The following is a 57671-nucleotide window of genomic DNA, read 5'->3' as shown; positions in this document are numbered from 1 at the left end:
TTCTCCTACCAGTCTATCGGCGGAATTGTCGAGAATTTGTGGAATTTGGGAGGTGAGAATGCAGACTTTTAAAGGTTCGTCATTTCTGAGGATAAATACTACTATTCCAGCGTCGCTGTAATGCCAGTCGAGGAGGGCGACACCAGGGGGGATGGTGAGTTCGGGGGTTTCCATTTCTACCCACCCTTTTTGCATCCATCTTAGGCAGAGATTCTTGCGCTGTTGGGATAATTTTAAGGCTAGTTTTTTTTCTTCGGGTTTGGGGGATTGGGCGTATAATAAAACCCGCAATTGATTAAAGCTGGCGTATTTTCTGGAGAGGCGGATTTTTTGCTCGTTGGATTGGGTTTTGAGCAATTCTTCTAGCAGTTGATCGCCTATGTTTAAACAGTATTCAAATTCTTTTTGATTACCGAGGGCACAGTATTCAAATTCTTTTTGATTACCGAGGGCTTTGCAGACTTTGGCTAATTTTTGCAATATTTCGAGATAGAGGGGGATAAGGTGAGGGGGGCAAGGTTGGCTGAGGATTTCTCCAAGGATATCATTTTGGCAGTTAGAGAGGGTTTTTAGGGCGTCGATATAGCTGTTTCTGGCTTTGTTTAAGTAGGGATAGCGGTTAAGTTGAAAGCGTGCATATTCATAATGAGCATTACCTTTACATTGATGCAATCTAGCGCGACCTTCTAGTTCATTTGCGGGGATGTTTTGCAAGCCTTCATCCCAGTTTTCAATGGCTGCATCGTAGCGTTGTGACTTAATAATTGCCACCCCCCAGTTTGCCCAAGCTTGCCAGTCTTGATTATTGGTTAATTGTAAGGCACGGTTAAAGGCAATTATTGCCTCCTCATAGCGTCCCCAGTCACTCAGTACACAGCCCTTTCCGTTCCAGGCAGGATGGTAATTCGGTTCAATTTTGATAGCCTTTTCATAGCTTGCCAGTGCCTCCTCATTCTGTCCCAAGTCACTCAGTACACGGCCCTTTCCGTTCCAGGCATGATGGAATTTCGGTTCAATCTCAATAGCCTTTTGATAGCTTGCCAGCGCCTCCTCATAGCGTCCCAAGTCACTCAGTACAACGCCCTTTCCGTTCCAGGCATTATGGAATTTCGGTTCAATCTCAATAGCCTTTTGATAGCTTGCCAGCGCCTCCTCATAGCGTCCCAAGTCAGTCAGTACAGCGCCCTTATTGTGCCAGGCAAGATGGAATTTCGGTTCAATATCGATAGCCTTCTCATAGCTTGCCAAAGCACCATTAAAATCATCCGCCAAATGTTGGTCAACCCCCCGATAAAACAACGCTATCGCATCACTGCTAATCTCTAAAGCCACCGGCCCCTCTTCCGCACACCGGCTCAACAATTCCCTGCCAATATTTCCCGCCATTTCTGTTAGTTGCCCGCCATTTACTTCCCCCAACTTCACCATTTTTTCTGCTAACTCGCGGTTAGGTGCATCTGAAGCAAGCAACCTATCCCCAAACCGGCCCAACCACTGCACCCATTCCGCCTCAGAACTGGGTTGTTTCAAGCTTTCAACACACCACAAAGCCTCCTGCTCACCCATCATACCGGAATTTACTACTTTCAAAAGCTGAAAAAACAGTTTTTCGTAGTCCGCATCGGTAAATTGGGGTGTGGGGGAGTTTGTGGGTTGGGGTTTGCGGAATAACCCCAGGAAGCGATGCCATGCTTTGATGAACCACTGACGAAGGTGCCGAAACATTTGCGGTGTGTCTGTTGTTGAGATTGGTTTTTTTTATTCTAACGTTGGCGGATGGTTGATGCCGGTGTGTGCACGAATAAAGATGTCGCCGGTTAAAACCGGCGCCTACAAGAATAAAGTCCTACGGACTAGATAGTAAACCTTCATAACCCCGGAGGGGTTTCTTTCTTGTAGATGCCGGTTTCAACCGGCAGCATTCAACCGGCAGCTTAAAACGCCCAATCTTCCCCACCGGCTAACTGACTTAATTCTTGATCAATAGCCTCTCCTAAATCTTCCTCAGAAACCGAGTAAGTTAAATCAATAAAACGCTTTACTGTATTAAAAACTTGGTCTTGGTCAACCATTCCTAAAAGCTGACGCGGTTTGTATGAACCACCGGCAACTTCTGCACTTGCTTGAGAAATTGCCGACTCAAAAGCCTTTTCCATAAACAGATCCCACTCATCAGCTTTTATGTAATACGAGGTTTGATTATCTTTTAAATTAAAGTCTTGAATTTGAATAACTGAATCCCGAATAGAAGCAGCCCAAGAATTAGTCAACCGGCCCTCAATTTGATTTTTAATTAAATGAATCATCAGCCTAACTAAAAAACTCTTAATTTTCCGTAGATAATCTTTGCGACTCATCGCCTCCAACTCCTCAACAATCTCCAGCGCATCCGCATACCGGCCCTCCAGAATGCTATTTTTTAAATCCGTTAATTCTTGAGTCATAAAAACCATTACTCCCCGCTATAAAACCAAGAAATTAAAACTTGAATATGCTACCATTTCTATTTTAACCAGTTAAAAATCAACCCAACCAAACAACAGAATGGAAAACACAGAAACTTGGTATATAGTAAAACGACCCCAGGGCAATTGTGATATACTTAGCGCACCACAACTTCAACAACAAAAAGACCCCGACATTGAGGAACAATGGGGGCCCTACAGCACAACTGATGAAGCAATAGCCCGGAGAATCGGACTTATCCGGGCCGGCAAATGTCAACCAAAATGAACACTCTGGGGCCCCCCACCCCACCAATGACAAAGGACAAATGACCAATGACAAATGACAAATGACAAATGACAAATCACCGCTTCTGCTTCGCAGACTCCGCCCGATTGCCTTGCTTCGCCACAATTTCCTTACGCAAAACCTCCAAACCCTTCACATACTGCGGGTCATCCGGCGTACCAATCTTCGTATTATCCTTACGCAAAGCCAACTTTTGCTCATCAGACAACTCAAACACCACATCCGGGTCAATACCATGCTTATTAATATCCCGACCACTAGGCGTCAGATACTTAGCAATAGTCACCGCCAAACCCGAACCATCATTTAAACCACGCACAGACTGTACCAAACCCTTACCAAAAGTCTTAGTACCCACCAAAACCGCACGCTTATTATCTTGCAAAGCACCCGATAAAATTTCACTCGCACTCGCCGAACCACCATCCACCAAAATCACCATTGGCTTCTTAGTTAAAGCGCCATTATTAGCACTTTGCTTATCAGTAATTCCTTGCCGGTTCACCGTCGAAACAATAGTGCCACTTTCTAACCACATCCGGGCAATTTGAATACTAGCTTGCAACAACCCACCAGGGTTAGAACGCAAATCTAAAATATATCCATCAACCTTTTGCTTTTCCAAATCTTGAATCGCCGCTCGCATTTCCGACGCCGCATTTTCGCTAAACTGAATCAAACGAATATATCCAATATTCCCCGACTGAGTTTTTCGCACAGCATGGCGCACCGGATGAATTTCAATACGAGCCCTTATAAGGCGAAACTCTAAGACCTCCTTACCCCGCTGAATCGTTAAAGTAACTTGACTATTAGCCTGTCCCCGAATTAACTGCACTGCTTGATTAACATCCATCCCCTCAGTGCTTTTGCCGTCAATTTTAACAATTTCATCTTTTGCTAAAATCCCCGCTTTAAAGGCCGGTGTTTCCTCAATTGGCGCCACCACTACCAACTTTTTAGTTTCCTCATCTTGCGCCAACTGTAACCCCACCCCAGTTAGTTCCCCTCGCGTATCAATCTGCATATTTTGGAACTCTTTGGGATCCATAAAGCGAGTATAAGGATCTTTTAGCTGTTCCAGCATTTCGCGGATCGCTTTATACGCCTCGTCCTTGCTGGTATATTGCCGGCTCAAATATTGATCTCTAACATTATCCCAATCCACCTGATTAAACGTGGCATCCACATAATTGCGGTCAACAATTTGCCACACTTCATCAACCAATTCTTTAGGGCTATCCTGAAAAGAAGCTAAAACTTTTGGGTGGATATCTGCTCTTGCTATGGCTACAGCACTAACCATTATCACTGTCGCACCAAGAACAAGACCACGTTTTGTCATTTCCATAAGTTTTCTGAGCCGGCAAAAAATTATTCAAAGGCATTAAGCCCACTCTAACACAGCGAGTGGGAGGATGTGGGAGTTCCAGCCTTGAAAAGCCAATTTTTTCCTAAATTTAAAGCCTGTGTCTCACACAAAGATCCGCCTATCCATAGCCTTTTTCAAAGGGCCGGCCCCCACCGGCCCAAACCAAAATCAATCCCTAGGGATCAACCCACCGGCCATCCGACTTAATCAAAGCAATTAACTCCTCAACGCCTTGATCTTCGGGTACCTTTTTAATTTCCTCACGACCACGATAAAGCGAAATAAAACCAGGTTGCCGGCCCACATAACCATAATCGGCATCCGCCATTTCTCCGGGGCCATTCACAATACAACCCATCACGGCAATATCAAGGCCGGTTAAATGCTTAGTCGCCTCACGCACTTTGTGCAACACTTCTTCTAAGTTAAACAAAGTGCGACCACAAGACGGACAAGCCACATACTCAACCATCGTTTTGCGAAGCCCCAAAGCCTGCAAAATGCTGTAACAAACCGGAATTTCCTTTTCTGGAGCTTCTGTGAGAGATACCCTAATAGTATCACCAAGTCCCTCAGCTAACAAAGTAGCAATGCCAGCCGTAGACTTAATGCGACCATACTCACCATCCCCCGCTTCCGTCACACCCAAATGCAGCGGATAATCCATTCCCAACTCATCCATTCTTTTCGCCATCAAACGGTACGCCGCCAACATCACCGGCACCCGCGAAGCCTTCATCGAAATTACCAAATTGCGAAAATCCAAAGACTCACAAATTCTCAAAAACTCAACTGCCGACTCAACCATTCCCTCCGGCGTATCGCCATAGGTAAACAGCATTCTTTCAGCCAGCGAACCATGATTTACCCCAATTCGCATCGCCTTGCCTTGGTCACGCAAAGAAACCACCAAAGGCTCTAAAGTTTCCCGAATTTTATCACCAATTTCTGCAAATTCTGAATCCGAAAACTCTGTTCGATCTGCACGGGGTTTTTCAAACACATATAACCCCGGATTAATCCGCACCTTATCCACATATTTTGCAACTTCCAAGGCAATTTTCATGCCATTGTGATGCACATCGGCAACCAAGGGGACATCTTGATAAGTTTTAATCAACTTTTCTTTAATTTCTGCCACCGCTTTCGCATGAGCAATACTCGGCACCGTCACGCGAACAATTTCGCAACCAACTTCATGTAAACGACGAATCGCCGCCACCGAACCGTCAACATCAAGCGTATCTTCATTAATCATCGACTGCACAACCACCGGATACCCGCCGCCAATGGTGACGTTACCGACTTTCACAGCGCGAGTTTTGCGCCGGTGGATAGTGCCGTCTGTGGCATTGTGACTGTAGGCGGTGGTTGAGGGGTTTTGCAGAGTTTGCATAGGTTGTTTCTGTACTAGATTACTGTCCTCTCTGTTTTTCAGATTGCCACAAATGGTGCCGGTTTGCTTAATTTATTTCCTCTGTGAGAACTTGATGCCAAAACCGAAGCAAACAACCTATCTACTGCGGCATCCATCTGTGGGGCTGGCATCTGTGCTGCTTTACATCTGCGGTTAAAAATTAGTTCCCATCAAGAAAACCACAAAATCCGAACAAAGAGCCTGTAGATCCTTAGATGTGCTATGACTGTAACTATCGGAGCCTTTTTTTCAAGGCGAGGGTACAGAAGTTAACCCAGCATCGAACAAAAAAATCTGTTATATGCCGGTTTTCTAAAAAAATTTTTGGCATCAGAGACGGGACAGAGTTGGAATTAGGGCGGTTTTTCGGGCAAAAATGATAATATATGAGTCTGTGATTAAAAATTTAAGCTGAAAATTGGGTTGAGAGTTATTAGAGTTTTTTTATGATTCCGCATCAATTAACATTAAAAAATTTCCTCAGCTATGAAAACGCTACACTGGAGTTTCGCGGCCTGCATACGGCTTGTATTTGTGGGCCCAATGGTGCCGGCAAGTCTTCTCTGTTAGAGGCGATTTCTTGGTCAATTTGGGGTGAAAGTCGGGCCGGTTCTGAGGATGATGTGATTCATTTTGGGGCTAAAGAGGCGCGGGTTGATTATGTTTTTCAAGTTAATGGTTGCATTTATCGGGTGATTCGTTGTCGGGTTCGCGGTCAGTTGACGAGTTTAGAATTTCAAGTTGCTACGGTTTCTGATGAGGAAGGTCGCCCAGTTAGTTTTAAGTCTCTGAGTGAGCGGGGTTTGCGAGCAACTCAGGAGAAGGTTTTAGAACATCTTAAGTTAGATTATGAGACGTTTAGCAATTCGGCTTATTTGCGTCAAGGTCGGGCTGATGAATTTATGCTTAAGCGTCCGAATGAACGGAAGGAGATTTTGGCGGAGTTGTTGAAGCTTAATCATTATGATCGGTTGGCGGAAGAGGCTAAAGAACGCGCTAAAAATTTTAAGGGAAAAGTTGAATTGTTGGAGGTAGATATTTATTCTTTGCAGTCGCAGTTAGAAGCGAGTGAAAGTACGGTTTCAGAGTTGGCTGAGACGGAGGCTAGTTTAAATGATTTACAGGCTAAACAAGTTGCTGATGAGCTATCTTTGAAAAAGTTAAAAGAGCAGGCTGTTTTGCGCCAAAGTTGGTTACAGCAAGTTTCGTGGCACCGGCAGCAATATCAGGCAATTAATGGTGAGGGTGAACGCCTAGAGCAAGATTTGGCGATGACAAGATCGCGTCAGCAACAACTTGAGGCTGTCTTGCACCAAGAAAAAGAAATTACTAGCGGTTATGCCAATTTTCAGCAGTTACAAAGTTTAGAGCAACTTGAAGATGGCAAGTTTCAGCTACATCAAGAACTTGGGGAAAAACGTTCGAGTTTGCAACAACAACTTTCACAGCATCTCGCGCAATTGAGTGGTAAGCTTTCTTCCGCTAAGGCTCAACTTGATTCGCTTTTGCAACAAGAGGAAGAGTTGCAACAAATTCTGCAATCTGCTCCGGAAGTTGAGGCCGGTTTGGCTCAATTGCAATTGGCAAAAACTAAGCTGGCTGATTTAGATCGTTTGCAAGGAGAAATTGCCCCTTTAATTAATAGAAGAAATCACTTACAAGTAGAATTGGAAAGGGTGGGCGCTCGTTTGGGTGCTCGTTTAGAAGAAATACAAGCTACTGGTTATCAATTGCATTTACAGCAACAGCGTCACCCGCAATTGCAACAAGCAGTTATCGAAATTGGGGTTCAAATTGAAGAGTTAGAAAAAAAACGGATTTATCAACAACGGGTGAGAGAAAAAGGTCTCGAAAGACGCAGTTTTATGGAACGCTTGCAAACGCAACAGCGGGAATATGAAACTCGCCTTGCCGGTATTCAGGAAAAAATGGGGTTAATGCAGAAATATTCTCCAGAAGATGCGGGCGAAAATTCCAATTTAGAATCGGCATTTCCGCTTTGTCCTTTGTGTGATCGGCCTCTTGATGAACATCACAGAAATTTAGTTTTAGAAAAACACGCAACGGAACAACAGGATATTCTTAATCAATTGTGGGTGGTGCGTGAACAATTGGCGACCTCAGAAAGAGAAATTCAAGTTCTCCGCACAGAATATCAGCAACTTACTCAAGAATTAGCCGGTTATGATACGTTGCGGGAACGGCGGGGAAATTTGCTTGCTCAACTCGATGCAACGACAAATGACCGGGAAAAATTACAACATTTAAGTGCAGAAAAACAACAACTGGAACAAATACTTGCCACCGGCACCCATTCGCCAGAATTGCAAAGTGAATTGCAACAACTGGAGAGGCAACTTCAACAACTAAATTATGACGAAAAAACCCACGCCCTTGCACGCGGAAATGTGGAACGCTGGCGCTGGGCAGAAATTAAACAAGCTGAGATCAAATCTGCCATGCGCCGGTGGACACAATTGCAACTTAAAAAACCAGAATTAGAGGCTTTAGTTGCCAAGTTAAGCCAAGATTTAGAACAACAGAAAACAATTTCTGAATATTCCCAGGCAATGGCAGAAATTGACCGGCAATTAACAGAAATTAACTATGATAGACACGCGCACAGTCAAGTTCGAGAAACTTTAAAAAAAGCGCAAATTTGGTTAGCAAAATATCAAGAATTACTGACTGCGCGCGAAGAATACCCCCAGTTTGTAAAGAGAGCAAAAGAATTAGAAACCTGGTTAGAAGAAAGAAGACAGCAGCGACAAAAAATAGCTGAGGAATTAGAAATACTTAACCGGCAACTTTTTCAAACACCAGATCCAAGCACTGAAATACAAAATCTTGACAGAACCATTGCCGGCCGGCGTACACAACTTGATCAACTTTTTGCCAGCAAAGGACGCTTGCAACAACAACAGCAATATCGCGCCTCTTTAGAAACCCAACTCAAAGAAAAAAGAGCCTATTTGCAAAACCATATCAAACAACAACGCATTTATTCCGAACTCGCCGCCGCCTTTGGTAAAAACGGCATTCAAGCCCTAATGATCGAAAATGTACTGCCCCAACTCGAAGCCGAAACCAATCAAATATTATCGCGCCTGAGTGCCAACCAATTGCATATTCAATTTGTCACCCAAAAAGCCAGTAAAACCAAAACAAAATCAGCCAAAACAACCGGCAAATTAATCGAAACCCTCGATATCCTCATCGCCGATGCACGAGGAACTCGCCCTTATGAAACCTACTCAGGAGGAGAAGCATTTCGGATTAACTTTGCCATCCGTCTTGCCCTAGCACGCCTATTAGCAAATCGTTCAGGAACAGCATTACAAATGCTAATAGTCGATGAAGGATTTGGCACCCAAGACAGCGAAGGATGCGACCGATTAATAGCCGCAATTAATGCCATTGCCTCAGAATTTGCCTGCATTTTAACCGTTACCCATATGCCGCAATTTAAAGAAGCCTTCCAAGCAAGAATAGAAGTCAACAAAACCCAAAATGGCTCCCAAATCCAACTTTCCGTCTAACTAAGCGCCAAAATTTTCTCCCTTATCAACCATCCAATTATGCTAATATACCCCCATATCTGCGTCCATCTGCGTTAATCTGCGGTTAAAATTTCCTAAAACATAATCCTCCCCCTCCCAAAATCCACAACAAAAAAAAAGACAAAAGACATAAATAACCACTACAACAGAAAAAGAACACTGTTTCTTTCCTCCACCGGCACCCCCCTATCGAGGTGGCAATGATCCAAACCGAAAACCTGCACTTGGTCGCCGTTTTGTTCCCCTATTCTCGCCCAATTGTTTATTTTTCGTCAATTTTTGCAAAAACAGCCCTGCATAAAATACCCATTGCGGAACAATGGCAATTAGTCTTCGCCGCCATCGCCTTGATAGGAATAGTGGCGTGGTGGTGGTGGCGCAAACCGGCATCAAAAACACACACAACCTTTTTAGAAGACGCCCTTCAACTCGTTGATGCCGGCATTTTAATTACAGATTCCACCGGCATAATTATTTGGAGCAACCCCGCCGCTGCTCAACTTTTGGAAATTCCTCAATCTCAATTACCGGGACAAACAGCATTTAATTCCAACTGGCAATTACTGCAACAAAATAACACATTATTAGCTGCAAATCAATGCTTCACAAAAGCCCTAACTAGCGGTGAATCGGTCTGTGATATTGTCGGCATTCCTAACAATTCCGCAGTCAAATGGTTACAAATCAGCATCACCCCGCAAAGAGACAACACCGGCAACCTTAGACAACTTATCTGTACTCTCAAAGACATCACAAAGCCGCTCGAACTTGAAAATAAATTACAAGAATCTCAACAACAATTACTCAGCCTAGAAACCACCGGAACAGAAATTGTTAAAAGGTTAATTACCGCCCTGCAAAATAGCCAAGACAAGTTTCAACAAATCGCGGTAAATTTACCGGCTGTAATTTATCAAATGTCTTGGCAGGGCGGAGAAAATATAGCCTTTAAATTTGTCAGCGGAGATTGTTATGAATTGTGCGAATTAGAACCTACAGAAATCCTAGCAAATTGTAATAGCTTCATGGAACTATTACATCCCGATGACCTCATTTCCTGGCAGGAAGCCATCAGCGATGCAGCTAACAGTCTGCAACTTTGGAAATGGGAAGGCCGGCTGATTACCGCTTCTGGGCAACTTAAATGGTTTAAAGCTATTTTTCAGCCGCAACCTTGCCTAGGATCAGAGATAATTTGGGATGGATTATTTATTGACATCAGCGACCAGAAAAAAGCCGAAACCGCCTTTACCAAACAAGAGCAAAAATTAGCTTTGCATTTCCAGCAAACTCCCCTAGCAGTAATAGAGTGGAGTTTAGCCTTTGAAGTCACCGAATGGAACCCAGCCGCCGAAAGGATTTTTGGTTATACCAGAACCGAAGCGCTTGGACAGGCTGCCGCTGATTTAATTGCCCCAGAAATTGTTAAACCAGAACTTAATAAACTTTGGGCAAAAATGTTAACAAATCAAGGCTGGACTCGCAACACTAATGAAAACATTACCAAAGACGGGCAAATTATTATTTGTGAATGGTATAATACGCCCTTAGTCGATGAAACCGGCAATTTAATTGGTGTCGCTTCTTTAGTACAAGATATAACTGAACGCAAGCTTGCAGAAGAAGCATTGCGGGAAAGTGAAGCGAGGTTTCGAGCAACTTTTGAGCAAACGGCGGTGGGAGTGGCGTTGGTGGCGCTGGACGGGCAATTTCTCCGCGCTAACCAGCGATATTGTGATATTGTTGGTTACTCCCAAGAAGAACTCCTCACTATTGGATTTTATGAAATTAGCCATCCCGAAGATGTGCAAATCACCACAGAAGCAGTGCGGTGGATGCGTTTAGGAGAAATGCCCTTAGACTCAATTCAAAAACGTTATATCCGCAAAAATGGCACCGTCGTTTGGGTTAATTTAACGCTATCTTTGGTAAAAGAAAAATCCGGAGAACCAAAGTATTTTATCGCTGCCATTGTCGATATCAGCCGCCGCCAAAAAGCTGAAGAAGAATTACGAGAAAGCCAAGAACGTTTTCGCGCTATTGCCGAAGTAACCCCCATTCCTATTTTAATTACCAGCCTAGAAGATAATTCATTAATGTATGCAAATCCTGCTTTAGCTGAAGCCTTGGGCATCTCTTTGCCGGAAATGCAGCAGCAGGAAATTATCGATTTTTATGAAAATCCTGCCGACAGGGAAACTGTTCTGGCAAAGTTTAAAAAAGATGGCTTTGTGCGGGCGCAAGAAATTCGCGCTGTTAAAGTAAATGGCACTTATTTCTGGATTTCTTTATCCTTACAACCGTTAAAATTTAATGGAAAATCGGCTTTATTAAGTGCATTTTATGATATCACCGACCGCAAACGCGCCAGTGCTTTATTGTTAGAAAGATCCCGGCTTTCTACCCTAGCGGCAGAAATAGGCGTGGCCTTGATTCAAAGCAGTACCTTACCCGAAATTCTCCACCGCTGTACCGAAGTGATGGAGTTATGTTTAGATTTAAGTTTTGCCGGCATTTGGACGTTTAATAAAACCGCCAATTTATTAGAGCTACAATCTTTCACCGGCGAACAACCGGCAACGGCAGAATTTAGCGACCGTATTGCTTTGGGGTTTTCCATGATTGGGTTTATTGCTCAAAATCGCCAATCTTATATTACTCCTGAATCCTCTAAAATTTCCAATGATTCTAGCGTTTCTTCTTGGGATGATCCCGCTACATTTTTGGCAGGATATCCCTTAATTGTTGAAGATCGTTTAGTGGGAGTTATGGCAATTTTAAGCCTAGTTCCTTATAGTGAAGCGGCTCGCAGTACGCTGAGTTGGGTAGCGAATGCCCTTGCTGTCGCCATTGACCGCGCCTGGGTTCGTCAAGAGTTATTATCAGGACGAGAGGCTTTGTTATTTCAGCTTGCTAGTCAAATTCGCACATCTTTAGAATTAAATACCATTTTAGAAACAGCAGTCCATAAAATTCGCAGTTTATTAAATATTGACCGCTGTGTTTTTATTTGGTACACTTTCACTGCTAAAACCGATGCCTTAGAAATAGTTATGGAGGCAAAAAACGCCGACTTAGAAACTGTGATGGGTGTCTATGATGCAAAAGTAGCCGGTTCAGTTTTGCCAAACTTATCAAATTTAGAAATTCTGCGCGTCGATAATGCAAAAACTGAAAAAAATCGCGTTTTGCGCCGGTTTTCTCGCCGTTTGGGTTGTAATTCTGTTTTAGCTTTGCCGATCCAAACTCGACTCGCTACATCCGGCGGGATGGGTTCAAGTTTTGCTATTGGAATTGTGGGTTGTGTTCACTATTCTGGGGTACGTCCTTGGAGTGATAGTGAAGTAGAATTATTAACAGCAGTCACGGCTCAATTAGCTATCGCTATTGATCAAGCAGAACTTTACGCACAGTCTGTGAATGCGGCGAGTGTGGCGCAAGCAAAAGCAGAACAACTTGCCTCAGCTTTGCAGGAATTGAAAACAACTCAAGCCCAGTTAATACAAACAGAAAAAATGTCTAGTTTGGGGCAATTAGTAGCCGGTGTTGCCCATGAAATTAATAATCCCATTAATTTTATTTATGCCAATCTTTCTTATCTGGAAGTTTACTCTAAAGATTTATTGGGTTTGGTAGAAATTTATCAAAAGGAAGTAGGGGCTCCCAGCAAAACAATACAGGAAAAATTGGAGGCAATGGATTTTGAATTTTTGGGTGAAGATTTAGGAAAGATTTTGTCTTCAATGCAGGTGGGAGCCGAAAGAATCCGCCAAATTGTTCTTTCTTTGCGGAATTTTTCGCGCCTGGATGAGGCGGCGATGAAGTTTGTTGATTTACATGAGGGGATTGATAATACTCTGTTAATTTTGCAAAGTCGTTTCAAACCTGCTAAACATCCGGGGATTGAGGTTGTTAAGGAGTATGGCAGTTTGCCGAAAGTTGAGTGTTACGCCGGCCAGCTTAATCAAGTATTTTTAAACATTTTTTCCAATGCAATTGATGCTCTGGAATTATTACCAAAAGCCGGTGTAATTACAGTTCGCACGGAACTTAAACAAAGTAATTCTTCTGTAGTTATTCGCATCATTGATAATGGTGCCGGTATGCCTGATGCGGTGAAGTTAAGGATTTTTGACCCGTTTTTTACAACAAAGCCGGTGGGAAAAGGTACCGGTTTAGGGCTATCTATTTGTTATCAAATTGTTGTCGGTCAGCATAAGGGAGTTTTAGAGTGTTTTACTGAGCAAGGAAAGGGTACAGAATTTTGTATCGAAATTCCTATTCGTCAACGTTAGGCCGGTGATATTCAAGTTTTCTGTTTTCACTCTCAACCTCAATTCTTCGCCCTCCTGCTCTACATGATTTTGTGAGTTCTCAAAGCAAAAAAGCGCCCCCCAAAAAGGAGAGCGCTTTTTTATTTAGCAGAAATGCAAAAATGATCACATTTCTAGCATGAAATCAATTAACCACGAAGAGAAGGCGCTTCCACAGCAGCCAAGTCGAGGGGGAAGTTGTGAGCATTACGTTCGTGCATTACTTCCATACCCAAGTTAGCGCGGTTGATTACATCAGCCCAGGTATTAATTACACGACCCTGGCTATCCAACACTGACTGGTTAAAGTTAAAACCATTCAAGTTAAACGCCATTGTCGAAATACCCAAAGCCGTAAACCAAATACCAACCACCGGCCAAGCACCCAAGAAGAAGTGCAAAGAGCGGCTGTTATTAAAAGAAGCGTATTGGAAGATTAAACGACCAAAATAGCCGTGTGCTGCAACAATGTTGTAGGTTTCTTCTTCTTGGCCGAACTTATAACCGTAGTTTTGAGATTCAACTTCGGTCGTTTCACGCACCAAGGAAGACGTCACGAGAGAACCGTGCATCGCCGAGAACAAAGAACCACCAAACACACCGGCAACTCCCAACATATGGAAGGGGTGCATCAAGATGTTGTGCTCTGCTTGGAACACGATCATAAAGTTGAAAGTACCGGAAATACCCAGAGGCATACCGTCCGAGAAGCTACCTTGACCCAAGGGATAGATCAAAAATACAGCGGTAGCAGATGCCAAGGGTGCGCTATACGCAACGCAGATCCAAGGACGCATCCCCAAACGATAGCTCAACTCCCACTGCCGGCCCATATAGGCAAAAATGCCGATCAGGAAGTGGAACACTACCAACTGGTAGGGGCCACCATTGTAGAGCCACTCATCCATACTGGCTGCTTCCCAAATTGGGTAGAAGTGCAAGCCAATAGCGTTGGAGGAGGGAACCACAGCACCCGTGATGATGTTGTTGCCATACAGTAAGGAACCGGCAACGGGCTCACGGATACCATCGATGTCCACAGGGGGAGCAGCGATAAAAGCAATGATGAAGCAAACGGTCGCGCTCAGCAGGGTGGGGATCATCAGCACACCGAACCAACCGAGATAAATCCGGTTTTCGGTAGAAGTGACCCAATTGCAGAAACGCTCCCAAACGGAGCCGCCTTCACGGCGCTGTAAGGTCGTTGTCATGGTATGTGGATAATTGCGTGATTTAATTTTCGAGGTTCGATAATATGGGCTTCTTTTGGTTGCCCAAGTTCAATATATCAGGGCGCGAAATTGTAGCATAGTTTTTTTAATATTTATTTACAAATTTCTTATCTAATAGTTTATGTAAACTTATGTAAAACCAATCAAGCGATTTTGTCAATAGCCCTTCCATGACCACCCAAAAAAACCGGCTTCTAGGTCGGCTTGGGGAACAAAAAATAACAAAATTAATTTCCTGCGCTCAAAACCAGAAAAAATAGGTGATTTAGATTAAATTCTTAGATCTCATCGATTTTCTGTGGGTGCTAAAATCCCCAAACATGAGGAGTATTACCCCTCTTGACAGAAAACGCTTCTTTATTCCTAGTTAAGCCACTGTGACTCCTACCCAAAAAAGACTAAGCATCCTAGCGGCCACCGGCACCCTCTTGGCTGTCACCTTCACCGGCTGCGGCACCGAACAAGCTCATATCCGCCGGCTCATCGTCACTAGGCAATGCCAAGGTTGTGCCCTCGAAAGAGCCAACCTCAGCAACGTTGTCCTCTCTGGTGCCAACATGAGAGGGTCAAAACTACGCGACGCCGACCTCAAAAGTGCCAAATTATTCTCCGCCGACCTCAAAGACGCCGACCTCAAAGGCGCAGACCTCAGCGGCGCAGACCTCAGAGGCGCAAGTCTGGCCGGTGCAGACCTCAGAGGCGCAGACCTCAAAGGAGCCGACCTCAGCGGCGCAGACCTCAAAGGAGCCAACCTTACCGATGCAGACTTGGGCTACGCCGATCTCTCGGATGCTCACTTAGTTAACGCCCTTTTCACCGGCACTAACCTGCGGGGAGCCAACCTCGTCAGCACTCAACTCGAAGGCGTCATCGGGCTATTAACCGAAAAAAATCAACCCCACAAAATCGGCAAATAAACCTAAATGCCGGTGGTATCCCTGAAAGGCTGAACCATCAATTTAACTTCCTTCAATTAACCCTCCAACAAACCCGGTTCCTTTAAAAAAACCGGGTTTCTTACTCAAATTTTCGCCGCCAAAAGCTTGGACAATACAAAACAATTACCCCACCAAAAAAAATGAACCCAACCCCCCAGAGAATGCAAGCCGTACAATCGCCAATTATTCCCATCGTTGGCGAAATGATTCGTAATTCTCCGGGGACAATTTCACTCGGACAAGGCGTAGTTTATTACGGCCCACCGGCCCAATCCCTCAACAAAATATCTGAATTTTTCAACGATCCAGAAAACCATAAATATAAGCCGGTGCAAGGCATTACCCCCTTACTCCAAGCCATCGAAATTAAGCTCAAAACCGACAATCATATTCAAATTGATAAACAAAACTGCATCCTTGTTACCGCCGGCAGCAACATGGCCTTTATGAACGCCATTTTAGCCATCACCTCCCCCGGTGATGAAATTATTATTCAAACTCCCTACTATTTCAATCACGAAATGGCAATTGTCATGGCAAGCTGCCGGCCCGTCCTCGTAGAAACCAATCAAAACTATCAATTACAACCCCAAGCCATAGAACAAGCCATTACAAATAAAACCCGCGCCATAGTTACCATTTCCCCCAATAACCCCACTGGTGCTGTTTATTCCCCAGAATCATTACAGAAAATCAACGAAATTTGCCGCAACCGAGGCATTTATCATATCAGCGATGAAGCCTACGAATACTTTACCTATAACAATGTAAAACACTTTTCTCCGGCCTCCCTTCCCGACAGCAACAACCACACCATTTCCTTGTATAGCCTTTCCAAAGCCTATGGATTTGCATCTTGGCGGATTGGCTATATGGTAATGCCAAAACACCTCTTAGATTCGGTAAAAAAAATTCAGGATACGATTTTAATTTGCCCGCCAGTTATTTCTCAATATGCAGCCACAGGAGCATTAGAAGCCGGTGGAGAATATTGCCGCAGCCAAATTCAACAAATCGCCGAAGTGCGAAACTTGATGCTAGAAGAACTCGATACTTTAAAAGAATTTTGCACCATTCCACCGGCAGAAGGTGCTTTTTACTTTCTGCTCAATCTTCAAAGCAAAATCAAATCTCTGGAATTAGTCGAAAAACTAATTCGAGAATATGGAGTAGCCGTGATTCCTGGTGACACCTTTGGAATTGAAAAAGGCTGTTATTTGCGCGTCGCCTACGGATCACTGCAAAAAGAAACCGCCCAGGAAGGTATCCGCCGCTTAATGAGAGGATTAAAAACAATTGTGAAAAATTAAGACCAGTTAGAAATAATTAGCAACTATCCTTTACAAAGCTGAGAACAGCAACTCATTTTATTAAGGCAAAGAATTTTAAAGTTTAATGTTTAATTTTTGCGGCGACAAAGCCATATTAAAGAGATAGTCCGGTTCTCAATATGTATTTATACTTAGGTGCGTATTTTCCAACCCCCACGATCCCCAGCCCCCTATAATGAGGGGGGAGATACCTCTTCATTGGCGCGCGATGGGCGGGGGATCGTCGGGGATCAAGCATTTGAAAAGGAAAGGCCCAAAACAGCTACTAGACGATGGCTGTCACAACCAAAGCTGATCACTATCACAAACTCACGGCGACAGGATCACAAGCGGGCCAACACAAATCCCTCATAATAATATTCAAATCAAAATCGCTCCCCCCTTATAGCCATGCAATTTAATTTACGCTTAAAATTAATTGAATTTCTGCAAGAAGACTTAGGCATTTCTAATACTTGCATTGAACTGGCCTTGCGCTCACAAGAACCGCCGACGCTTCTGCCGATGGTATTGTGGCAGTACGGCTTAGTTTCTATTGAACAATTAGAGCGAATTTTTGACTGGCTGGAAGCGGCTTAACTGATCAGCAGGAATTGCCGGCACAGAGGGGGACGAAAAACAAAAGCCGGTAGTTTAGAAAATTAGCTTTTCTGTGACACAGCACTAACTAGAGGCAATGTAAACCAAAATGTGACACCGGAATCTGCGGAAGGTTCAACACCAATTTCCCCATTTAATGAGCGAATAATTTGCCGGCAAAGATATAATTTTAGGCCGGTGCTGGTGCCAGATCGGTGCTGCGGTTCACGGATATATAAATCAAAAAGGCGATTACATTCAACTGGGCTTATTTGAGCGCCATTATTGGCAATCGAACAACGCATCATTTTCGCTTCCACCTCAGCTTTCACCGTCAGGGTTAATCCGGGGGGGTTATTGAAGGCAATGTGGGTAATTAAAGTTTCAAAAACTCGCTGGATTTGTACAGGATCAGCCACCACCGGCGGTAAAGATGTCGATACCAAATTTATCAACTTAAGTTGATTTTTTTCTAGCATTGGTGCTAAGTCTTTAAAAATCGTTTCCACCAGCGCCGAAAACCTAACCACTCCCGCTAAAACCATAGCTTCATCTTCAGGGAAATAGGTTTCTAAGAGAGCATTGATCATTTCTAGGTGGCGTTTGTTGCCTTGCACAAGCCGGTCAACCACCGAGCGAGAAATTGTAATCATTTCCTCTGGTTGAGACATTAAATGTTTAAAGAGCATAAGTGTTCCCAAAACAGAAGTCCGTAAGTCATGGGCGACGGTATGCAAAATCACATCTTTTAGGCGGTCTTTTTCGGGATCGTTCCCCCAAGCTTTGAGCAAAATTTGTTGCAGTTCTTCAAAGGCTTTTTCATCTTTACAACACTCAGAAATAGCCTGTAAATCCCTTTCAGAAAAAGGAGATTTTTGGCTGTTTATAGGAAATTTTAAGTTTTCTTCAGTTGGCGATTTTAGAAAATAAAAATCACTGCAAGAATTAGACGAAAGCGGGTTATTGTCACCGCCGCTAGGGCGACTATTGATGACTTGAGATGAGGGCGAATTTACAAACTCAGAAGCATTCTCAACCATAATTTCAAGCGATGAGTAAAAATCTGTACCATTAATCACTGTAGGACGGCTGTTATTCCTTAACTTCATGCTTGTTGACTCACCTGATCGGGTGATTTTTTGCAGGGAGAGTTCCCAGCAAGAAGTTGAGGAAACAGAGAGTTTTTCTTTTCTTGCTCAGTTCTGCTAAATTGATAGAGATGAGATGGGCAGTGAGGAATCCACGCTGAGTTTAGCTGCTCAATTTCCATTGACCTGCTAGAGCACGCAACCGGCAAGCGTGGTTGGGGGCTTCAGGCAAAAGTGCTGATCTTTTTCGTGGTGTCAGTAAAGTTGATCCGCAAATCTTGCTTTCAGAGTCGGAAATTTGAGAAACTAAGTAAGTATTTAGCAGCGTAGCGTATTGATTAAACTTCTTTGAGAAAACAAAATTACCTCCCCTGAAAGGCACAGAGAGAGATATGTTTGAAGAAAAGGATGATCTGGCAAACATTTTAATTGTCGATGACGAGCCAGAAATTGTCTGGCTTTTAACGACGGTGCTGATGGAAAAAGGCTATAAAGTTTACCAGGCTAATGATGGCAATGCTGCTTTGGATATAGCCACCCTCAACCAATTAGATTTAATTTTGCTCGATTTGATGATGCCCGTGATGGATGGCTATGAAGTATGTCAGCGGCTCAAATTTGAGGAGTCTACGCGGGAGATTCCTGTTATTTTTTTAAGTGGCAGTGATGAAACTTTTGATAAAGTCCGAGCTTTTGCCTCTGGCGGAGTTGACTATATTACAAAACCTTGGAAACTAGCGGAAGTGCTGGCTCGTGTAGAAAATCAACTGAAAATTAGCCGCTTGCAAATACAGCTACAGCAACAAAACCAGCAATTGCAAACGGAAATTTTTCACCGTCAAGCTGCCGAAACTAAATTAAAAACTTTAAATCAACAACTTGAAGCGCTTGTTCTGGAGCGCACTACGGAACTCCAAGAGCAAAATCAACAATTAATAAATCTTCAACTTCAGTTAAAAAAATCTCTCGAAAACGAGAAATCTTTAAGTGAGCTAAAATCGCAATTGCTGAACACTATTTCTCACCAATTCCGCACTCCTTTAATGGTTATTTCTACGACTAGCGATTTACTCCATCGGAAGCTTTCTCGACTGAACATAAATGATTATGGTCAATATTTTGATAAAATTAGTGATGGAATTTCCCGTTTTGAAACACTGTTAGAAGATGTTTTAACTTTGGCGAAAATTAACGCTAAAGCCTTTAAAATAGAACCGGCTCCCCTGAATTTAACTGCAATGTGCGAAAAGTTGTTAAAAAGCTCTAAGCTAGGAGACAATAGCAACCACCAGCTTATTTTTTTAAATGACAATGCTTGCGTTGAAAAAATCTGGGCTGACCCGAATTTACTTAAAAAAGCCTTGGCTCACCTTTTGAATAATGCTATCAGATACTCGCCGGACGGAGGGGCTATTGTTTTGGAAATAAGTAGTTGTGAAGATGCTGTAACTATAACTTTTCAAGACCAAGGAATAGGCATTCCTAAACTCGACCAAGAAAAAGTTTTTGACAGCTTTTACCGGGCCAGCAATGCAAATTTAATTCCCGGTAGTCCGGGATCTGGTTTGGGTCTCCCTATTGCCAAATGGGTAATAGAAAATCACGGCGGAACTCTGACAATTATTAGCGAAGAAAATCATGGGACAACGGTTAATGTTTACCTTCCTATCAACCATTTTAAAGAGGAATAAAAGCCATAAAAATTAAAGTTTGGCCGTCTTTTTAACTTTTCCCACTTTCAGCAACCCTCTTTTAGTTCTAGCTTTGCCAGAAGTGCCGGTTTATTTTTTAAAGTCTTTTATTTATAATTTTGCCATTTTTTCGCTGTTCAGCAAACCGATAATAATTTAGATAAATATTGAAAATTTGGTTAATAAATTTTGCGTTTTCTTTTTTACCTCTCTCTTTCTGTCTCCCGAACCAACAAAAGGTAGAGATTCTTCAATTTCGTACCCAGGTAAAACCCAGGTACGAGTTAGAATTAAGCTTGAGCAGTTGCAGAATAACAAACTTTTGTGCCGCCTAAACCGCAATATCCATTTGGATTTTTTGCCAGATATTGCTGGTGATAAGCTTCCGCGAAATAAAACTCTGGGGCATCAATAATCTCGGTCGTAATTTCCCCATAACGAGCATCTTTCAGGGCTTTTTGATAGGCATCCCGTGAAGCTTCGGCTAACTTTTTCTGAGCTTCTGAATAAACATAAATTCCCGAACGATACTGCGTTCCTACATCATTTCCTTGCCGCATTCCTTGAGTAGGATTGTGGCTTTCCCAGAAAACTTTTAGCAAGTCTTCGTAACTAATTACTTTCGGATCAAATACCACGCGGACTACTTCATTATGGCCGGTCATGCCGCTGCAAACTTCTTGATAAGTTGGGTTGGGCGTATAACCGGCAGCATAGCCCACAGAGGTAGAAAATACGCCCTTTTGCTGCCAAAATTTCCGCTCTGCACCCCAAAAACAACCTAACCCAAACATCGCAATTTCTAAACCATCAGGATAAGGCGGTTTAAGGGGATTGCCGTTAACAAAATGTTGCCCCGGCACCGGTATTTCTTCGGTTCGTCCGGGTAACGCCTCAGACTGTTTGGGCATACTCGCTTTTTTGCCAAATCCAAATAACACCATTTGTTGTAACTCTAATTTTTTGTGATCTGCTTTTACATTTCTTAATATAACATTTAATTCCAAAAAATGCCGCAAACACCGGCCTACACAGCAAAGCAAGCTCAGACACAGAAGCGAGGGAAATATAAAAAAACCGGGTTTCTTTGGAAAGCCGGTTTTTTAGGCCATAGAAAAGGCCGGTTTAATGAATAGCCGCCTCAAGCGCTTCTAAATCTTGAAACATCGGCGTGCTCAGATAGCGTTCGCCAAAACTCGGCTGCACCATCACAATTAAACGACCGCGATTTTCTGGACGTTGACCGACTTTAATTGCTGCTGCAAGGGCGGCACCCGAAGAAATTCCCGACAGCAAACCTTCTTCGCGGGCCAAACGTCGGCCATAGGCCATTGCATCTTCATCGCTGACTGCAATCACTTCATCAATTAAATCAACGTGCAAGACTTCCGGCACAAAACCGGCTCCAATTCCCTGAATTTTATGGGCCCCCGGATACCCGCCAGACAGCACCGCACTTTTTTGCGGTTCAACGGCAATCACTTGAAAACTCGGTTTTCTTGCCTTTATCACTTCTGCAACACCGCTAATTGTACCGCCGGTGCCAACTCCTGCAATTAAAATATCAACTTCGCCATCTGTATCTGCCCAAATTTCCTCAGCCGTAGTTTCGCGGTGAACTTTTGGGTTAGCAGGGTTGCGGAATTGTTGCAACATATAAGCATTGGGAGTGTTTGCCACAATTTGCTCTGCACGCGCAATAGCGCCACGCATCCCCTCGGTGCCGGGGGTGAGTTCAACTCTCGCGCCATAGGCTTTGAGCATAGCTCGCCGTTCAGAACTCATCGTTTCAGGCATGGTTAAAATAAGTTGATAGCCTTTGGCTGCGGCTACCATCGCCAAGGCAATGCCGGTGTTTCCTGATGTGGGCTCGACTAAAACTGTTTTACCTGGGGCAATTTTACCCGCTTCTTCTGCGGCAGAAATCATGCTTGCACCGATGCGATCTTTTACCGACGCCGCTGGGTTCATGCCTTCAAGTTTGACAACAATTCTCGCCACACATCCTTCTGCTTGAGGGATGCGATTAAGCTGTACCAAAGGCGTGCGGCCAATTAATTCCGAAATATCACGAGCTATCCGCATAACAGTTTTGGGGAATTTGTTTTGTGTTTTGCTTAGGTTAGTAGCCATTAACTATTAACCATCTTGATTACATTGTGGTCAAATGCAGGCAGTCGTTTCGCTTTTGACACAAATCTTGTTACCTATCGGCGTTCATAAGGCTCTGGCCCCACGATTGGCAAGCCGGCGGCAATCAACCTTATTTTTATGATACTACGGTTCTTCGATAGAGTTTAAGGTTTTTGCTTGACGTTGACTGTCTCGGTGTGACATACTTCTTGTCATTGCCCTTAATCCCCTATCTCTACCGAGAAACCGTAGTTTAAGCCAAAAAAGCGATTTCTCTGATCTGTCTAGGCATTTTGTGGCAAAAACAGCGAAGAAAAACATTCTCTAAAAATGTTTAAATAATTGGGAGAATTGCTCAAATGTACACGCTTTTAAATAGTCAACCGGCAACCGAGACAGAGTTTAAATTTCATCGCCGATCTTTATTACCATTAAGGTCAAATGAACTTTGGCAAATTAAATCAGGAGTGCTGAGGACTTTTACTTGGAGTGAAGAGGGAAACGTTATTCCGCTGGGATTATGGGGCAGCGGAGATATTGTAGGTAAACCGCTATCAAAAGCAGATCCCTATACGATAGAATGCGTGACGCCGGTGGAGGCAATTCTTTTGCCGGCTTCGCAGTGGGAAAAAATTATTTCAGCCTTAATTGAGCATAACCAGCGTTTAGAAGAATTTTTAGAAATGCGGCAATGCAAACCAATGGATATAGCCTTAATCAAATTATTAACATGGCTATCTAAAAGATTTGGCCGCGCCGTTGCCGAAGGCCAATTAATTGACCTGCGGTTAACACATCAAGAACTGGCAGAAATGATTGGCTCAAATCGTGTTACTGTAACAAGAATGCTCAATAATTTTGAAAAAGAAGGTTTAATTTGCCGGGAGTCTCGCAGCGTGATTATTGTCTCGGAAACCCCGACAATTTGGCATTACGAAATTTAAGAAGAAAAGGGATAATCTCAATTTATCAAATAAAATCAAAGCCTCTTTTTCTCATACTCGCCTGTCTACTTTGCTTAACAGGCTGCTTTTGATGGAAACTGGTTAAGAAATTACCAAATTTCAGTTATTTTACAGGATCTAATATAATAGAAAGGTATAAAACTCTAACCTAGAAAAGCCATTTTAGGGGCGATAAATGTTTTATACCAATTCAAAATTCAAAATTTAAAATTCAAAATTTAAAATTCAGATGAAGTCTGGATTTGAGGTTTTAAATCTGTTGCTCTATTTTAAAGAATTGGTATTAGATGAACCACTTTTGAAGGTTACACAAGCATTTATTACCAATACTCGCTGATTATAGCCAGAAGTACAGAAAGCTTCTAAAAACCCGGTGAGGGCAAAATTTACCGGGTTTTTGCAGCAAAAATTAAGCTTCTTTAAAAAACCGAATAATTTCGCGGGCGTGGTTTAAAAATTGCCCGTCTGTGCTGAGTTGAGCAATGGCATTTTGTGCTTCTCTTGCTAACTGGATATGTTCGGCTTGATTCGTGGATCTGTGGTTTTCTAGGGCAGCCGCTAAACGGCTTAATTCAGTTTGTGTTGCTTCCCACTGGCGCTGTTGGGATGCTACCCAAGATGTGGGATATTCGGGATTTAACTTTTCCTCTATTTGTGTAACTTTTAATTCCAGTTCGTTAAACCGGCTGCGGAGTTCCACAATATCTTCGCGGGGATATAAAAACTGGCTACGAATCATCGTTAAACGCATCGCTAAATATTTGTAAGCCCGTATTGCTGGGCGTAGAATAGTTAATAGCAAAGCAGCAGCAGAACTGATATAGCCAACTGTGCTTATCCCTGTTAAAGCTAGGGTGTAAAGCGCAATAGCTGACAAAAGGTGAAGCGCGATAGCTACCAAAAATGAACGATTAGCTAAAGTTTTAACGTAGCTAATTTGGTTCTCGTCAACAGGAATATTTTTTTCCCTTGATTCTGCGGCCTCTGCTAAAACTGATTTAGATTCAAAGTGAATATTCCAAGGAACCGTAACGATGAGTAATAACCATTCAAAAGTAGCAGCCCCAATTACCCAATCTAAGAAGTTTCCAGCAGGAATGTGTAACCATTGCAGAATGGCGTAAACTAGCAAAATTAAAATGCCAAAAACAACGCTAAAACCGGCAAAATTATACATTTTTGCGTCCTGTGTAGAGTGTTGTTTTGATTGTGAATCAACTTTGCCGGTTAAATAAATAGTGTGTGACGCTATCAAGAGTGGCGGGATATCAAGAGTGGCGCAGGCGTCCCGCCTGCGATTACCCTACAAGCGCAGGCGGGACGCCTGCGCCACTGGGATGCCGGCCCTACATAAACCGGCAAAAAAGCCCTAAGCCATCACCATACCGCCATCAACATTAAAAACTTGACCGGTGATATAAGCAGCAGCAGGATCAGCAGCCAAAAAGCGAACCATACCGGCCACTTCATCCGGCTGACCATACCGGCCAAGGGGAATAAACTTTAAAATTTCATCAGACTTCAACCCACTCGTCATATCCGTAGAAATAAACCCAGGCGCCACAGCATTCACCGTAATACCGCGAGAAGCAAATTCCTTAGCCACCGTCTTTGTAAACCCAATTACCCCAGCCTTTGCAGCGCTGTAATTTGCTTGTCCGGGGTTGCCCATTTGACCGGCCACAGAAGCAATATTAATAATCCGACCCGAACGCTGTTTTAACATCAACTTGCTGACAGCTTTTGTACACAAAAAAACCCCCGACAAATTCAAATCAATCACCGCTTGCCAATCTTCAAGCTTCATCCGCAAAAGCAAAGTATCGCGCGTAATACCGGCATTATTTACCAACACATCAATCCGGCCCCATTTTTCAACCACCGCATCAAAAATACCATCGACTTGATCAGCCTTAGAAACATCCGCTTGCAATGCCAAAGCCTCGCCACCTTGGGCAGCAATTTCTGTTACGATTTCATCGGCTGCTGTACTCGAAGAAGCATAATTAATAGCAACCTTTGCCCCCTGAGTTGCTAGGGCCAAAGCTATCGCCCGACCAATACCCCGACTCGCGCCGGTGACGACGGCAACTTTATCTCGTAACTGTTGTAAATTCTCTGGCAATTTTTCCATTACAAATCCCTAATCAAATCAAAACAATAATCAAACTTGTTGGAAATTGTTTCCATCTCAGAACCCAATAATTTTAGGATTATTCTCTACCCACAAGCAAGTAGTTTCAGAAAAACTAATTTTGCTCACCTCGAAGCAGAGAAAGAGGAACAAACCGGCCAAATTTCCCGGTTAGAACCCATTTTTGGCCCCGCAATCAAGCTTTTTGCTACAGCCAACCCGCTTGATCTCAGCAGCCGGAATCAACTTTAGCAGAACAAATTTCCCATCCCCACCTAAGCATCACCCCTCCCTAACTTAGGCCAGCTTAATGCTAATTATTTTCAATAAACCTAAAATTTTGAAAGAAAAAGCAATCAAAACTTTACATACCTCAACAGCCACGCCAAGAAACGTTAAGGTTCATTGCGAAAATTGCAATAAACCAGACAGGTTATGGTAACTTTTATCAGAGAAAGCAAAGGTTGCAGAACAAAAGAGGGAGAACACTTTGAATCCGCATCTGCTTCAACAATCCAATGATTTAACTCGTGAAAATATCGGTGAGTATGTGGCCCACCTTCAGCTACACATGACGTTACAAGCACGGAATCTATTACCCGCGCTTACCCACGCCACAGACAGCCGAGAAAAGCTTTTACAGCAAACCCAGGCAGATTTTGAGAAATTTGTTTCTCGCACGCCCCTGTAGTTTGTTGCAGTTAAGACCTTGCAAAAAAACTTAAAATATGCTTCTTTCCTCAGAGCTTTTCTGCTCTGATTTTTTATGCTTTTCTGAGGAAGCAGCAGAAAAACCCCATCACCTCAACCATGCGTCTTAACCCCATTCAACCGGCCATTCTTTTCAGCCTGAGCACCCTCGCCAGTGCCAATTTAACATCCACCGCCACAGCCCACACCCCACCCCCACTCAACGGCGAAATTTCCCACAAAGCCGCAGATTTACAACAAAACCCCCTAAAAAGTATTGAACCCGACACAAATATTAACCCCCATTTTGTCATTTCAAACCCTATTTTCTCTCAAAACTTCACCGGCACAATTATCAAAGAAATTCAGATCCAATTTGTCAACTCAGAAGGCGAAACAATAGACGAAAACAATCAACAAATTGAGGGAAAAACCCGCAAAGAATTTATCGAAGGAGAATTAAAACTAAAAGCCGGTCAATTGTTTAACCCCGACTTAATGGAACAAGATATCTGGCGACTACAGCGGCTTGATCTTTTTAACAAAGTAGACGTTTCTTTTAGCCAAGATGCTGCCGGTGTCACCATCACCTACAACATTGAAGAACGCCGGTATGGTAACTTTACCTTTGGCGGCGGAAATAGCGGCGATATCGGTTTATATGGTCAAATTGGCTACCGGCACACCAACCTCAACGGACTAAACGATCAGCTACGAATCAACACCCAAATCAGCGGTAAAGACTTTCAATATCGGGCCGGTTTTATTAGTCCCTATCGCCGGTTTCAACCCAACCGTTTCGGTTATAGTGCCCAAATATTCCGCAGCCGAAACTTTTCCGAGACTTTCAATGAAGATATCGATTTACCAAACGGCGATGACATGAGAGAAGGCAGATTTGGAGGTAGTTTAGGATTACTACATAACATTGGCGATTGGAATAGTCAACTCGCTTTAAATTACACCCGAATTAGCATCCGTGATCAAGATTGGCGAGTTCAAAATATCGATAAATTTGGCAATCCTGTTAGCCTTAGTAACACCGGCATTGATGACTTATTCACCGTTTCTTTTGGAATGGCCCTAGATCAACGCAATCGCCCCTCAAATGCTTTTCAAGGCTCCTTGCTCAGTTTCAGTACCGAGCAATCGATTCCAGTGGGCTTAGGAGAAGTTTTTATGAACCGTTTAAGAGCAAATTATATTCAATATCTGCCGATAAATTGGCTCGGTTTAGGAAAAATTGACCTAGAAAAAGACCCAGAATTAGCCGAAGTTTTGGCATTTAACGTTCAAGCCGGCACAATCATAGGTGATGTAATTCCTGCCGAAACGTTTAATCTTGGTGGATTAAATTCGGTGCGAGGATATGCAGGCGCAGAACTTGCCAGCGGTCGCAGTTTTCTGTTAGGAAGTGTGGAATATCGCTTTCCAATTATTAGGCCGGTGGCGGGGGTAGTGTTTGCAGATTTTGGTACAGATTTTAATTCAGGAGATAGCATTGTAGGAGAACCAGGGCCGGTACGCGATAAACCGGGCACTGGTTTCGGCTATGGTATTGGTGTAAGAGTCAAATCTCCTGTAGGTTTAATTCGTGGCGATTTAGGCATCAATGATCAAGGAGATATTCGCTTTGAAATTACCACCGGCCACAAGTTTTAAATAAATCAATGGTCATTTTTCAACACAGCAAGAAATGACAAATGATCATTGATAAATGGCACCTGACTAATCACTAATTACGCCTTTAGTTCTGAACATTTCCGCCGTACTTTTAATAAAACTAGCCAGGGGAACAGCAATTAATAAACCTAAAACACCGCCGAGTTTTGCCCCCAACAATAAAGAAATAATAATCCAGACAGGATTGAGGCCGGTGAAACCGCCTAAAACGCGAGGCGCAATAAAATTAGCATTAATTTGATCAATCAACATCGCCACAAATAAAACTTTTATTCCTAACCAAAAATTTTGTAAAGCCAGCAAAAAACTCACCAACGCAATACCAATGCCGGTGAGAAGAGGAAATAAAGCCATTAAACCCAAACCAAAACCAAATAACAAAGCCAAAGGCACTTGTAAAGCCAAAAAAGCCAAAGTCATTGCCACACCACTAATAGCAGCAAGAGAAATTTGACCAATAAAATAATTATGAAAATTTTGCCGCAAAGACCGGCGCACAACCGGCCCCACATCCGAAGGGAACCATTGAAACATTCCATCCCACACTCGTTGACCATGTAACAACAGATAAAACGTTAAAACCGCCGCTAAAAATATATTAAAAATACTGCCAATCGTATCAATAGCAAAACCAAGCATTTTACCTGTTAAAGTTTGCAATTGTTCCGACAGACTGTTTGTGAGTTGAATTGCCAACCCACTTAAATCAATAGGAAGATTGCGATCCAAGGCCCAGCGGTTGAAATCTTGAATTTGAAAACTTCCAGAATCTATCCAAAACGGAAGACGTTTAGCAAACTCATTAAGTTGTTGCCAAATAATCGGAACCAGAGTAATAGCTAAAGCCAGCAAGATTAATAAAGTAATCAAAAAAACTAAAGTCACCGCATTTTGGCGAATTACACCTTTTTGCTGAAGAAAATTAACCGGATAATCGAGGACAAAAGAAAGCAAAATCGAAGCTACAAAAATATTTAAAAGCGGTTGTAAATAATTAAAAATTAACAATAAAAGCCAGCCGTAGAGAACGGCCAAAGGAAACGCCAAAATCCATAAAACCCACTTGGGTAACTTATTAACGGGTCGCATCATAAACGATTCAGGATTAATTATGGAGAAGGACAAAAGCTATGCGCTACCCGCACAACCATCCCTTAGTGCATCCCGTGCATTGATGTTTATTTGTGTTCATCTGTGGTGGTTGTACACTAAACCTTCACCTAATTAAACCGCTTTTAAACATCAGCCGATACATCGCTCAAAGATAGCGCATTGTTCAACCGGCTGGAACAGCATTGATCACGGCCACTAGCCTTAGCAGAATATAAAGCACAGTCAGCCTCAGCAATTAGATGAGAAGGTTCCCACTCCGTAGTCGGCACCACACTGGCAACACCCACACTCATCGTCACATACTGATTGGAAGAGCGCCGATGAGGGATAGACAACCCCTTAACAGCCCTGCGGATAGACTCAGCAATATAGAGAGCCTCCTCCCAATCAGTAGAAGGCAACACCACAGCAAACTCCTCACCCCCATAGCGGGCGACCAAATCCCCTGGACGATTCAGCGAAGCGCGGATAGCCGCTGCCACTTTTTGCAAACACTCATCGCCGGCAATGTGACCGTAAGTATCGTTATATAACTTAAAAAAGTCAACATCACATAACAAAAGCGACACAGGATTGCGAACAGAGAGCGAGCGTTGCCACTGCTCAGCGAGAAATTCATCAAATCGGCGGCGGTTGGCCACACCAGTCAAACAATCGCAACTTGCCAAACGCTGCAATTCCATATTTGCCAAAGCCAACTGCTGATAAAGTTCAGCTTGCTGAATCGCAATTGATAGCTGGTTAGCCAAAGAAGACAACAACTCAACCTCCTGCGCCTGCCATTGTCTGGGGGCGCGGCAGTGATTTGCCACCAGCAGACCCCACAGCGGACGGGAATGGCGGCGGGGGCCATGAGAAGACAAATTATCCCTAGCCCCAAGCATTGTAGACAGAGACAGAGAAGTATCCACACTGTCGTACAAAATCGGCACCACCAATAACCCTTTAACTTGAGCCTCTTGCAACAGAGCCAAATGAGGAACAGTCACACTTTGCCGGTTAACATCCTCAACAGTATAAACATGACCTCTTTGATAATAAGAAATGCAAGTTTGGGTAAATTCCGATACCTGCATACTTCTCGAATGCAGATGAGTCCAGCCAGAATCAACAGATTCTACCGCCACCTTCCCAGTCCAGTCTGGTTGAAAGCGATAAATCAACACCCGATCTGTATCAAGAAACTGCCGCACTTCCTCCACAGTAGTCTTGAGGATAGTTTCGATATTAAGAGACTGACGAATGCGGTCACGCACCACAGACATTAAACGTTCACGCTTTGCCGCAACCCGCAGAGCCTCCTCAGCTTGCTTGCGTTCGGTAATATCCGAAACAACCATCAAGCCGCTGCAAATTTCGCCCTCTTCATTTTTCACACCACAGGTGTGCAGTTGATAGTGTCTTTTGTTGTAGCAAATTTCCGTAACAGTGCTTTCACCGGCCAGAGTTGCCTTATAAATAGGTTTAAGCTGCTTGCTGATTTGGCGTGGTAGCACTTCAAAATAAGTTTTTCCTTCCAATGACTCGCGGCTTAACCCCACCATCGTCAATCCCTGCCCTTCTGCCAGCAAATACCGGCCTTCTTTGTCAAACAAAAGCACCGCACCATTCGGGAAGTTTTGCGCCAGCGTCCGATAAAGCTGCTCACTGCGTTTCAAGGCGGCTTCGGCTTCTTGCTGCTGAGTAATATCCCGACAAGCACCCAACACAGCCACCACTCGTTTACCATCCCAAACGGGACGCACAGAATCGTGCAGCCAGCGTATCTTACCGCTTTTAGTAATAATTCGGTATCTGGTGGTAACAGGGTGATTTTGCAGCAACCTCTCAAAGGATTGGCTTGTCAAAACCAAGTCTTCTGGATGAATTATTTGGCCCCAGTCGCCGATGCGGTGTAATTCTTCCAAACTGTAGCCGGTGATTTCTTGGAATGATTCTGTCACCCATTTGGTGACTACTTGCCCCTCTGGAGTAACGCTGGCAGAAAACACATAATCTGACGCCGGTATTATTGGGTTGTTATTTTTTGACGCGGGTGGACGGTAGGGGATGTTGTCCATCCTCATCAGAGCTTGCGGAATAGGGCTGGTTGTAGTGTCTGTATAAATGCCAACCAGCTTTTGAAATAAATCCGAAAGCATTTCATAGCGAACCTGTGTGCAGCGCAGTTCGCTGATATCTTGACCGGCACCCCATAGCTCTGCTTTTGTTGTCCTTAATACTCGCCATGTCAAACAACGATAGCTCTTATCTCTGTGCCGGCAGCGTAACTCTATTTCAAAACTTTCTCCCACAGCGCAAGATGCCACCTCATCTAACCACTTCCCCCTGTCTTCTGGATGCAGCAACTCTACCCATGAGGCTTGCAGATCCCCTTGTTTCCAACCCAGCACGCGCTCCCAAGCCAAATTATAAGGCCGCACCGATCCGTCTTCTCCCCAGCGGCAAAACAAGTCAAAGGAAACTGTGAATAAGTTTTGCTCTTCTGTGAGCAACGAGGACGCATCCCAAAAACCAGGCTTCATGTTTTTTTTGTATTGAGAAGTTTATATTTTTTAATATCGGGCTTTTTGCTGATTTGGCTGGTGATAGGAATGATTACTGTTCTGTGAGAATTCTGTGCATACAGGCTGACGCAAGTGCCCTTTTGTGTGTGATCTTTATCACTTGGGGCTGTGATTTTTTTTGCGGGCCTTAGTGATGTTGGCTACACCGGCACTGAATGGCTACTGGTTTTCCCCCTTTTTAGGTGATTTTTAACGATAATTTTGCTACATATCTGCCGCTTTGCCTAGCCGCCGGTTTTAACCTGCCCCTCAGAAAATCGTGTCATTGGCTACTTTTTCCCCCGCTCTCTGCTATTTGTGTGCAACTAATTTAAAATCACTCCATCTCAAATTAAGCACGGAATTGATCAATCCACACCCCTTTGTTAAGAAGTTTTTCACCCCGGCCTGCAATTTGGTTATTTGCGGCTAATGTTGGGTTTGCCGGTCTGGATACTTCCCGCCAATTCCCCAATTTTCTCGTAAAAGTGCGGAGGCTGCCTTCTTAACTTTAGCTTGCTTTGTTTTATTAATCTCTACTCTTGTTGTTACTTTGCTTATTAATCCAATCTCTGAAAAGTCTTCTTACAATTCATTAGAAAGTTTTTTCTCTCCTTCCCCTACCCGCAAACAAGCCCTAACTCAGCCTAACTTTTTTTGGCTCAATTCTGAAAATTGCTATTAATATTTTTTGTATCCTCCCTTGCTCTTAACCTCCGAGAAACAACTAAAAATCTCCAAATAAGCCGGAATTTTGGGAGATAAATTCAAGGAGAATAGAGCGGTAGACGTCGGATAAAGGCCATACACCACCGGCCTTTTCAGAAAATGCTTCACCTTTTTCTATTTCTTGGGTGGTTATTAATCCCATATCCCAGCCTTCATTTAACTGTAATTCGTCTAATCCTCGGTTCAAAGGTGCGTAAAAAATATGCCGAGCCACTTTGCCATCAGAATAACATCGAAATTCTCTTAACTCTGCCGGTGTATAACCAATTTCTTCTAACAATTCCCGTTTAACCCCCTCTGCGGGTACTTCTCCCGGTTCAAGATGACCACCAAAAAAACTCCACTTCCCCGGATGTACAATGGTGGGGATATTATCTCGTAATTGCATAAGAAACTGGCCGTTTTTATTATACAAAATTGCTAGGGCCACATGAATGAGTCCTTCACTCATAAATCCTCATTAATGTTCGGTTATTTTTAACTATTTTTTTTCAACTGGCAGGCGTTTCACTTGTTCCAATTCATCTATGTAAACCTCTCCTAAATCTTGACCGGCCAGAGGAATACTTTTATATTGCACTTCTCCTTTGAGCAAAATTTCATCACCTTTGTTTGGTAAACTTTGCGTTGTAAATACCCAAATACTGCCGGTTTCATCGCGGACTTGATAGGCGCCGGTGCCGAGAAAAGGGGCTTGATTTTCCACCCGACCTTTGAGATAAATCGTAGAATAATTGCTGCGGTTTTGGCGAATATCGGCGATGTTTGTCACCGGCATATTTTGGGCAAAACTACCACATCCCAAGATTGCCCCTAACAATATAGATATCCCCCCAAAACGCAAGGCTGGTTTTTTATTTAAATTCATTAAACTGAACTGGTTTTCAACTGTAAAAGTGAGAAAATCAGAGGGGATGAATTTAAACTTGACATTGCCTTTGTTTATTTCCATCGGTGAATATCTCTTTGATTGTGTAGTTTTATTTGGATGATTAACAAGGCGGAAGGTGACATGGTTGGGTTGCGGTTTTTTTGCTTAGTTTCGCTTTACTGTTTGGCTATTATACAACATTAAGCGAAAATTGGTTAAAAAGGTTTAAAAAATATCGCTAAAAGCAAACAAATCAAGGCCGGTGAGAGTTTTTTTTGGATCTGTAGGGTTGTGGAGGTGGGAGGCTTTTTTGGCAACCGGGGAGGAAGCGATGGCTGAGGGTGGTACAAGGATGAGTAGAAAAGTGCGCTTAGGAGGCGATTTTCTGAGAAACTAATAAAGCGCGAAACCGAACATGAAAATGCGATTTAAACCTCAATGGATGCAAAAACTGCTGTTTTATTAGATGGTAAAGCTGTCGCCGAAAAAATCCACACCGAACTGCAACAGCGTATCCAAACCCTACAAACTCAAGGAAAACGCCCGCCCGGACTGGCTGTGCTGATGGTAGGAGACAACCCAGCCAGTGCGGCCTATGTTCGCAATAAAGAGCGAGCCTGCGCTAAAGTGGGGATTGCTTCGTTAGGCAAAAATTTTCCGGGATCGGCCACACAAGCAGAACTGGAAGCGGCGATCTGTGAGTTAAACGAAGATGAACGAGTGGATGCAATATTGGTACAGTTGCCTTTGCCAAATCATTTGGATGCGGTGGCGGCTTTAAATAAAATAGACCCCAATAAAGATGGTGATGGGCTACATCCGCTTAATATGGGCCGGTTGTTGCGTTCGGAAGTTGGCTTGAGAAGTTGTACGCCGGCCGGTGTGATGCGTGTTTTAGAAGAGTATCAAATTGATGTCAAGGGAAAGCAGGCGGTAGTAATTGGAAGAAGTATTTTAGTTGGCAAACCAATGGCTTTGATGCTGTTGGAAGCAAATGCGACGGTGACTATTGCTCATTCTCGCACTCAAGATTTAGCGGCGCTTACTCGCAGTGCTGATATTCTGGTGGCAGCTATAGGCCGGCCTCTAGCTATAACGGCTGAGATGGTGAAACCGGGTGCTGTGGTGATTGATGTGGGCATTAATAGTATCGTTGATGATACCACCGGCAAAAATCGCTTGGTTGGAGATGTGGATTTTGAGCAGGTAAAGCAAGTGGCTGGATATATTACGCCGGTGCCTGGTGGAATTGGCCCGATGACGGTGGCGATACTGTTACAGAATACGGTAGATAGTTACTGCAAAAAAATGGCCTAGGCGTTAGTTTGGATAAACTTTGGGTTGGCTGTGCGGAGTTTGGGTCTTCCAATGTGACCGATACCCCGTAGAATTGGTTAGGAATTAAACGCAAGAGGGATAGAGGGATGGTGTCAGCACATACTGATTCTGTAAAAAAAGAAGCCAAAGCTGGGTTTGAGTTGTCTGTTTATCTGGCTGAACGACAGCCGCTGGTAGAAGCAGCGCTCGACCGCTCTATCCCTGTTATTTATCCTGAAAAAATTTATGAGTCGATGCGCTACTCGCTGTTGGCGGGGGGTAAGCGTTTACGTCCGATTTTGTGTTTGGCGAGTTGTGAGTTGGCCGGTGGAACAGTGGAAATGGCTTTGCCAACGGCTTGTGCTTTAGAGATGATTCACACCATGTCGCTGATCCATGATGATTTGCCGGCAATGGATAATGATGATTATCGTCGGGGTAAGTTGACAAATCATAAGGTGTACGGGGAAGATATTGCGATTTTGGCCGGCGATGGTTTGCTTGCTTATTCGTTTGAGCACGTTGCGGCTGAAACTAAAGGGGTGCCGGCGGATCGAGTTTTACGAGTGATTGCTTTGCTGGGTCGTGCGGTTGGGGCTGCTGGTTTGGTTGGCGGTCAGGTGGTTGATTTGGACTCGGAAGGCAAGTCGGATATTTCGATAGAAACGCTTAGTTATATTCATACCCATAAAACCGGGGCTTTGTTAGAGGCTTGTGTGGTTTCTGGGGGGATTTTGGCCGGTGCGTCTTCTGAGGAATTACAAAAAATGTCTCGCTATGCTCAGAATATTGGTTTGGCGTTTCAAATTATTGATGACATTCTCGATATTACTGCGACTGCTGAACAGTTGGGCAAGACAGCAGGCAAAGATTTACAAGCCCAAAAGGCAACTTATCCGAGTATTTGGGGTTTAGAAGAATCATCGCGTCAAGCGCGGCAGTTGGTGGAGTCGGCAAAGGCTGAATTAGCGTGTTTTGGTGAGAAGGCTCAACCTCTACAAGCTCTTGCAGATTTTATTACGAATCGCAAGCATTGATAGCTATTGAATTTTTATTGCCGCATCCAACATCGCGGCGGACATTGTTTTGGGAAAAAGCTGTTTAATTTTTGATGATTTATTCTTATGCAGGATTTCGGAAATATCCTAAACAACCATGTGTTAATGGTTGCTCTTTTTTCTTGTGTGCTGGCTCAAGTTTTAAAGGTTTTCGTTGAGCTTGCAAAACATGGCAAGGTGAATTTACGTTCTTTGGTGACAACCGGTGGGATGCCTAGTGCTCATTCGGCTTTTGTCACTTCTCTGGCAACTGGTGTGGGGCAAACTCTTGGCTGGGAAACGGCGGAGTTTGCTATTGCGGCGATTTTTGCAATTATTGTGATGTATGATGCGGCTGGGGTTCGTCAGGCGGCTGGGAAACAAGCACGGGTTTTGAATCAAATTATTGATGAGTTTTTTCAAGAACACCCGGAGTTTAATGAAAACCGGCTTAAGGAGTTGCTTGGGCATACTCCTTTTCAGGTGATTGTGGGTTTGGTTTTGGGGGTTGCTATTTCTTGGATTGCTGGGCCGGCTTATTGAGTTTATAGTGCTTTTTAGATTCTAAAAACCCGGCTTCTTCAAGAAACCGGGTTTTTCTGTACGAGAGTTATATAACAAAGGCTATAAATGCTTTTGTTGTTTTGTTTAGGCAACCGGCGCTAAGGATGCGAGGGCGTCGGGAATGCCGGCGCTGGGGGCTTGAAATTCGCCGGTGATAACGAATTCTAGGCGCAGTTTTAACCAAGTGATAAATTGCGGGTTGGTGGAAATGACTGCGGCTGCCGGTTGCGGGCATTTGCCTTTAATTTCGGCCATTTCTGGGGCTTCTAAAAAGGCCGGTTGTTTAACTAGCCAAAAGTCTATTTGTTTTTCTTGTTCTTGATAGTGTCTTTTACGTTCTTTTAATACTTCCTCGAAGGGTTCTTCTTGAAGTAAAAATTTTTGAGAGGCCAAAACGTAGTAGTATGTTTGCATTTTTTTGTCCTTTGTCATTTGTCAATAGTCATTTGTGAATTAATGACCAATAGTTATTGACCATTGATTGCTTGTTTCATTTCTCGGACGGCTCGCTCTAGTCCAACTAAGACGGCCCGACTTATTATTGTATGACCAATGTTGAGTTCTTCCATGCCTTCGATGTTGGCTACTGGCTGAACGTTCCAATAAGTCAATCCGTGTCCGGCGTTGACTCGTAAACCGGCTGCTTTTGCTTGTTTTGCACCGTCGGCTAATATGGCGAGTTCTTTTTTTTGTTGTTCTTCGCCTTTGGCTTCGGCATAGGTGCCGGTGTGTAGTTCAATAAATTGGGCTTTTACCTTGACAGATGCTTCGATTTGTGCTATGTCTGCGTCGATAAATAAACTGACGGGGATGCCGGCGCCTTGCAATGTGTCTACTACGGCGGTCATGCGGTCGAGGTTGCCTTTGATGTCTAGTCCGCCTTCGGTGGTGACTTCTTCGCGGCGTTCGGGAACGAGGGTAACGTAGTCGGGTTTGATGTTGAGGGCAATTTTCACCATTTCGTCGGTGGCTGCCATTTCCAAGTTGAGATGGGTGCGGACGGTTTGACGAAGTATCTGCACGTCTCTGTCTTGGATGTGGCGCCGGTCTTCTCGCAAGTGTACGGTTATGCCGTCGGCGCCGGCCAGTTCGCATAGTACGGCTGCGGCTACGGGATCGGGTTCAACGGTGCGTCTTGCTTGACGAATGGTGGCAACGTGGTCAATGTTGACGCCTAGTGTCGGCAATGAATTTTTCTCCTAGTGTGAGAAGGTTCCGCCGTTTATTTTACCTGATTGTTTGATTTGTTTAAAGTGGGGTTTTTGTTCTTGTTTGGCCGGCTTACGCTCTCTGGCGAGTTGTCTAATTTGACAATTTAGGCAATTTTTTCAAAGGTCAACTCTTGAGGCAGCCGCGATAAGTTTTAACTAGGCTCTATCTTGATGTTTTCCTAATAGGTGGAGAAAAATTTGAGGAGGTTTTAAGTTTTGCTCGCTAAAGATTTTTAGTAACTTTTTTTGAGTCGGCGGTGCACGCATCACACACCGGCCCGGCTGTTGAAAATTTAAAACTTTTCTTAATTTTTTTTCTAAAAACACCTCTCCCCCTGCCAGACTGGGAAGGGGGAAACCAGTTCGCGCTCGGCCACGCTAGGCGAACGAATTGAGAGGAATTTAAGCCACCGGCCCGTTTTAAAAATCAAGTCCCTGCATTTTGTTTTGCATAGTCTAGGTTAATTTGATACTCTTTGATTTTTTGCTGAGCTTCTTTATATTTGGGATGATTGGCGGGTACTTTTTTCATGGCATCAATGGCTGCTTGCCATTGTTGGCCTAAAGCTTCCCATTCTTGGGGGGTTTGCGGTCTAGCAAAGCCTAGGTTGCCAGCAGTTTCGGCTTTTTTGACGGCATCGCGCCAGGGATCTGTGGCGGTTGCGGGTTTGGGGGTGTTGGCTGCCGGTTTGGGGGTGTTGGCTGCCGGTGTAGCAGGTTTGGTGGCTGCTGCCGGTGTAGCAGGTTTGGTGGCTGGTGCCGGTGTGGCCGGTTTAGGGGCTGCTGCCGGTGTAGCGTTGGCTGGGGCTGCTTGTTTAGCCGAGGAGGGTGCCGGTGGTGGTGGAGTTTCGGCTGTTTCGGCAAAGGGGCCAAGTTTGAGAGCAAAGGCGGCACCGACACCGAGGAGAGCGAGGGCTAAAAGTCCTAACAACAGCAACAAAAGTTTGGGAGGTTGACGCTTGGCTTTTGCCGGTTGTGGTTCTTCTTCTTCTTCTTCTTCTTCCTGTCCATCCCCATCTTCATAGCCTTCTTGGGGAAGTTCGTCGTATTGCGGGTCATCATACCTGGGTTGGTTGCCCATCATATCCTCCGAGTCGGAATAGTCGTCTAGGGAGGGATCATCCATAATCGGCGGAAAATCGCTTTGGTCAATTAAGGCAGATTCTAGGCCAAATTCGTCACTCCAGGCGGGTGAGTCTGAGCCGGTTTGGTAGCTGTCAATTCTGACTGTATGGATAACCGGACTTTCCAGCTTGTTCATGCCTTGCTGGATAAATTCTACGATTTGTTTATGTGGTGCAACTTGAGTCGAGTGCAAAAGAACGTGCAAAAAACCGCCTTGTTGTTCGGCTGTGGCGGTGATGCCCTTGGGTTGAAGAGTACGGTTTAGCAGCGCGGCAATCGCATTTGGATCGCCCTGCTTGGCAAGTTCGAGAGGGTTTGTTGGCATGGCTACAACAACGAGAGCGCTGGGTGAGGTGTATTCTAACAAAAGAATAGTATGTTATTCGTTTATTTCAATCTCTGAATTTCTAGGGCGACTGATTTGGCGTTTGCTGTAATAGTAGCTTAAACCAGGGCGTGCAACTGTCATGGCACGACGGACTTTTTTCTGACGGGGTGGAGGATGCGGTGATCTCGTTGAGTTGGGCGATGTGAGCGGTGTTTGTGGGAGGGAAAACAGTTTTTTAGGTTAAAAAACTTTGTTTGGATGGTTGAGCGTCGAGAAATCTTGACTATTTTGTTAATGACAAGAGATGAGAAACTGACGCGCCGGTGTGGTGTTGGGCCGGGGGTAGGCAGCGTTGGCAATGATTTATGCTGCGGATGGTTGCCTAAAATGTAGTAGAGTTTGGGGCAATATAACAGAAAGCGCTGTTAAAATCCTTATATTCCGCCTGTTGTTATTTGCCAGACATGACCGAAACTATTTTAAGTGTTCGTAACCTACAAGTTGAATTCCAAACCGACTGGAAACAAATCACAGCCGTTGATGGCATTTCTTTTGAAATTAAACGCGGTCAAACGTTGGGCATTGTAGGAGAGTCGGGATCTGGCAAGTCTGTGACTTCTCTTGCTGTTATGGGTTTGGTTCCTAACCCGCCTGGAAAAATTGTCGGTGGGGAAATTTGGTTTAGGGGCTCTACCCCAGGATCTTCCTCGATGCCGGCGGTGAATTTGTTGGACTTACCGGCCCAAAAAATTCAGCAGTACCGAGGCGGACAAATGGCGATGATTTTTCAAGAGCCGATGAGTTCGCTTAATCCTGTTTATACGGTTGGTTTTCAACTTACTGAAGCAATTTGTCGGCATCAAAATGTTTCGCAGATCCAAGCTAAACGACAAGCAATGGCTTTGCTGCAAGAGGTAAAACTTTTGCCTAGTGATGAAGAACTGCAACAGCGTTTTCTGGAAACTCATAAATCTTGGCGCAATGAGCGGCAAATTTTGCAGAGTATTAATGAGCAAAAGGAAGCGATTCTTAATCGTTACCCTCATCAATTATCTGGGGGTCAAATTCAACGGGTGATGATTGCTATGGCAATTTCTTGTAACCCGTCTTTATTAATTGCTGATGAACCAACGACGGCTTTAGATGTTACGGTGCAAGCAACAATTTTAAGTTTGCTGAGAGATTTACGCGACCGCCGGGAAATGACGATGATGTTTATTACCCACGATTTGGGGGTGATTGCAGAAATTGCTGATTGGGTTGCTGTGATGTATCAAGGCAAAATTGTTGAATATAATTCGGTTTGGGAAATTTTTTCTAATCCGCAACATCCCTATACTAAAGGTTTATTATCTTGCCGGCCTCAATTAAATCGCCGTTTGCGTTATTTACCGACGGTTTCTGATTATATGGAAACTGTGAAAAATGAGGCTGGACAAATGGAGATTTTAGAAAAAAGTATTGCTTCCCAATCGCAAAATTCTCCGACGGCGGTTGTGGCTTCCCAACCTCAACTGGATCTTGATGGTAGTTTGATGGCGGGAATGGGTGAGGTTTCTGGGCCGGTGGCGGATATTGTGGGTGAGGGTGGTTCTTCGTTGCCGGTGAGTGAGGGTACGAATAAACTTTCTGTGCATTCAAATACCCTTTCTGCGGAAGTGAGCGAAGCAGAAATGGCAGAACGTTTACAACAACTTCAGAAACAACAACCTCTGCTGAAAGTAGACGAGCTAAAAGTAGGTTTTCCGGTGCGGGGTATGTTTGGGGAAACTAAACGTTATTCGATGGCTGTAAATGGGGTTTCTTTTGAAGTTTATCCGGGTGAAACTTTGGGGTTGGTTGGGGAATCTGGATGCGGCAAAACAACTTTGGCTCGGACGATGATTCGCTTGATTGAACCGATGAGTGGGGGGATTTATTTTGAGGGAGAAAATATTACAAAAATTGTCGGAGAAAAACTCCGCCGGCTGCGTCGGGAAATGCAAATTATTTTTCAAGATCCTTATGGTTCTCTTAATCCCCGGATGACGATTGGGGAGGCGATTATGGAGCCTCTAAAAATTCATTCGGTGGGAAAAAATTCCCAGGCGCAACGTGAAAGGGCTGCTTATTTGTTGGAACGGGTGGGGCTAAATGCGGACTGGATGCGGAGACTTCCCCATGAGTTTTCTGGGGGTCAACGTCAGCGGGTTTGTATTGCTCGTGCTTTGGCTTTAAATCCAAAGTTTATTATTTGTGATGAGTCGGTTTCTGCTCTGGATGTTTCGGTGCAGGCTCAGGTTTTAAATTTGTTGAAGGAGTTGCAAGGTGAGTTTGGTTTGACTTATATTTTTATTTCCCATGATTTGAGTGTGGTTAAGTTTATGAGTGACCGCATTATTGTTATGAATAAGGGGAAAATTGAGGAGATAGATAGTTCGGAGCGACTTTATCGGGAGCCAAAGAAGGATTATACTCGCCAGTTGATTGCTTCTATTCCTACGGGGAGTTTGGAGCGAATTAAGGATCAGCAGGGGGCTAGGGGGCAGTTGGTTTGATGGGGGGTTTTTGGTTAAGGCAGAGGTTGTAGGGGTGTCGGGAAATTTCTGGGTTTTTTTATTTTTGGGTTTGGGTTTTTAGGGAGAGGAGGGCAATCAAAGCAAAATGGGGTAGGGCTAACATTCTTCGCCATCTCCAGGGTTCTTGATAGAGGCGATATAGCCATTCTAGGTGTAGTTTTTGCATCCAGTAGGGGGCTCGATTTTTGATGCCGGCCCAAATGTCGAAGCTTCCGCCTATTCCTATCCATATTGCGTTTGGGCAATGGTGCCGGTTTTGGGTGATCCAAAGTTCTTGGCGGGGTACTCCTAAGCCGACTAATATTATTTTGGGTTCGATGGTTTTTAGGGTTTGGCAAAGTTGTTTTTGTTGGTCGGGGTTAATGTAGCCGTCGGTGATTCCTGCTATTTTTAAATTGGGGGTTTTTTGATGCCAATATTGGGCGGCTGTTTGGGCGATTCCGGGGGCTCCTCCATAAAAATATACCGGGCATTTTTCTCCGAGTTGCTCTGCTTGTTTGAGGAGGGCTTCGGCTAGTTCTATGCCGGGGCATCGCTGTACTTTTTGTTTGTACATTTGAAGGTAGATAACTACTCCGGCACCGTCGGGAATGACGAGTTCTGCTTGGTTGATTGCTGCTGCTAGGTCTGGGTTTTCTTTTGCTTGCATTGTCATTTCCGCGTTGAGGGTGACGACGTGGCTGCCTTTGCCTTGTTGCAAGCGTTGTATTAACCAGGTTGGGTAGTCTTGTAATAGGTGTACTGGTTGCCCTAATACTTTGAATTTTTTGGCTGCCTCTAATTGCATATCTTGTCTCACACGCTTTTGGTTTTTGGTTTTTGGTTTTTGAGGATGCCCCGGCTGTGTTTTGGGCTTTCCCAATTTATTATCGTTGTTTTGGGTTCTTCTGCAATGGTCTATTTGAGCCGTATTTTTACTGCCTCTCTGGCGGAAATTTTTTTTGGGCCGGTTGTCTTGACATGAGGCCGGTCTTAATATAATCTTAATCTTTACTATTTCTTTGTCAGTTGTATAAAAGTAAGCATAAAAAAGTTTGAGTTTTGTCTAAGGTTTAAAAAAGGGCTAAATCCTCTGATGATTGGCTTTGTTTTGCCGCTCATAAGTTTAAGTTTTTTGCTGGCGGTTAGCAAACGCTCTCAAGCATTGAGGCTTGAGTTTGCTAAAAGTGTAAAAGCTGCTTTCTTGTCTTTGTTAAAAATAACCGGAAGTTTTTGGTAAAAAAGATGCCTATTTCTGCTGTTCAATTTCAAGCTCGTTTGGAAGATTATTATCGCCAAATAGAGGCGACGATTATTAAACGCCAAAATCCGATTACGGGTTTGTTGCCGGCTTCTACGGCGGTTAATGCTCATGGGGATTATACGGATGCTTGGGTGCGAGATAATGTGTACAGTATTTTGGCGGTTTGGGGTTTGGCGTTGGCGTATCGCAAAATTGATGATTGTACGGGGCGGACGTTTGAACTTGAACATAGTGTTATTAAGTTGATGCGTGGTGTGCTGTTTTGTATGATGCGTCAATCGGATAAAGTTGAGCGGTTTAAAGATACGCAGTCTTTGTTAGATTGTTTGCACGCTAAATACAATACGGCGAGTGGTGATGTGGTGGTGGGGGACGATGAGTGGGGGCATTTACAGTTAGATGCTACTTCGCTTTATGTGCTGATGTTGGCACAGATGACGGCTTCTGGTTTGCATATTGTTTATAGTTTGGATGAGGTTAATTTTATTCAAAATTTGGTTTATTATATTGGCCGTGCTTACCGCACTCCTGATTATGGGATTTGGGAGAGGGGGAATAAAACTAATAAGGGAAATGCGGAGTTGAATGCGAGTTCAATTGGCATGGCTAAGGCGGCTCTGGAGGCGATTAATGGGGTTAATTTGTTTGGGGTGCGGGGGTCGCAGGCTTCGGTGATTCATGTGTTACCAGACGAAATTGCCCGCGCTCGAATGACGTTAGAATCTTTGTTGCCAAGGGAGTCTCTTTCTAAGGAGATTGATGCGGCTTTGTTGAGTGTGATTGGTTTTCCGGCTTTTGCGGTGGAAAATGCCGATGTGGTGGAACGGACGCGGGGAGAAATTGTTAGTAAGTTGTTGGGAAATTATGGGTGTAAGCGGTTTTTGCGAGATGGTCATCAAACAATTTTAGAAGATCCTCATCGCTTGCATTATGAGCCTTGGGAGTTGAGACAGTTTGAGCATATTGAGTGTGAGTGGCCGTTGTTTTTGACTTATTTGCTTTTAGATGGGTTGTTTCGCCGTGATGGTAAGCAGGTTGAGGAGTATAAAAGCCGTTTGCAGTCTTTGGTGGTTGAGCGTGATGGGTTTGGTTTGCTGCCAGAGTTGTATTATGTGCCAGGGGAAAATATAGAGGCAGAAAAGTTAAATCCTCAAAGTCAAAAACGGTTGCCGAATGAAAATATCCCTTTGGTTTGGGCGCAGAGTTTGTATTTTTTGGGTCAGATGATTGATGAGGGGTTAATTGATATTGGGGATGTTGATCCTTTGGGCCGGCATTTGTGTGTGGGTCGTCACCGACAGCCGGTTGTTCAAGTTGCATTGCTGGCAGAAAATGAGGCTTTGCAAGACCAATTGGCGGCCTATGGAATTGAAACTCAGACTCCGACAGAAGTTGAACCGATTCAAGTGAGACAAGCTTGGGAACTTTCGGCGGCTTATTGGTATATTGGGCGAAATGATAAGTTGGGTTTAACGGGCCGGCCGGTGCGCCGGTTGCGGAGTTTGACGACTTCTCGGATGTTTAATATTCGGGGAGAAAGAATGGTGTTTTTGCCGGCTGTTTTGGATTTGGAGCAGTTTTATTTAACGCTTGATTACCATTTCTTGGTGTCACAAATTAAGTATGAAATTGCTTATATTTATCAGCATTGGTGTCAGTTGGGCCGGCCTACGATGACGCTTTTAATTACGGAGGCAATGTTAAAATCGGGGTTTGATGCGTTGTTGGAATTGATGCAAGAGTTGAAGGGTGGAAATTGTGGGACAGTGCCGGTGAAGTTGGGCCGGTTGAATCAATTGTTGCTAACTTCGGGTAGTGAGAGAATTGATTTTCTGCATGAGTTTGAGTTTTCCAGTGAGCCGGTGAAAGATCCTTTACCAAGCTGCTATTATTTAGCCTATAATCCTGAGAAAACTAAACCGTTGAACTCTTCGCAAGAATTTAGTCTGGAATTTCAAAAAAATCTGACTTGGTTGCTAAAAAGTCTCCGAAATTCCGACAATATTTATGAGCAAATCGAGTTATTAAATTCGCTAGTGCGGTTAAAAAGTTTAAACTTTGATACCGGCCTGGGAGGGCCAAATGAACCTGTGACGGTGGCTGATTTATTGGATGAAGTTTATGCAAAAGCTGCCGGCAGTTCTCAGTCGAAAAATGAACCCGGAAAACTGAAAATTGAATGGGCAATTGTACGCCACGCGGCGGGGTTGTTAAATAAAGTTGATATTGGTTTATCGGATGCTGTCACGGATATTTTAGTGCGGCAAAAACAAATTGCAGTTGGCAAAGCTTACAGCGAAGCTTCCTTAATTACTCGTCCCAAGTCTTACCCGGAACTTATGGAAAAAATTTCCCAATTTTGCCGTGAGGATATCCGGGAACGGGTGTTAACTCAGGAAATTTTGATTTATTTGGGATTACTGATTAAATCAGAACCGGCATTATTTAATGGGTTGCTGACTTTGCGAGTAGGATATTTAATTTTGTTGCTTACCAGTGAACTTGCTAAAGAGTTAGGGGTGACTCAAGATGAGGCTTATGAGCAATTAATGCGTTTAAGTCCGTTTGAAATTAAAACGCGACTGCGGCAAGTATTGGTGGGATATGAAGGGGTAAACCAACTTTTAAAGCAACAAGAATCTTTGCATATTAACCAAAAAGAGCAGGAGATTGATTGGGTTGTTGCACCGCTGGATAACCCGGTATTCGTGACCGGCAATTGGCACCGGCAACGACAATTAGACGGGGTACGGGGACGAGTTCCTGAAGACTTTTTTGAGTCGGTTTGGCAGTTAATGAAACATTGTAAAGGGTTGGTTGTGGGGGATAAATTAGAACGCCGCAATCGTTTAGAAAGCGAGGAAATGCTCTCAGAAATGACGCAAAATGAAAAGAATTTTGCCCTGAAAGTTGAGCATTTGTTGAATAAAATTGAGGCGCCGGAGTACCGGCAGGTTAATATTGAGGCGTTGATGGAACTTTCAGCGATAGCGGTTCGCAACCCTAATTTGCAGGTTGAAGATTATCTGGTTTTGGATGTGATTATTGGTCATGCGGTGCGTTTGGCGTGGTTAGAAAATCATCCAGAACGAGCGAGTTTTTATGATGAAGATAAGGCTTTAGCTTGGCCTGCTTTTTATGATACTTCGCCTTATGTTTGTGCGAGTTTTGTTGTTAAGGCTTTCCGCTTCTTAACTCAGTTGGGGTGAAAAAAACCTTAGTAACTCAAGTATTAGGATAGGGTTGTAGGGGGTGGACTGTTTCTGTTTAACAAGTGCTGAATAACGACCATTAAAATAGCAATTACTACCATTAAAGGCGGAATAATTGCTAAATTTACTACACCGGCAGCCCATCCTAAAAGTGTTGGAATTCCAGATGCTCCTAAGCTTGCGGCACTTGTTAAAAAGCTGATGGCTGCTGGTACTAAATTAGAGTTTACACGCTGGGGCATTAGCCAAATTGTTAGGGGAAAAATTGCCCCTCCTCCTAATCCAATAAAAAGTAAACTCCACAATTGAAAAGGAAATAACCACCAAACAACCAAGCTACTCAGTAATAAAGCTAAGGAAGCGTTGAGGGTGGGAATTGCGCCCAGCCGCCGGACAGCCGAACCCATGCCTAGGCGTCCGAGAGTCATGCCGGCCCAATAAGCGCTGATGCTGTAGCCGGCCAAGACTGCGGGTATCCCCCGGCTGATATTTTCGACGCTGTAGGCCCAATTGTTTACAGAGGCTTCTAAGCCGACGGTCACAAATGATAATATAGCGACTAAAATTACTGTTTTTGATGTGAGAGCTATTTGTACATGGCGCAAAGCATTGGCGCTAGACTCTCTCACAAGTCGGCTCATGGGTGGATAATGTGAGGTTGCCCACAGCATCGCCAGGACAAGTAAGCCGGTCAAGGCCACAAATACTAAATAAACTGTCCGCCAATTGCCGGTTTCTGAGAGTATGGTTGTGGCAATAACTGGCCCTAAAACCGCCCCAATGCCATAGAAGGCGTGCAAAAAGCCGGTGATGCTGGCGTTGGTTTGGTCGCTGGCAACGTAAGTATTGACACCGGCATCAATTAAGCCAATTCCTAAACCTAACAATGTGCCGGTGAGAACCATAACTAACCAGGACGAAGTTATGGCATATATAAATAAAGAACTCGTTAAGCTGATAGCACCAAGTAAGAGAGTTTTGGCAAGACCAAATTTGCTGACGAGTAGGCTGCTACCCAAAGCTGCGGCTATATACCCTGACATCTGGGAAAGAAAAAGTAGGGATACTGTTGCAGGATTAAGCTGATAAGTGTTTTGAATTGATGGCAGAACCACCCCTAATCCTGATTCCGCCAGCGCAATTGCTATAAAAGCGTAAAAAGAAAGTGCATTACCTATCCAAATTGAAGCCATTTTTTTAACTCAGTTTGGGGGAAATATTTCATACGCTATCCGGTTTAAAAAAAGTTATGCCAGAACGTCTCTACATCTGCGTCCATCTGCTATAGGATGCGGTTAAAAAAAAGGTTGGGTTTCTCAAATTAACCCAACCTCCTCTTTTATCTAAGTGCTAATTCAGGCACTTTTTCAACAATCGGTACAACTTTTGCATTGCCGGTTTCATCGACATCTACCAACACAGAATCACCGTCTTTAATATGGCCGGCTAAAATAGCTTCTGCGAGCACATCTTCTAACAATCGCATGATAGCGCGACGCAGCGGACGGGCACCATAAGCAGGGTCAAAACCTTCTTGAATTAAACGCTCTTTGAATCGTTCTGTTACTTGAGGTGTAATTCCCTGTTCGGTGAGGCGGCTAAAGACTTCTCGAAGCATGATTTCTGAGATATCTTTTACTTCGTCTTTTGTCAGCGGACGGAAGACGATAGTTTCATCAAGCCGGTTTAAAAATTCTGGTCGGAAAACGCGCTTAAGTTCGTCATTGACGAGGGTACAAATTCGCTGATATTGTGCTTCGGCTTGGTTGTCGGTCAGGTCAAATCCGAAGCTATTTCCGCCTTTAGAAATGACTTGTGATCCGATGTTGGATGTGAGGATAATTAGGGTATTTTTGAAGCTAACCGTGCGGCCTTTTGCGTCCGTTAACCGGCCATCTTCAAGCAGTTGCAAAAGCATATTGAAAACGTCGGGATGTGCTTTTTCGATTTCATCAAATAGCACGACAGTGTATGGCCGACGGCGCACGGCTTCTGTTAGTTGTCCGCCTTCATCAAAACCAACATATCCGGGGGGAGAACCGATGAGTTTTGAGACAGTATGGCGTTCCATGTATTCGGACATATCTAATCGAATCATGGCTTTTTCTGAGCCGAAGAAATAAGCAGCGAGGGCTTTTGTGAGTTCGGTTTTGCCGACGCCGGTGGGCCCAGAAAAGAGGAAGCTTGCTATCGGGCGGTTGGGATTTTTTAAACCTACTCTAGCGCGACGAATGGCACGAGAAACGGCTTTGACTGCTTCTTCTTGTCCGATTAATCGCTGGTGCAAGGTTTCTTCGATATGCAGCAGCATTTCTGATTCGGTTTCGGTGAGTTTGCTAACTGGTACTCCTGTCCAACTTGCTACAATTTCGGCAATGTCATCTGAGGTAACGGTTGCATCAATTGTTTGCGGTTTGTTTTGGGAAGCGGTGGAAATTTTGCCCTGAATTTCTAATTCTTTGTCTCGCAATTTACCGGCTTTTTCAAAGTCTTGATCGCGCACGGCTGCTTCTTTTTCTTTTACGACTTTTGGCAGTTCTTGTTTGAGCGCTCTTAGCTCTGGAGATTGTTTTGTGTGGCTGAAGCGCACGCGAGATCCGGCTTCATCAATGAGGTCTATTGCTTTGTCTGGTAAGTACCTGTCACTGATGTATCTATCTGAAAGTTGCGCCGCCGAAACTAGGGCGTCATCGGAGATTTTTAGTTTGTGGTGTTGCTCGTAGGCTTTCCGCAAACCGTATAAAATTTCGATGGTTTCTTCTACACTTGGCTCGCCAACTTTTACGGGTTGAAAACGACGTTCAAGGGCTGCATCTCGCTCGATATGTTTGCGGTATTCATCGAGGGTTGTTGCCCCTAAACATTGGAATTGTCCTCTCGATAAGGCCGGTTTTAAGATGTTGGCTGCATCCATTCCGCCTTCGTTTGCACCGGCACCAATGAGGGTATGAATTTCATCGATAAAGAGGATAATATTGCCGGCGGTGCGAATTTCTTGCATGATATTTTTCATGCGTTCTTCAAATTCGCCACGAAACCGAGTCCCGGCCAATAATGCTCCCATATCGAGGGAAAAAACTTGTTTGTTTTCTAAAATATCGGGTACGTTTTTGTTGACAATTCGTTGGGCTAAACCTTCGGCAATAGCGGTTTTACCAACACCAGGTTCGCCAATTAATACGGGATTGTTTTTGGTACGCCGGCCTAATATTTGGACGATCCGCTCAATTTCTTTTTCGCGTCCAACTACGGGATCAAGCTTACCTTCTACCGCTAATTTTGTCAGGTTGGTGCTAAATTCTTCAAGGGTTAAAGTAATTGCATCCCGGCGGTTTGTTCCTGCTGGGCCGGCGGCTACTGCGGCAATTTCTCCTAATGCTTTAATTAATTGATTCCGCAGTTTATTGCTATCTACCCCCATATTATTTAGAACTTTTGCTGAGACTCCTTTAGCATCTTCTAATAAGGACAGCAAAATGTGTTCTGGAGCGATGAAATTATGACCAAATTCGCCAGATTTTTGCAAGGCTGTATCAAAAATTGCTTTGGCTCTCGGTGTCAAAGGAATTTCTGCCGGCACATAACTAGCCCCCCGGCCAATAATTTTTTCAACTTCAATGCGTGATTTTTTCAAGTTAACGCCTTGTTCGCCCAGCAGCTTTGCCGCTTTGCTTGTTCCTTCGCCAATAATTCCTAAGAGGACTTGTTCTGTCCCCACAAAATTTTGTTTGAGTCGGCGAGCTTCTTCTTGGGCGAGCAAAATAACTTTGATGGCTTGTTGGGTGAAGCGTTCAAACATGGATTATTCCTTAATAAGGGGGAGTGGAAATTGGAGACTGGTGACTAGATAAAATATGCAGAAAAAGGTTTTTTTTTATCACTAATCACTGATCGCCTGTTCCTTTAATTTATCTATCAACCGACACAAACGACAGTGAGGACACCCGTAAAATTGGGGAGTATAAGCCGTCTGGTATTTTCCCCCAATAAACGCTGGCTAGGCTTGACTTTACGCTCAAGACCGACTCTTCTGTGTCTGATGGTTTTGTTTTTTTATTATAGCTAAATTTTTCTGACCCTGTGTGATAAATTTTACACGCTATTTTCCTTGACAATCCTAGCATTTTAATCTATAATAGAGAGCGGAAGTTGGCAAAGAAAAAGTTAAATCATCAGCAATAGCCAATGACCATTGACTGTTGGAAAAAAATCATTAACAAATGACAAATTATGACTCTTACACAATCACCTATCAGAGAAGTAATTAACCGACAACGCCAATTTTTTGCCAGCGGCCAAACCAAAGAAATAGAGTTTCGGCTCAGCCAATTAAAACGGCTCAAACAAGCAATTTTAGACAGCAAAGAAGCCGTCATGGCGGCGGTGAAAGCAGACCTCAATAAACCTGATTTGGAAGCCTACGCAACCGAAATCGGTGTCGTTCGAGAAATCGACTATGCCATCAAAAACCTCAAAGATTGGGTAAAGCCGAAAAAAGTTCCTACTTCCCTTGATCAATTTCCCTCCTCGGCCTATATTTATCCCGAACCTTTGGGAGTTGTGTTAATAATTGGCCCCTGGAATTATCCTTTTCAATTAATGATTTCTCCCTTAGTTGGAGCAATAGCAGCCGGCAACTGTGCCGTATTAAAACCTTCAGAAATAGCTGCCAATACTTCACGGGTTGTCACGCAATTAATTCAAAAAACTTTTGAACCCGAATATATTGCCATTGTTGAAGGCGACGCCAAAACTGCCCAAGAACTTTTAGCAGAAAAATTCGACCATATTTTCTTCACCGGCGGCACAAAAATCGGCCAAATAGTTATGGAAGCCGCCGCCAAAAACCTCACCCCAGTCACCTTAGAATTAGGCGGAAAAAGCCCCTGCATTGTCGATGCCGAAATCAACCTTCAACACACCGCCAGACGCATTGTTTGGGGTAAATTCATCAATAGCGGTCAAACCTGCATTGCCCCAGATTATTTGTTAGTTGATCGCACCATTAAAAAAGACTTACTTGCAGAAATAACCAATTGCATCAGCGAATTTTATGGCGAAGATCCAGCCAAAAGCCCCGACTATGGAAGAATTATCAATGAGCGACAATTTGACCGGCTGGCTGGGTTTTTAAACAATGGAGAAATCGTAGCCGGTGGGCAAACAAACCGCGATGATCGCTATATTGCCCCGACAGTTTTAGATCAAGTTCCTTGGGATGCTGCGGTGATGGAAGACGAAATTTTTGGGCCGATCTTGCCGGTTTTGGAATACAGCAATTTAGATGAAGCTATCACCAAAATCAACGAACGACCCAAACCTTTAGCTTTGTATATTTTCAGCAAAAACGAAGCTAAACAAGATAAAGTTTTGCGAGAAACTTCATCCGGAGGAGTCTGCATAAATGACACCGTAATGCAGGTTGGCGTCTCGGAATTGCCCTTTGGTGGAGTAGGAAATAGTGGGATGGGAAGCTATCACGGCAAAGCAAGTTTTGATACGTTTTCTCATCAAAAAAGTGTCTTGAAAAAGTCATTTTTGATGGATTTAAAATGGCGTTATGCACCTTATGCCGGTAAGCTTGATTTGATTAAAAAAATCATCGGGTAGTTAGTCTAAAAATCCGGTTTCTGTTGTGGCGCAGGCGTCTCGCCTGCGACTTTTATAGGGGCTATTTTTAACCGCAGATGGCAGGCAAGATGCCTACCCCACAGATGAACGTGGATAGCCTGCGCCACTGGGATGTTAAAATCCAAATAACCCGCTATAGCGTTCTTCTGCCCAAGGTTCGCCGCGTTTATGATAACCGTTGCGTTCCCAAAAACCTAATCCCTCTTTGTCAAGGAATTCTAAACCATTAATCCATTTTGCACTTTTCCAAGCATACAAATGCGGCACAACTAAACGCAAGGGACCCCCATGATCAGCCGGCAAAGGTTGGTCATACAAAGTATGAGCAAAAAAGTTTTCTTCCCGCACAAAATCATCTAAAGCAATATTTGTGGTGTACCCCCCATAACAATGTTCCATAATATGCACCGCTTTGGGGTCTAATTCAATTAATTTCATAAAATCTGTAACTTTTACTCCCCGCCACTTCACATCAAGTTTAGACCAGCGAGTAACGCAGTGAAAATCAATCGTAAAATCATGTTGGGGAAGTGCGATAAAATCATCAAGAGTAAAAGTGGCCGGTTTCGCTAAACCCCACACTTTAAACCTCCATTCTTCGAGATTAATTTGCGGTGTATCCCCATAAGTCATAATTGGGAAACCATTAGTTAAACGCTGTCCGGGGGGGACGCGATCCATCTGTTCGCCTTCTGGCTTTTTAAAAAATTTACCCAGCATTATTAAATACCTTGTTGGACAGTTTCATAGTTTAGTATAACGCGGGAGGGCGGTTATTACAAATCGAAAACAGGTAAATTACGGCTGATTTTTATAGCGATTGACTAACATAAATGCTAAACTATTTAACACATTGATTTCAATTTTAAATTATTTAGAGAGGAAGAGGGGAAACAAAAACTTGAGCTTAGAACCGGAAAATTTATTAGAAATTCGCCAGCGAGTCATTGAAATTGCAAGCTGCTATGGCCTTTTCCAATGCGTTGAGTGTAGCAGTGCTATTCGGAATTTCTTAATTTCTAAAAACGTGCGCGCTAAGCAAATAAAGCTTGATTTAGAAAGGCAAGACTTACCCTGGTCGGTGATTTATGACTTGCGCCGCTCACAGCAAATTGCTACCAATGGCTACCATGAGGCCGTATCACTTATAATAGAAAACGAGGAAATCGTGTTTGATAACATAGATCATAATGGCGTTCTTAAAAAAGACTGGCTAGAAAATTTAACATCCCCTACAATAGAACTAGGTTTAGGTAATTTTAAAATTAAAGAAGAGGAATTTTAACCCCCCTAAAAATTTCAAACCCTATCAGGAGGTAATAGGAAATGCCCAATTTATATCAACTGCTCAATAAAATCAAAAAAGCACCCTCTATGTACTTAGGCCGGCATTCTATAATATGCCTACAAGCATTTTTATCAGGCTATAGCGTCGCTCAGTATGAATTAGGAGAGCAGCCGACTCCACAAGACCTCGACTTTAGAGAATTTCCCGAATGGATTAGAAAAAAATTCAACGTTCAAACGAGCCAATCTTGGGCAAATATCATCCTTTTTTACGCGGAAGACGAAAGCAAAGCACTCGATAGATTTTTTGATCTACTTGAAGAATTTACGAATCGAAACCCTATCGAAACTCCCCTCCAAAATAAAACAATTGACTCTCAAAAAAATGGACAATCCCCAAATATCGAAACCCTGTCTCAGCCAACTTATTAAAAGCTAAAAACTTGATATAGCGACCAGCAAACACCAGTCGCCATATCAAAACTACCCCCTACCTTGTACTGTAATACTCATTCTTCGCATACACACTCAAAACGCAATCCCCAACCTCAAAAAACATCCCTTCCCGTTCATCTTTCGACAAATTCAAATCAGGATACTTCCCTGAAATTTCATCCGCCGTCAACCCCTTAGCCTCCAATTCATCAGGAATCAAACCCGTAGAACCTACATAAAAAACCAGCGGCGAAACTTGCTCACCATACACCTGCTCAGCATACCCTTCTAACTTCTTATTCCCCTCCGTCAAAGCAGCAACAAACTCATCCCGACTCACCGCATCCCCCTTACGTTTCGCCTCCAAAACACGCACCGTATTATCAGCACCAACCTTACCTAAAATTTCCGCCACAACACCCGAATTTTCCAAACCCAGAAAATCATCAAAAATCGCCTTCATCAAATCATCAACTTTTGTGATTTTCGTCCGCGAAGAAAGCTTTTTATGCTCAAAATTCAGCCGCTTATCCATCGCCAGATCAAAACCTGGCTTGTCTATCTTCTCCCCCGTATCCTGATCAGAAACCTCATAAAGCCGGTCTAAAAACTTATTCGCAGAATAAAGCTTACCTAAATTCAAAATCTCCTTACTTCCCACATCAATTTTATAACTCACCCGCGAATCAATCGACCCCTCATTAATCGCCGCTTTCAAATCCTTATACTCCGTCGTCGTCGGAAAATTGATATACAAACTCTTCGACAAATAATGCTGTTTTAACTCCTCGATTTGTTCCCCCGTAAAATCCTCTGACTGTTCCTTCAAATGTGCCGCAAAAACACTCGCAAGCACCTTAATTTTTGCCAACTCCTCAAACACACCCACCGGCACACTATAACGTCCCGTAAACGACACCAAAGGCAAATTCTCCAGCATCACCTCATATTCCCGGCGAAAATCAAACTCCTCCCCATCCAAAACCCCCAACTTCTTCAACGCCTCAAACGCCTTTTTCTGGCTAAACTTCACCTTCAGCGTCTTAACATTCAACTCCCCATCACTCACAACTGTGTAATTATTAAAACTCGATAAATCATTCACCAAAACCCCCGCCACTTCCGTTATTGGAGTCTCATCCTCAACCTTAACCAGTCGCACTTTTCGCGTCACCAACATATTAATAGTAGCCGTATTCTGGTTAATAGAAAACGACCCCATCCGCACATACTCCCCGCCGTCGATGTACTCCATTTTCAGCCAAGGAGTCGTTAAATTGCCCTCCTTATCACGCACCCCCTCAATGCGTTTTACCCCGCGCCGGCGATAATTTTGCTGTAAATGCTTCAGGTTTAAAATAATCCCCTCTGCATTTTCTTCCAAAACTTTCACCAACTCCAAAATCGTCACCTTATCATTCACCTTCACCCCAGACAAAACCTCATGGGATTTTAACAAATCTGGGTTAAAAATCACCGCTTCTAAATCCTGCGTCCAATCAGCAATCTGAGCATTTGTTAAAGCCTTACTGTGCTTTTCTGTCAGCGTTGCATCAAACGTACTCGCCAAAGCATATTTAGCAGTATTCAAATTTCCATCAGCCAAATTTGCCTTCGCAAAAGCAAATAAAATTTCACTTGTTTGCACCACCGGCACATCCAACTTTTCGTACTCATCCTTACTGACTTTCCGATATTTATAAAAAACTCCCTCATCCTCCGGTTTCAAACCACAAATTTTCAAAGTGCTAGAAGAACCCAGAATTTTTTTTGCAGATTTTGACACAAAAACCTGATAATCATATTCCTTAATCAAAGGTTCCTCAATTGCCGGTTTTACCGAACCACCCAACAAACTAGACGTACTATAAAGCGCATCATAAACTTCTTTCACATTCCCTGCTTTCAAACAAACACCCGAAACCAAATTTGCCAACTTAGAAAGCAATTGAAAATCTGCATAACCATAAGAAATGGTATTCAGAAAAACATCCTTACCTTGAAGTTGCCGGCACAACTCCTCAAGCGTCTTTACTTCAACATTAAAACTGGGATCATTTGCATAACCATCTGTATGCAAAGTAATTCCCGTCACCTCTCCTTCTTTCACCAAAGACACCGCCATTTTTAGCCCTTGAGAAATGCAAGTAGAGCCGGTGCTTTCAATCTTTTTAACCTCTGCCAAATAACGAGACTGCGGCTTCATCACCTCCACCACCGGCACTCGTTCAAAATGACAAATTACATCCCCAGACGAAGAATAAGAAATCAGCGAAACCAGCAACTCAAAATTTTGATATTCATCCAGCGTCAAAAGCTTAACTAACATCTCCTTTAACGCCTTAATATCGTAATACATCGACCCCGAACGATCAACAATGATAATATTGTGAGCCACACCCTTTTTTAACTGATCTTCCGGTGGAAATTGAAGCGAATGCCGGTCAACCAAATAAAAATCCTTTTCCTGTCCTGCCAAGTTATAAAGCGTAAATTTGCAGCGATTTTCCGAAACCTTAGCCGGCATATTTTCAGCCGCTATCACCTGAGTCTTAGCCGAAGATTTCTTTGCCATTTGTCCTTCTCTCAACTCATATTTATTATTTTAACAAAAGCCTGATCAGCCCGCCACAAAAAAACCTACTTTCTCGTTAAATTTTTATAAAAAAAACCAACCGATAGATAGCGGTTGGTCTATACATAAAATCCAAAAAATCCACCATAAAATACACAAAACTTATTGACGTTTTTCTGCTTCATCCTGAGCAGTTTCTCCATTTTGCTTATAAAGCGCCGCCCGATTTTGAGCCACATCATAGCGAGGATGAGAAGCCGGCACCGCCGCCATCAAAGCCGAAGCCTGTTCCCACTTTGCCGCAATCACCAACCACTCATCACGACTTTGAGCCTGCTTACCAAGCGCCGAAGTTTGCTCAGCTAAACGTACAGCCTCCGCAAACATATCCCTCGATTGAAGCTTCACCGGCACCGGCTTAGAATTACCAGCAACATTAAGCGGCTTTTCCCCTTCTTTTTGCTCACTCAAACGCAACCCAAAAGAACTATGTAAAACAAAAGCCAACAACAACAAAAGCGCACTAAAACCCAAACCCCCGATCAAAATTCCCCGCCAAAACTGACGCTGTTCTCGCTCAAAAAAAGAAGAACTACCTCCCATTTGCTTTGGTAAACCAAAACCCGCCCTTTTCTCAACAATAATCGGACGTTGAAATAAACGTTTAAACAAACTTGGCTTTTTCAGAGTAATATCATAAAACCACAACAATTGATTTACCGGATCGCGGCTAACTTCATCCAGCCAAAGTAACTGCTGTTCCCGCACAATCCGACTATTAATTCTTACCCGTCGAATATTGGCCGGTTCCAAAGACTCCAAAATCTCCCGAACACGATCAACCAAAAAAGACTTATCCAACTGTTCAGCCTCATGCGCCTCGCACAACAATTGCAGAACTCCCTTTTCCAAAACCGCACGAGTTCGCACACCAGAAGAAGCCAATTTATCATTCAAAACTTGAATAATCGCCGCCACACTACCAGAGCGAGCCTGAGTAAAAATATCATCAATCGGATTTACCATATATGCGCTGCCGGTGTGAATCGCAATACTTGAAAATTGAACTACAGCCAGAAAGCATTCTTATCTGGCTCATTTTTGCCTAAACATAACGAATCATATCTTGATTGTCCATACTTTGATTCAACAGCCCTAAAAATCCCAACCCGCCACAACAGCCCCACAACCCCCATAGCAGTAAAATACAAAAAGGCAATCCACTCAAAAACCACAGACACGCCAAAAAATTCATCCAAAAAAATGACAAAAGTAATACGCGGGCAAATTTTTGTTGTAGACGACAACATCGACACCGATCAAATCATCCCAGCCGAATACCTCACCCTCGTCCCCTCAAAACCCGACGAATACGAAAAACTTGGCAGCTACGCCCTCATCGGCTTACCAGATCGCTACGGCAAATTTATCGAAACCGGCGCCAGCAAAACCCAATACCCGATCATCATTGGCGGTGAAAACTTCGGCTGCGGTTCCTCCCGCGAGCACGCCCCCATCGCCCTCGGAGCCTCTGGTGTGGAAGCCGTCATCGCCCAATCCTACGCCCGCATCTTTTTCCGCAACTGTTCCGCCACCGGCGAACTTTACCCCTGGGAATCCGTAGAAAGGCTTTGCGACGAATTCAAAACCGGCCATGATTGTACCATAGACTTTGAAAAAAATCAAATCATCAACCACACCCTTAACAAAACTTACGAACTCAAACCCCTTGGAGAAGTCGGGCCGGTCATCGAAGCCGGCGGCCTCTTCGCCTACGCCAGACAAACCGGCATGATTGCAGCAAAATAGCCATTAGACATCAACCATAAACCTTGTGGGGCAGGCCGGAAAGCCTGCCTTTGAAGAAATCACTATTTGTCAAATAACAAATGACTTAAGAGTTATAACAAACGTTTACGGCAAACCTACAACTTGCTATCATTTAGGGGCTATTTGTAAAGAATTGTCTAAAATTTACCCTCATGTTGTTGAAATCTACAACCCGTCAC

Annotated in this window: 44 protein-coding genes (2 of these 44 running past the window's edge); 21 read left to right on the top strand and 23 right to left on the bottom strand. The window is 43.7% G+C overall.

The window, feature by feature from the left end:
* Both NG798_RS04925 and NG798_RS04920 read right to left on the bottom strand, forming a co-directional pair.
* Window positions 1–1725, bottom strand: the 5' portion of a protein-coding gene (locus NG798_RS04925) for a CHAT domain-containing tetratricopeptide repeat protein (protein ID WP_261220698.1). It extends 1020 nt beyond the left edge of the window; 1725 of the gene's 2745 nt are visible here — the first part of the coding sequence; it begins with the start codon at window positions 1723–1725; its stop codon lies beyond the left edge, outside the window.
* Between the two features lie 209 nt (window positions 1726–1934).
* Entirely contained in the window at window positions 1935–2444 is a 510-nt protein-coding gene (locus NG798_RS04920) for a DUF29 domain-containing protein (RefSeq protein ID WP_261220697.1), read from the bottom strand.
* A gap of 100 nt (window positions 2445–2544) precedes the next feature.
* Between NG798_RS04920 and NG798_RS04915 the strand changes: the two genes are divergently transcribed.
* Window positions 2545–2733 (top strand): DDE transposase family protein, encoded by a 189-nt coding sequence (locus tag NG798_RS04915; RefSeq protein WP_261220696.1) that lies wholly within the window; start codon window positions 2545–2547, stop codon window positions 2731–2733.
* A gap of 76 nt (window positions 2734–2809) precedes the next feature.
* Here the strand turns inward: NG798_RS04915 and ctpC are convergent, their stop codons facing one another.
* Window positions 2810–4105: a carboxyl-terminal processing protease CtpC gene (gene ctpC / locus NG798_RS04910; RefSeq protein WP_261220695.1), complete on the bottom strand. Its 1296-nt coding sequence runs from the start codon at window positions 4103–4105 to the stop codon at window positions 2810–2812.
* 196 nt (window positions 4106–4301) lie between these two features.
* A complete protein-coding gene (gene ispG / locus NG798_RS04905; protein ID WP_261220694.1) occupies window positions 4302–5522 on the bottom strand; it encodes a (E)-4-hydroxy-3-methylbut-2-enyl-diphosphate synthase in 1221 nt (406 codons plus the stop codon).
* Between the two features lie 467 nt (window positions 5523–5989).
* Here ispG and sbcC point away from each other — a divergent pair, with 467 nt between their 5' ends.
* Complete coding sequence (gene sbcC, locus NG798_RS04900) at window positions 5990–9082, top strand: exonuclease subunit SbcC (protein WP_261220693.1); 3093 nt, start codon at window positions 5990–5992, stop codon at window positions 9080–9082.
* Between the two features lie 221 nt (window positions 9083–9303).
* Window positions 9304–13398, top strand: coding sequence for a PAS domain S-box protein (locus NG798_RS04895; RefSeq protein WP_261220692.1), 4095 nt, complete (start codon window positions 9304–9306; stop codon window positions 13396–13398).
* Between the two features lie 167 nt (window positions 13399–13565).
* Here NG798_RS04895 and psbA read toward each other — a convergent pair whose 3' ends face one another.
* Complete coding sequence (gene psbA / locus NG798_RS04890; RefSeq protein ID WP_261220691.1) at window positions 13566–14627, bottom strand: photosystem II q(b) protein; 1062 nt, start codon at window positions 14625–14627, stop codon at window positions 13566–13568.
* Window positions 14628–15025: 398 nt separating this feature from the next.
* Here psbA and NG798_RS04885 point away from each other — a divergent pair, with 398 nt between their 5' ends.
* The 3 genes from NG798_RS04885 (at window position 15026) to NG798_RS04875 (ending at window position 17496) form a co-directional block, all read left to right on the top strand.
* The gene (locus NG798_RS04885) at window positions 15026–15565 is read left to right on the top strand and encodes a pentapeptide repeat-containing protein (protein ID WP_261220690.1); all 540 of its coding nucleotides are present in this window, start codon (window positions 15026–15028) and stop codon (window positions 15563–15565) included.
* A gap of 161 nt (window positions 15566–15726) precedes the next feature.
* Complete coding sequence (locus NG798_RS04880; RefSeq protein WP_261220689.1) at window positions 15727–16896, top strand: pyridoxal phosphate-dependent aminotransferase; 1170 nt, start codon at window positions 15727–15729, stop codon at window positions 16894–16896.
* A 411-nt stretch (window positions 16897–17307) separates the two neighbouring features.
* Window positions 17308–17496, top strand: coding sequence for a DUF2949 domain-containing protein (locus tag NG798_RS04875; RefSeq protein WP_261220688.1), 189 nt, complete (start codon window positions 17308–17310; stop codon window positions 17494–17496).
* A 62-nt stretch (window positions 17497–17558) separates the two neighbouring features.
* On the opposite strand, the gene NG798_RS04870 is transcribed toward NG798_RS04875, so the two are convergent.
* Window positions 17559–18605 carry a sensor histidine kinase KdpD gene (locus NG798_RS04870; RefSeq protein ID WP_261220687.1) on the bottom strand — a complete coding sequence of 349 codons (1047 nt, stop codon included), beginning with the start codon at window positions 18603–18605 and terminating at the stop codon, window positions 17559–17561.
* A 371-nt stretch (window positions 18606–18976) separates the two neighbouring features.
* On the opposite strand from NG798_RS04870, the gene NG798_RS04865 reads away from it, so the two are divergent.
* A complete protein-coding gene (locus tag NG798_RS04865; RefSeq protein ID WP_261220686.1) occupies window positions 18977–20275 on the top strand; it encodes a hybrid sensor histidine kinase/response regulator in 1299 nt (432 codons plus the stop codon).
* Window positions 20276–20565: 290 nt separating this feature from the next.
* Here NG798_RS04865 and msrA read toward each other — a convergent pair whose 3' ends face one another.
* A complete protein-coding gene (msrA, locus tag NG798_RS04860; RefSeq protein ID WP_261221523.1) occupies window positions 20566–21219 on the bottom strand; it encodes a peptide-methionine (S)-S-oxide reductase MsrA in 654 nt (217 codons plus the stop codon).
* A gap of 181 nt (window positions 21220–21400) precedes the next feature.
* The gene (gene cysK / locus NG798_RS04855) at window positions 21401–22360 is read right to left on the bottom strand and encodes a cysteine synthase A (RefSeq protein WP_261220685.1); all 960 of its coding nucleotides are present in this window, start codon (window positions 22358–22360) and stop codon (window positions 21401–21403) included.
* Window positions 22361–22767: 407 nt separating this feature from the next.
* On the opposite strand from cysK, the gene NG798_RS04850 reads away from it, so the two are divergent.
* Window positions 22768–23352, top strand: coding sequence for a Crp/Fnr family transcriptional regulator (locus tag NG798_RS04850; RefSeq protein WP_261220684.1), 585 nt, complete (start codon window positions 22768–22770; stop codon window positions 23350–23352).
* 430 nt (window positions 23353–23782) lie between these two features.
* Here the strand turns inward: NG798_RS04850 and NG798_RS04845 are convergent, their stop codons facing one another.
* Window positions 23783–24550, bottom strand: coding sequence for a hypothetical protein (locus NG798_RS04845; protein WP_261220683.1), 768 nt, complete (start codon window positions 24548–24550; stop codon window positions 23783–23785).
* Between the two features lie 192 nt (window positions 24551–24742).
* Entirely contained in the window at window positions 24743–25507 is a 765-nt protein-coding gene (gene fabG, locus NG798_RS04840; protein ID WP_261220682.1) for a 3-oxoacyl-[acyl-carrier-protein] reductase, read from the bottom strand.
* Between the two features lie 490 nt (window positions 25508–25997).
* Here fabG and NG798_RS04835 point away from each other — a divergent pair, with 490 nt between their 5' ends.
* Window positions 25998–26198 carry a hypothetical protein gene (locus NG798_RS04835; protein WP_261220681.1) on the top strand — a complete coding sequence of 67 codons (201 nt, stop codon included), beginning with the start codon at window positions 25998–26000 and terminating at the stop codon, window positions 26196–26198.
* A 119-nt stretch (window positions 26199–26317) separates the two neighbouring features.
* The gene (locus NG798_RS04830) at window positions 26318–27859 is read left to right on the top strand and encodes an outer membrane protein assembly factor (protein ID WP_261220680.1); all 1542 of its coding nucleotides are present in this window, start codon (window positions 26318–26320) and stop codon (window positions 27857–27859) included.
* 66 nt (window positions 27860–27925) lie between these two features.
* Here NG798_RS04830 and NG798_RS04825 read toward each other — a convergent pair whose 3' ends face one another.
* The 4 genes from NG798_RS04825 to NG798_RS04810 all read right to left on the bottom strand — a co-directional run bounded on the left by NG798_RS04825 (window position 27926) and on the right by NG798_RS04810 (window position 33220).
* On the bottom strand, window positions 27926–28972 hold the full coding sequence (locus NG798_RS04825) for an AI-2E family transporter (RefSeq protein WP_261220679.1): 1047 nt from the start codon (window positions 28970–28972) through the stop codon (window positions 27926–27928).
* A 143-nt stretch (window positions 28973–29115) separates the two neighbouring features.
* Window positions 29116–31518, bottom strand: coding sequence for a diguanylate cyclase domain-containing protein (locus tag NG798_RS04820; RefSeq protein ID WP_261220678.1), 2403 nt, complete (start codon window positions 31516–31518; stop codon window positions 29116–29118).
* A gap of 748 nt (window positions 31519–32266) precedes the next feature.
* Window positions 32267–32719 (bottom strand): NUDIX hydrolase, encoded by a 453-nt coding sequence (locus NG798_RS04815; RefSeq protein ID WP_261220677.1) that lies wholly within the window; start codon window positions 32717–32719, stop codon window positions 32267–32269.
* A gap of 30 nt (window positions 32720–32749) precedes the next feature.
* Window positions 32750–33220, bottom strand: a complete 471-nt coding sequence (locus NG798_RS04810; RefSeq protein ID WP_261220676.1) for a hypothetical protein — start codon at window positions 33218–33220, stop codon at window positions 32750–32752.
* A gap of 357 nt (window positions 33221–33577) precedes the next feature.
* Here NG798_RS04810 and folD point away from each other — a divergent pair, with 357 nt between their 5' ends.
* From folD to NG798_RS04795, 3 genes are all read left to right on the top strand, one after another.
* On the top strand, window positions 33578–34456 hold the full coding sequence (folD, locus tag NG798_RS04805; RefSeq protein WP_261220675.1) for a bifunctional methylenetetrahydrofolate dehydrogenase/methenyltetrahydrofolate cyclohydrolase FolD: 879 nt from the start codon (window positions 33578–33580) through the stop codon (window positions 34454–34456).
* A 107-nt stretch (window positions 34457–34563) separates the two neighbouring features.
* A complete protein-coding gene (crtE, locus tag NG798_RS04800) occupies window positions 34564–35493 on the top strand; it encodes a geranylgeranyl diphosphate synthase CrtE (protein ID WP_261220674.1) in 930 nt (309 codons plus the stop codon).
* An 87-nt stretch (window positions 35494–35580) separates the two neighbouring features.
* Window positions 35581–36036, top strand: coding sequence for a divergent PAP2 family protein (locus NG798_RS04795; protein ID WP_261220673.1), 456 nt, complete (start codon window positions 35581–35583; stop codon window positions 36034–36036).
* 105 nt (window positions 36037–36141) lie between these two features.
* On the opposite strand, the gene NG798_RS04790 is transcribed toward NG798_RS04795, so the two are convergent.
* From NG798_RS04790 to NG798_RS04780, 3 genes are all read right to left on the bottom strand, one after another.
* Window positions 36142–36471: an MgPME-cyclase complex family protein gene (locus tag NG798_RS04790; protein WP_261220672.1), complete on the bottom strand. Its 330-nt coding sequence runs from the start codon at window positions 36469–36471 to the stop codon at window positions 36142–36144.
* A 53-nt stretch (window positions 36472–36524) separates the two neighbouring features.
* On the bottom strand, window positions 36525–37244 hold the full coding sequence (locus tag NG798_RS04785) for a pyridoxine 5'-phosphate synthase (protein ID WP_261220671.1): 720 nt from the start codon (window positions 37242–37244) through the stop codon (window positions 36525–36527).
* A gap of 451 nt (window positions 37245–37695) precedes the next feature.
* Complete coding sequence (locus NG798_RS04780; protein ID WP_261220670.1) at window positions 37696–38718, bottom strand: hypothetical protein; 1023 nt, start codon at window positions 38716–38718, stop codon at window positions 37696–37698.
* Window positions 38719–38979: 261 nt separating this feature from the next.
* On the opposite strand from NG798_RS04780, the gene NG798_RS04775 reads away from it, so the two are divergent.
* Both NG798_RS04775 and NG798_RS04770 read left to right on the top strand, forming a co-directional pair.
* Window positions 38980–39114: a hypothetical protein gene (locus NG798_RS04775; protein WP_261220669.1), complete on the top strand. Its 135-nt coding sequence runs from the start codon at window positions 38980–38982 to the stop codon at window positions 39112–39114.
* Between the two features lie 71 nt (window positions 39115–39185).
* Complete coding sequence (locus NG798_RS04770) at window positions 39186–41258, top strand: ABC transporter ATP-binding protein (RefSeq protein WP_261220668.1); 2073 nt, start codon at window positions 39186–39188, stop codon at window positions 41256–41258.
* 58 nt (window positions 41259–41316) lie between these two features.
* On the opposite strand, the gene NG798_RS04765 is transcribed toward NG798_RS04770, so the two are convergent.
* On the bottom strand, window positions 41317–42066 hold the full coding sequence (locus NG798_RS04765; RefSeq protein ID WP_261220667.1) for a WecB/TagA/CpsF family glycosyltransferase: 750 nt from the start codon (window positions 42064–42066) through the stop codon (window positions 41317–41319).
* Between the two features lie 437 nt (window positions 42067–42503).
* On the opposite strand from NG798_RS04765, the gene NG798_RS04760 reads away from it, so the two are divergent.
* Entirely contained in the window at window positions 42504–45731 is a 3228-nt protein-coding gene (locus NG798_RS04760; protein WP_261220666.1) for a glycoside hydrolase family 15 protein, read from the top strand.
* Between the two features lie 23 nt (window positions 45732–45754).
* Here the strand turns inward: NG798_RS04760 and NG798_RS04755 are convergent, their stop codons facing one another.
* A complete protein-coding gene (locus tag NG798_RS04755) occupies window positions 45755–46927 on the bottom strand; it encodes a sugar MFS transporter (RefSeq protein ID WP_261220665.1) in 1173 nt (390 codons plus the stop codon).
* 146 nt (window positions 46928–47073) lie between these two features.
* Window positions 47074–49533, bottom strand: a complete 2460-nt coding sequence (locus NG798_RS04750) for an ATP-dependent Clp protease ATP-binding subunit (protein WP_261220664.1) — start codon at window positions 49531–49533, stop codon at window positions 47074–47076.
* A gap of 431 nt (window positions 49534–49964) precedes the next feature.
* Between NG798_RS04750 and NG798_RS04745 the strand changes: the two genes are divergently transcribed.
* The gene (locus NG798_RS04745) at window positions 49965–51344 is read left to right on the top strand and encodes an aldehyde dehydrogenase (protein ID WP_261220663.1); all 1380 of its coding nucleotides are present in this window, start codon (window positions 49965–49967) and stop codon (window positions 51342–51344) included.
* Window positions 51345–51479: 135 nt separating this feature from the next.
* On the opposite strand, the gene NG798_RS04740 is transcribed toward NG798_RS04745, so the two are convergent.
* On the bottom strand, window positions 51480–52085 hold the full coding sequence (locus NG798_RS04740) for a sulfite oxidase-like oxidoreductase (protein ID WP_261220662.1): 606 nt from the start codon (window positions 52083–52085) through the stop codon (window positions 51480–51482).
* A 181-nt stretch (window positions 52086–52266) separates the two neighbouring features.
* Between NG798_RS04740 and NG798_RS04735 the strand changes: the two genes are divergently transcribed.
* On the top strand, window positions 52267–52650 hold the full coding sequence (locus NG798_RS04735) for a papain fold toxin domain-containing protein (RefSeq protein ID WP_261220661.1): 384 nt from the start codon (window positions 52267–52269) through the stop codon (window positions 52648–52650).
* A gap of 41 nt (window positions 52651–52691) precedes the next feature.
* The gene (locus NG798_RS04730; protein WP_261220660.1) at window positions 52692–53084 is read left to right on the top strand and encodes a hypothetical protein; all 393 of its coding nucleotides are present in this window, start codon (window positions 52692–52694) and stop codon (window positions 53082–53084) included.
* Between the two features lie 58 nt (window positions 53085–53142).
* Here NG798_RS04730 and NG798_RS04725 read toward each other — a convergent pair whose 3' ends face one another.
* Both NG798_RS04725 and NG798_RS04720 read right to left on the bottom strand, forming a co-directional pair.
* Window positions 53143–55662 carry a VWA domain-containing protein gene (locus tag NG798_RS04725; RefSeq protein WP_261220659.1) on the bottom strand — a complete coding sequence of 840 codons (2520 nt, stop codon included), beginning with the start codon at window positions 55660–55662 and terminating at the stop codon, window positions 53143–53145.
* Window positions 55663–55824: 162 nt separating this feature from the next.
* Entirely contained in the window at window positions 55825–56688 is an 864-nt protein-coding gene (locus NG798_RS04720; RefSeq protein ID WP_261220658.1) for a hypothetical protein, read from the bottom strand.
* 237 nt (window positions 56689–56925) lie between these two features.
* Here NG798_RS04720 and NG798_RS04715 point away from each other — a divergent pair, with 237 nt between their 5' ends.
* Together NG798_RS04715 and NG798_RS04710 are read left to right on the top strand one after the other, a co-directional pair.
* A complete protein-coding gene (locus tag NG798_RS04715; RefSeq protein WP_261220657.1) occupies window positions 56926–57471 on the top strand; it encodes a 3-isopropylmalate dehydratase in 546 nt (181 codons plus the stop codon).
* A gap of 173 nt (window positions 57472–57644) precedes the next feature.
* Window positions 57645–57671, top strand: partial view of an NAD(P)H-quinone oxidoreductase subunit M gene (locus NG798_RS04710; protein WP_261220656.1) — the 5' end (the start) only. The gene runs 315 nt beyond the window's last position; the window shows 27 of its 342 coding nt (coding positions 1–27); its start codon is at window positions 57645–57647; the stop codon falls past the right edge of the window.

It is taken from the genome of Ancylothrix sp. D3o (assembly GCF_025370775.1).
Lineage (GTDB): Bacteria > Cyanobacteriota > Cyanobacteriia > Cyanobacteriales > Oscillatoriaceae > Ancylothrix.
The sequence above is the reverse complement of the archived record's forward strand: the minus strand, read 5'-3'. Positions and strand labels throughout refer to the sequence as shown.

Excerpts from the sequence above, each read along its gene's own strand:
- NG798_RS04845 (WP_261220683.1), bottom strand. The coding sequence starts at position 24,550 with ATGTATAATTTTGCCGGTTTTAGCGTTGTTTTTGGCATTTTAATTTTG.
- NG798_RS04765 (WP_261220667.1), bottom strand. The coding sequence starts at position 42,066 with ATGCAATTAGAGGCAGCCAAAAAATTCAAAGTATTAGGGCAACCAGTA.
- NG798_RS04740 (WP_261220662.1), bottom strand. The coding sequence starts at position 52,085 with ATGCTGGGTAAATTTTTTAAAAAGCCAGAAGGCGAACAGATGGATCGC.
- NG798_RS04730 (WP_261220660.1), top strand. The coding sequence starts at position 52,692 with ATGCCCAATTTATATCAACTGCTCAATAAAATCAAAAAAGCACCCTCT.
- NG798_RS04760 (WP_261220666.1), top strand. The coding sequence starts at position 42,504 with ATGCCTATTTCTGCTGTTCAATTTCAAGCTCGTTTGGAAGATTATTAT.
- NG798_RS04870 (WP_261220687.1), bottom strand. The coding sequence starts at position 18,605 with ATGAAGTTAAGGAATAACAGCCGTCCTACAGTGATTAATGGTACAGAT.
- ispG (WP_261220694.1), bottom strand. The coding sequence starts at position 5,522 with ATGCAAACTCTGCAAAACCCCTCAACCACCGCCTACAGTCACAATGCC.
- NG798_RS04720 (WP_261220658.1), bottom strand. The coding sequence starts at position 56,688 with ATGGTAAATCCGATTGATGATATTTTTACTCAGGCTCGCTCTGGTAGT.
- NG798_RS04850 (WP_261220684.1), top strand. The coding sequence starts at position 22,768 with ATGTACACGCTTTTAAATAGTCAACCGGCAACCGAGACAGAGTTTAAA.
- NG798_RS04745 (WP_261220663.1), top strand. The coding sequence starts at position 49,965 with ATGACTCTTACACAATCACCTATCAGAGAAGTAATTAACCGACAACGC.
- ctpC (WP_261220695.1), bottom strand. The coding sequence starts at position 4,105 with ATGGAAATGACAAAACGTGGTCTTGTTCTTGGTGCGACAGTGATAATG.
- folD (WP_261220675.1), top strand. The coding sequence starts at position 33,578 with ATGGATGCAAAAACTGCTGTTTTATTAGATGGTAAAGCTGTCGCCGAA.
- NG798_RS04780 (WP_261220670.1), bottom strand. The coding sequence starts at position 38,718 with ATGCCAACAAACCCTCTCGAACTTGCCAAGCAGGGCGATCCAAATGCG.
- NG798_RS04750 (WP_261220664.1), bottom strand. The coding sequence starts at position 49,533 with ATGTTTGAACGCTTCACCCAACAAGCCATCAAAGTTATTTTGCTCGCC.
- NG798_RS04915 (WP_261220696.1), top strand. The coding sequence starts at position 2,545 with ATGGAAAACACAGAAACTTGGTATATAGTAAAACGACCCCAGGGCAAT.
- NG798_RS04810 (WP_261220676.1), bottom strand. The coding sequence starts at position 33,220 with ATGGAAATAAACAAAGGCAATGTCAAGTTTAAATTCATCCCCTCTGAT.
- NG798_RS04770 (WP_261220668.1), top strand. The coding sequence starts at position 39,186 with ATGACCGAAACTATTTTAAGTGTTCGTAACCTACAAGTTGAATTCCAA.
- psbA (WP_261220691.1), bottom strand. The coding sequence starts at position 14,627 with ATGACAACGACCTTACAGCGCCGTGAAGGCGGCTCCGTTTGGGAGCGT.
- crtE (WP_261220674.1), top strand. The coding sequence starts at position 34,564 with ATGGTGTCAGCACATACTGATTCTGTAAAAAAAGAAGCCAAAGCTGGG.
- NG798_RS04725 (WP_261220659.1), bottom strand. The coding sequence starts at position 55,662 with ATGGCAAAGAAATCTTCGGCTAAGACTCAGGTGATAGCGGCTGAAAAT.
- NG798_RS04825 (WP_261220679.1), bottom strand. The coding sequence starts at position 28,972 with ATGATGCGACCCGTTAATAAGTTACCCAAGTGGGTTTTATGGATTTTG.
- NG798_RS04790 (WP_261220672.1), bottom strand. The coding sequence starts at position 36,471 with ATGCAAACATACTACTACGTTTTGGCCTCTCAAAAATTTTTACTTCAA.
- msrA (WP_261221523.1), bottom strand. The coding sequence starts at position 21,219 with ATGGTGTTATTTGGATTTGGCAAAAAAGCGAGTATGCCCAAACAGTCT.
- NG798_RS04775 (WP_261220669.1), top strand. The coding sequence starts at position 38,980 with ATGGTTGAGCGTCGAGAAATCTTGACTATTTTGTTAATGACAAGAGAT.
- NG798_RS04820 (WP_261220678.1), bottom strand. The coding sequence starts at position 31,518 with ATGAAGCCTGGTTTTTGGGATGCGTCCTCGTTGCTCACAGAAGAGCAA.
- NG798_RS04795 (WP_261220673.1), top strand. The coding sequence starts at position 35,581 with ATGCAGGATTTCGGAAATATCCTAAACAACCATGTGTTAATGGTTGCT.
- NG798_RS04865 (WP_261220686.1), top strand. The coding sequence starts at position 18,977 with ATGTTTGAAGAAAAGGATGATCTGGCAAACATTTTAATTGTCGATGAC.
- NG798_RS04895 (WP_261220692.1), top strand. The coding sequence starts at position 9,304 with ATGATCCAAACCGAAAACCTGCACTTGGTCGCCGTTTTGTTCCCCTAT.
- cysK (WP_261220685.1), bottom strand. The coding sequence starts at position 22,360 with ATGCGGATAGCTCGTGATATTTCGGAATTAATTGGCCGCACGCCTTTG.
- NG798_RS04755 (WP_261220665.1), bottom strand. The coding sequence starts at position 46,927 with ATGGCTTCAATTTGGATAGGTAATGCACTTTCTTTTTACGCTTTTATA.
- sbcC (WP_261220693.1), top strand. The coding sequence starts at position 5,990 with ATGATTCCGCATCAATTAACATTAAAAAATTTCCTCAGCTATGAAAAC.
- NG798_RS04880 (WP_261220689.1), top strand. The coding sequence starts at position 15,727 with ATGAACCCAACCCCCCAGAGAATGCAAGCCGTACAATCGCCAATTATT.
- NG798_RS04875 (WP_261220688.1), top strand. The coding sequence starts at position 17,308 with ATGCAATTTAATTTACGCTTAAAATTAATTGAATTTCTGCAAGAAGAC.
- NG798_RS04815 (WP_261220677.1), bottom strand. The coding sequence starts at position 32,719 with ATGAGTGAAGGACTCATTCATGTGGCCCTAGCAATTTTGTATAATAAA.
- NG798_RS04920 (WP_261220697.1), bottom strand. The coding sequence starts at position 2,444 with ATGACTCAAGAATTAACGGATTTAAAAAATAGCATTCTGGAGGGCCGG.
- fabG (WP_261220682.1), bottom strand. The coding sequence starts at position 25,507 with ATGGAAAAATTGCCAGAGAATTTACAACAGTTACGAGATAAAGTTGCC.
- NG798_RS04830 (WP_261220680.1), top strand. The coding sequence starts at position 26,318 with ATGCGTCTTAACCCCATTCAACCGGCCATTCTTTTCAGCCTGAGCACC.
- NG798_RS04715 (WP_261220657.1), top strand. The coding sequence starts at position 56,926 with ATGACAAAAGTAATACGCGGGCAAATTTTTGTTGTAGACGACAACATC.